Consider the following 57671-nt stretch of genomic DNA (forward strand, 5'->3'; position numbering starts at 1 on the left):
TGGAGGGTTACCCGCACGGGCGTCCGGGGTGTCACCCCCGCCGGGGTCGGTACCTTCACCTCACCGGCGTCCGTGGTCCCGTCCACCGGTGTGGAGGGTTACCCGCACGGGCGTCCGGGGTGTCACCCCCGCCGGGGTCGGTACCTTCACCTCACCGGCGTCCGTGGTCCCGTCCACCGGTGTGGACGGTTACCCGCACGGGCGTCCGGGGTGTCACCCCCGCCGGGGTCGGTACCTTCACCTCACGGGCATACGGGGTCCCGTCCCACCGAAGTGAGCGGTCTCCGCACCGGTGTCCGGGATGTCACCCCCGCCGACGTGGGCCGTCCTGCGCACCGGCGTCCGGGGTGCCACCGCACCGGCGGTGTTGTCACCGCACCGGCAGGGTCACCGTCACCGCCAGGCCCTCGCCGGGGGCCGTTCGTACCGCCACGTTGCCGCCGTGTGCCCTCACCACACCCTGCACGATCGCCAGGCCGAGCCCGCTGCCCGCGCCCCCGCCGGCCCGGAAGAAACGGTCGAAGATGCGCGCCGCGTCCTCCTCCGCGAGCCCGGGACCCTTGTCCGCGACACACAGCCGTATGACACCGTCAGCCCGCTCCAGAGCGAGCCGCACGGGCACGTCGTCGGGCGTGTGGGTGCGTACGTTGCCCACGAGATTGCCCAGCACCTGCCGCAGCCCCGACTCGTCGGCCTGCACGAGCAGCATGCCGTCGGCGCCCACGGTCACCGGGCGGCCGGGCTGCTGGGCGCGCAGGTCCTCCGCCGCGTCCCGCACGAGCCGGCTCAGGTCGACGTTCCTGAACCGCAGTTCGGGCCGTTGGTCGAGACGGGCCAGTGTGAGCAGTTCGTCGACCAGCCGGCCCATGCGGTCGGCCTCCGCGTTCATCCGGTCCCAGGCCCGTTTGCGCTCGACGGGATCGGTCAGCATCCCCTTCTCGTAGAGCTGGAGGTAGCCGCGTATCGCCGCCAGCGGTGTGCGCAGCTCGTGCGAGGCGTCCCCGACGAACCGGCGGAGCTGGGCGGCGCTGTGCTCACGCGTCCGGTAGGCCGACTCGACCTGGTGCAGCATGGAGTTGAGCGCGAGCCGAAGCTGCTCGACCTCCTGGGTCGGATGATGGCTGGAGGGCACGCGCCGGGTCAGATCGCCCTCGGCGATGGCCGACGAGGTCTCCACCATGGCCTCCAGCGGCAGCATCCGGCGCCGCACGCTGAACATCGTCAGGCACGCGAGCAGCGCCAACAGCAGGGTGCCCACGGCCAGATCGAGCTTGAGCGCCTTCGCGACGCCCTTGTGCAGTCCGTCGGTCGAGGTGGCGAACAGGACGTACGTCCCGTCGGCGAGCCGTGCCCCGGTCGCCCGGTAGGCGGCGCCGCGCACGGTGACGTCGCGCGGGTCGGCGGAGCGGGCGAGCGCGGCCGGGTCGTCCACGGCGGCGGCGAACGCCCTTTGCGTCCGGGTGGGTTCGACGCCGGCCACCTCGACGGCCGCGCCGTGCCGGTCGACGGCCGCGAAGATCGAGTCCGGCTTCGGTGACTCGTCCACCGCGGGCCCGATCCGGTCGCGGACGAACGCGAGGGCGCTCAGCGAGTCGATCTGGCTCATGGTGAGCTGCGAAACACCCAGCGACTCCCGGGTCTTGGCGAGCTGCGTGTCCACCTGGTCGAGCAGATAGTGCCGCATGCCCATCAGGCTCACGGCGGTCGCCACCACGATGCCCAGGGCGAGGAGTCCGACGTTCGCGATGGTCAGCTTGCCGCGCAGCGAATGCACGCCGTGTTTGTAGCGCGGGGGTCGGCAGCCGGGCCGGACGGGCGGGTTCACGCGAGTCCGTATCCGACGCCCCGGCGGGTCTGGATCACCGGTGGCCCCAGCGGTTCGAGCTTGCGCCGCAGATAGCTGATGTACGTCTCCACGACCGTCGACTCGGCCGAGTGCTCGTACTGCCATACATGGCGCAGGAGTTGCTCCTTGGGCACGATCCGTCCGCCGTTGCGGACGAGGAAGCGCAGCAGCGCGTACTCGGTGGGGGTGAGCTCGACCGTGGTGCCCGCGCGGTGGACGCGGTACGTCGTCTCGTCCAGCTCCAGATCGCCGTAGCGCAGGGGCGGGCGCTGCGGCAGGACGTCGTCGGGCCGCGTGCGGCGAAGGACGGCGGTGATCCGGGCGACGACCTCGTCGATGTTGAACGGCTTGGTGATGTAGTCGTCGCCGAAGCCGAGCGCGCCGACGATCTCGGCGGGCGCGTCCCGCGCGGTGAGGAAGACGACGGCCAGGTCCGGCTGCCGGACCCGCAGTTCACGGCCCAGGGCCCGGCCGTCGCCGTCCGGGAGCATCACGTCGAGCAGCGCCGCGTCGGGACGGGTGCGCTCGGCGAGGGCCAGCGCCTCGCGGACGGTGCCCGCGGCCATCACCTCGAAGCGGTGGTAGCGCAGCGCGATGGTGAGGACGTCCGCGATGCTCGGCTCGTCCTCGACGACGAGGACGGTGGCTCCCTCGTGAGCGGTCATGCCCCCAGTATCGGCGGGGCCACCGACAGCGGGAGCCGTTCGCGCCTTGGAGTTCCTTGAGAGTCATGGGCGGGTCATGTCCACACGTGCGCGTCGCCGCCAATCCTGTTGCCCAGGACCTGGGGGACCGACCGACCGACTAAGGAGCGTTGAACGTGGCGGCATTGGCACGGTGGTGCTATCGGCACCGGCTGGTGGTCCTGTTGCTGTGGGTGGGTGCGCTGTTCGGTCTCGGCTTCGCGGCGACCACCGCGGGCACGGACTACGCGAACGTGTTCTCCCTTCCGAACACGGACTCCAAGCGTGCGTACGACCAGATGGAGAAGGCCTTCCCGAACAGCGCGGGGGACACCGACACGGTGGTGTGGAAGGTCGACGCGGGCACGGTCAGGGACGCCTCCGTGCGCTCCCGGATCCAGCCCGTGCTGGACGAGATCGCCGGTATGAAGGGCGTGGGCCAGGTCGCGGGGCCGTACCAGGGGGAGCGGGGCGCCGCGCAGGTCAGCCGCGACGGCAGGATCGCGTACGCCCAGATCACCTTCGCCGAGCAGGCGAACGCCGTACCCAAGGAACTGGTGCAGAAGGTCGTCGACACCGCGCAGGGAGCCGAACGCGGCGGACTCCAGGTGGAGTTGGGCGGTCAGGCGATCCAGCGCGTACAGGAACCGCCCACCGGGCTCGCCGAGATGGTCGGCATCCTGGCCGCGGCCGTCGTGCTCTTCCTCGCCTTCGGCTCGTTCTTCGCCATGCTGCTGCCGATCGGTATCGCGATCTTCGGGGTCGGTACGGGGCTGTTCTCCACGCAGTTGCTCAGCCACAGCACGGCCATCCCGGACCTGGCCCCGCTGCTGGCCACCCTGATCGGCCTCGGCGTCGGCATCGACTACGCGCTGTTCATCGTCACCCGGCACCGGCGCGGCATCCTGCGCGGACTGGCGCCGGAGGAGTCGGCGGTCGTCGCCCTCAACACCTCGGGCCGGGCCGTCCTGTTCGCGGGCGGCACGGTGTGCATCGCGCTCGCGGGCATGCTCGTGACGAATCTCCGCTTCCTGGACGGCGTGGTCATCGGCACCTCCCTCACCGTCGTGTTCAGCGTGCTGGCGGCCACCACCCTGCTGCCGGCGCTCCTCGGAGTGCTCGGCACCCGGGTGCTCAGCCGCCGTCAGCGGCGCAAACTGGAGGCGCGGGGGCCCGAGCCGGAGCGGGCGAGCGGGACAGCGGCCCGTTGGTCGATGACCGTGCAGCGCCGCCCCCGGATCATCGCCACCCTCGCGATCGTCGTGATGGCCGTCCTCGCGATCCCGGTCCTGTCGCTGCACCTCGGCGCCACCGACCAGGGCAACAACGACGCCACGACGACGACCAGGAAGGCCTACGACCTGCTCGCCGAGGGCTTCGGGCCCGGCTTCAACGGCCCCTTGCAGGTGGTCGCGACCAGCGGTGACACCGGAGCCCTGGTGAAGGACATCGGCGGCACGCCCGGAGTCGCCGCGGTCGCCGCTCTGCCGCCCGCGCACGGGGTGACGGTGATCCAGGTGATTCCGGCGAGTTCACCGCAGTCGACGAAGACCGACCAGCTCATCGACACCCTGCGGGACCGGGTGATCCCGGACGCCGGGGTGACGGCCCACGTCGGTGGCGTCACCGCCGTGTCGAAGGACTTCGCCACCATCACCGGCGACCGGCTGCCCCTGTTCGTCGCCACGATCATCGGCCTCGGCTTCCTGCTCCTGCTGATCGCCTTCCGGTCCCTGGTGGTCCCGCTGACGGCCGCGCTGATGAACCTGATCGCCGCCGCCGCGTCCTTCGGTGTCCTCGTCGCGATCTTCCAGTGGGGCTGGGGCCTGGGACTGCTGGGCCTCGGCAAGGAGGGCCCGATCAACGCCTTCCTGCCCGTCATCATGCTCTCGCTCCTCTTCGGCCTCTCCATGGACTACCAGGTGTTCCTGGTGAGCCGTATGCACGAGGAATGGGTGCACACGAAGGACAACGCGCGCGCGGTGCGGGTGGGTCTGGCCGAGACCGGCCGGGTCATCAACTCCGCGGCCCTGATCATGGTCTGCGTCTTCCTCGCCTTCGTCCTGAGCGGTGACTCGGGAGCGGCGATGGCGGGCGTCGGCCTGGCGGCCGCGGTCGCGCTGGACGCCTTCATCCTCCGTACGGCCCTGGTCCCCGCCGCGATGCACCTGCTCGGCAACTCCAACTGGTGGCTGCCCGCGGGCCTGGACAAGCGGCTGCCGCACCTGGCGGTCGAACCGGCCGAGACGCCGTCCGAGGACGCGGCTCCGGCCGGGGGCGGCGCGTCGGTGGTCCACGGGTTCGTCCGTGACGCGGAGGGCGCGCCCGTCGACGGAGCGGTCCTCGCCCTGCTCTCCACGGGCGGCCGTCAACTGGACCGGGTGACCTCGCTGGCCGACGGTTCGTACATCGTCTCGGTGCCCGCCCCGGGGACGTATCTGCTGTCGGCGACGGCCCGTTCATACGGGGCGCGGGCAGGGCACGTGGTCGTCACGGACGAACCGCTGGTGCACGACGTGGAGCTGGCGGAGGGAGAGGTGGACGCGGACGCGGTCAACTGAGGCCGCCGGACGCCTGACCGTCCCGAGGCAAGGGCTGATGTAAGGGGTGTCCGCCAAGGCGGGCGCCCCTTACTCCGTCTTCTTGGCCGGGTCGGGCAGGGCCTTCGTCATTCCCGGCAGGAAGTCCGTGAACAACTCGTGCACCTCGTGGACGAGGGGCCGCAGAAGCCGGAAACGGGACAGCTGGACGCCGCGGGTGGTGAGGCGTGCGCCGCGCTCGGCGAGCCGGTAGCTGCGCTCGCGACCCTCCGTACGGTCGAAGACCCAGTACAGGACGAGCCCCATCTGGGAGAGCCACATCAGCTCGGGCAGCACCTCGCGCAGTTCCTCGGGCACCTTGGTCTTCGCCCCGGCCAGCACCTCCTTGTGGACGCTGATGGCCTCCACGCGCGCGTGCTCCGACTCGGGGGAGAAGGGACTGAGCGGACTGTCCGGGTCGGCGGCGTTCTTGAAGAACTGCACGGCGAACTCGTGGTACGGCGTGGCGATGTCCAGCCACACCCTCAGCACGCCGCCCAGCCGGGCCTCCAGATCCGTCTCACGGTCCAGCACCTCCCGGACCGCCTCCCGGTGTTCGGCGGCGATCCGGTCGTAGAAGCCCTGGATCAGGTGCTCCTTGCCGGCGAAGTAGTAGTACGCGTTCCCGACGGAGACCCCGGCCTCCTGGGCGATGGCCCGCATCGTCGTCTTGTCGTACCCCCGCTCCTGGAAGAGCCGCATCGCGGTCTCCAGGATCAGGGCCCGGGTCTGCTCGCTCTTGGCCGGGCTCTTCGCCGTCTCCTTGCCCGGGGACGTGGGGGGCTCGGAGGCCGCGGCGGACTCGTCGGGCGCGGAGGACCCGATGGGGCCGGGGCTGTCTGTCGGTGCTGGCACGGGACGAGCCTAACGAGTGGGAACGGTCGGACATGCGCCGCCGTCGCAGGCGGGAGGTACGTACGTCCATCCCGCGGCCGGGTCGTAGCTCCACCCGTCGCCCCACTGGTACGCGCCACCGCCCCACCGCCGGGACGTCCGTGACGCCTGCGCTCCGCGCCACTTGGCGGCGGCGAGGGTCGCGCCCCTGGCCAGCCTCGCACCCGTGGGAGTGCTCAGCCGATGGGCCAGCGCCCGGTGGTCGCGCAGCGCCCACAGGGTGACGACCCAGGCGGCGGCGCCCTGGTACACCTGCCCGCCGTCGCCCACCACGGTGATCTCGTCCAGGGTGGCGCGGTGATCGAGCCCGGGGAAGCGCCGGGCGGCCTCCTCGGAGCCCGCCGGCACGAACCGGAGCGGTACGAGGTGGGCCTGCCCGGCGAGCCACTGCTTCAGGAAGGCGCACAGCGAGCAGCGCGCGTCGTAGAGGACCGTGAGCCCGAGGACCGGGACGCGCGCGGCGCCCCGGTCCCGGGTGGCTGAGGTGCCGGCCACCGGTCTCAGGCCCCGAGGGTGGGGGCGACCCAGTCCGTCGGCTGCACCGGCGGCATCTGCTCCCGCTCCATGACACCCCGCCGCCGGATCTTGTTCAGCACGTAGACGTTCCCCAGGTGCATGACGCCGAGCACCAGCAGGACGACGCCCAGCTTGGTCGACAGGGCTTCGAAGACCTCGCGGGCGTTGGAGATCTCGTCGCTCTGGTGCAGATAGAGCGCGACGAAGCCCAGGTTGACGAGGTAGAAGCCCACCACCAGCAGATGGTTGACGGCGTCGGCGAGCTTCTCGTTGCCGTGCAGGACGTCCGCCAGGAAGATCCGTCCGTTGTGGCTCAGCGTGCGTGCCACCCAGACCGTCAGCGCGATGCTGACCAGCAGATAGATGACGTACGCGACGACCGTGAGGTCCATGGTCCCACCCCTTCTTGAACGCGTTCAAAAACGCTGTCTGGGATGAATGTAGACCTGCTTTTGAACATGTTCAAGTCGGATCTCGCGAACGGATCGGCCGCGCTCGGGCCGCAGTGCGTCAGTGCCGTGTCCAGGGGCGGGGCATCGAGGTGAGTCAGGGCTATCCCTGGGCCCCGCGGGCCAGTTCGGGGCGCTTGGTGTAGTCCGTCAGGCCGATGACGTTGCCCCAGGGGTCCGCGATCTCGACGGTCCAGCCGGTGGCGCCGGGGAAGGGCTCGTCGAGGGGTGCGATGCCGGCGGCGGCCAGCGAGCGGGCCGCGGTGCGGGCGTCCGGCACCTCCAGCCACAGCCGCGGCGACGCCCACGGTGGCGGCCGGTGGCTCAGCTCCTCGTCCAGCCGCAGCAGTACACCCGGCGTCTCCTTGCCCACCTTCAGCAGCGCGATCCCGGCCTCGTCGAGCCGGAAGGCCGGCGGGAATCCGGCGCGCTCGTAGAAGCTCACGGCCTCACCGAGATTCCCCACGGGCAGCAGTACGTTGTCGAGTCCGAGCAGCTCGTATGACACGTCGTCTGACATGCCATCAGATTAGGAGTGGAGCGAAGGGCGACGAGGAAGGGCTGACCGCGGGCCGAACATGTGATCACCCGTTGAGGCGAAGCGGCTTCCATTCCCCCTGGGTACGCTGAATCGACAGGCGAGACTCCGGCTCATGGGAGCACTGATGAACGCCGCATCCGAGAACGGGCTCGACGACGAGCCGGCGTACCGCTGGCCGATCCCGCCGCCCGAAGGCTGGACCGCGGACGACCTCGACCGGATTCAGGGCCTCCCCCCGCACACGGAGTTGATCGAAGGGAGTCTCGTCTTCAGGAGCCCGCAGACCGCTTTTCACGGACGCTGTACGCGTCTGCTGGAGAACACTCTCCTGGAGCAGGCCCCGGACCATCTCGACGTCATGCGCGAGATGACGATCGGACTCGACACCAAGAACCGGCCCGCGCCGGACGTCATGGTGTTTCCGGTGGACGCGAACACAGGGCCGGGACAGACCTGGTCAGGCCCGAGGGCATCCTCCTGGCCGTCGAGGTGGTCTCGCCCGACTCACGCGAACGCGACCGCGAGGTCAAACACCGTAAGTACGCCGAGGCCGGGGTCCCGCACTTCTGGCAGGTCGAACAGGACGAGGACAAGGGCCTGCCCGTCGTCTACGTCTACGAACTCGACCCGGCCACCAAGTCGTACGGCCTCACCGGGATCTTCCACGAGCGCCTCAAGGCCACCGTCCCCTTCGAGATCGAGATCGATCTGACGGCCATCGGCAGACGGAGGGGCGGTTCGGGGTCGACGGCGGAGACAGCGCACGAGGGCTGATCGGGGCTCGGTGACCGATTGTCAGTGGTGGCTCGTACTCTCGTCGGCATGGGAATGGTGACGTTCGTCGACGAGACGACCAGTGGGGGCCGGGGCGCCGGCTGGGGGATCGAGATCGCCGAGGAGCGGCTCGCGGTGCGCGAGTTGATCCGGCGGCGGGTCTTCCAGGAGGTCGCCGAGTACAACGCGCGCATGCCGGAGGTCTTCCAGGGGCTCGTGCAGCCCGAGGACACCGAGCGAGTGCTGAACGGCTACGCGCTGCGCACGCCCCGCCGGATAGACCCGGAGGCGCAGAGCGAGCTGGCGCTCAAGGCCTTCGCGGGGAACGGCTTCCTGGTACTCGTGGGCGAGCGCCAGGTGACCGACCTCGACGAGGAGATCGAGTTGGTCCTGGGCACCGAGGTCACCTTCCTCAAGCTCGTCGCGCTGGTAGGGGGATGACAATGGCCGACACCAAGACGCATCTGGGGTGGATCCGCTCGCAGGCGGCCGCCGGCAACATCGGCGGGCTCGCCACCGACCTCCTCAGGGCCGCACTGGTCAACACGGGCCAATGGGGCAGTGGCTGGGACGAGATCCTCGACCTGCTGGGCGCGCTCCCCGCCGACCAGCGGGAAAGGCTGACCGGCGCCCTGGCGGAGGGCTATCACACGGTCGGCGGCAGATCGGAACCCCGCAACCACGTGCTGACCATGCTCGCCGCCATCTCCCACGGCCTCCCGGAGTACCCGCTCGCCGACGAGCGGGCGAGGCAACTCGAGGAGCTCGGCAGGCAGAACACCGTCTGGTACGCGACGCGGATGGACGTCCTGGCGGAGGCCGAACTGGCGGCCGGCAGCACACTGGACCCGGCCGTGGTCGCGGTCTTCCGCCGCACGGGCATGGACACCTACGGCCCCGAGTTCGCGGTGGACTTGATGAAGAAGCTCACGGAGCCCGTTCTCAACGTCGGTGAGGAATGGGCCGAGCAGGCCATGAGGGACAGCTCCACCCCCGACTGGCAGGCCCTGCTGACCCATCTGACGACCGCCACCGCCTCCAAGCCCTCCGCCAAGTGGGACCAGAAGGCCCGCGCCCTCGTCGAAGCCCTCGGACCCGACCGGGTCCGCGTCACCGCGCTGTCCTGGCTCGCCCTCGTCGGCCGCCCCCGGACGTTCCGGCTGGAGGTCCGGTTCTCCAGCCCGGACGTGAACGACGCCTACGACCCCTGCAACGCCAACGCCCTGCGCGGCCTCGCCTGGCTGGTCTCCCTCCTGCCGCCCCACGCGGACATCGCACGGGCCCTCGGCGCGCTCGTCGAGACCTCCCTGAAGAAGGTGTCCGGACTCGGCCCACGCAACCCGAAGGTCGCCAACGCCGGTGTGATCGCACTCTCCCGCGTCGACGGCGAGGCAGCCCTCGCCGAACTGGCCCGGCTGGCCACCCGGGTGACGTACAAGGCCACGGGCAAGCTCATCGACGGCTTCATCGAGGCGAAGGCCGCGGCCCTCGGTCTGAGCCGGGAGGAGATCGAGGAACTGGCCGTCCCGGCGTACGGGCTCACCGACGTCGGGCAGGCACGTCACGAGCTCGGTGAGACCACCGCGCTCCTCGAAGTCCAGGGCACCCGCGCCGTGCTGAGCTGGCACAACGCGACCGGCAAGGCCGTCAAGAGCGTGCCCGCCGCGGTGCGGCGCGACCACGCCGAACAGCTCAAGAAGCTCAAGGCGGCGGTCAAGGACATCGACAAGATGCTGTCGGCACAGGCCGAGCGCCTGGACCGGCAGTTCCTCGCCCGGCGCACCTGGACGTACGACACCTGGCGCGAGCGCTACCTCGACCACCCGCTCGTCGGCACCCTCGCCCGCCGGCTCCTGTGGACGGTCGACGGCACACCGGTCGGGTTCGCGAACGGCGAGCTGCGCACCCTCACCGACGACCCGGTGAAGAAAGGCACGGAGGTCACCCTCTGGCATCCGGTCGGCCGTGAGCCCGCCGAGGACGTCGCCTGGCGGGACTGGCTGGAGCGGCACGAGATCACCCAGCCCTTCAAACAGGCCCACCGCGAGGTGTACCTCCTCACCGAAGCCGAGCGGGCGACGGCCACGTACTCGAACCGCTTCGCCGCCCACGTCGTGCGCCAGCACCAGTTCAACTCCCTGGCCGCCGTGAGGGGCTGGCGCAACAAGCTCCGCCTCTGCGTCGATGACGCGGCGCCCCCGGCCACCCGGGAACTGCCCCAGTGGGGGCTGCGCGCCGAGTACTGGATCACCGGCGACGGCGAGTACGGCGAGGACACCACCGAGGCCGGCAGCTATCTGCGGCTGCGCACCGACCAGGTGCGCTTCTACCCGCTCGACGCCCCCGAGAACTGGGCCCACTGCTACGGCGGCGCGTACCGCATGTCGCTGCGCGACGGCGAGAACCCGGTGGAGCCCCTGCCCCTCTCCGAGATCCCGCCGCTGGTCCTGTCCGAAGTCCTGCGGGACGTCGACCTGTTCGTCGGTGTCTCCAGCGTCGGCAACGACCCGACCTGGCAGGACGGCGGTCCGGGCGGCCGCTTCCAGGAGTACTGGACGTCGTACGGCTTCGGCGATCTGACGGAGACCGCGCAGACCCGCCGCGCCCTGCTGGAGCGTCTGATCCCCCGGCTGGCGATAGCCGACCGCTGCACGCTGGAGGGCCGCTTCCTGCAGGTGAAGGGCGAGCGCCACACGTACCGGATCCATCTGGGCTCGGGAAACATCCTGATGAGCCCGAACGACCAGTACCTGTGCATCGTCCCGAAGTCCGCCGCGGGCGGGCCCCAGACCGGCTATCTGCCGTTCGAGGGGGACCGGATGCTGGCGGTGATCCTCAGCAAGGCGATGCTGCTGGCGGACGACCTCCGGATCACGGATCCGACGATCCTCGGGCAGCTGTGACCGGGGCCGCCGCCGACGTCGGACGCCGTACGTCCGCAGGTCGGGGGCCGTTCGGTTGCGCCGAGGGTCCGACCGGCGGCCGTTGAGAGCCGGTCGGGAACGTTGACGGCCGTTCCCGACCCAATCGACTTCTCTCGCGCGGGCCTCCTCCTGCAAGATGGCCTGACTCGTTCGTTCCTCGAACTTGAGTCCCATGCCGTCAGGCACCCGCACTTCAGGAGTCAGCACCTTGACCGACCAGCCGCAACAGCCGCAGCAGCCGCCGAACCAGCCGCCCGGCTATGGCTATCCGAACGTCGGTGCCACTCCGCCCGGCGGACCGGGCCCGTACGGACCGGGCCCGTACGGGCCCGGTCCCTACGGAGCCGGCCAGCCCGGCGCCTACCCGCCCCCGCCCCAGGGGCCGTACGGCCACCCGGGGCCCGGTGGCTACGCGATGGGCCCGGTCCCGCCCGGCACGTACACCGGAGACCCGAACGCTCCCTACGGCTACGACCCGTACGGCCGCCCGTACTCCGAGAAGTCGAAGATCGTCGCCGGTATCCTCCAGCTCGCTCTGGGCGGCCTCGGTGCCGGGCGCTTCTACATGGGCAATGTCGGCATCGGCCTGGCCCAGCTGTTCACCTGCGGTGGCATGGGCATATGGGCCCTGATCGACGGGATCATGCTGCTCGCGGGCAACAACGCCACCGACTCCGATGGCCGGGTCCTGCGTGGCTGATTCCGTCGCGGCGCGCGGGCTCGCGCCGCGGCACCCGGCGGCGGCACCCCTCGCGGTGCTGGCCGCCGGGGCGGCCGGGGCCGGCTATCTGTACGTCACCGATCCGCACCAGCCGGGCCATGTCCTGCCCGGCTGCCCGTTCCGCCTCCTCACCGGGCTGCTCTGCCCGGCCTGCGGCGGAACCCGCATGGTGTACGACCTCATGCACGGTCACTTCGCCGAGGCCTGGCTCGACAACAGGGCGCTGCTGCTCGCCTCGCCGTTCGCCCTCGTACTGCTCGCGCGCTGGATCACGGAGGGGCTGCGCGGACGCCGCTGGCGGCCCGAACTCGCGCCCCGGACACAGTTGCTGGTCCTCGCGTTGGCGATGGCCTGGACGGTGGCCCGCAACGTCGTCTAGGGGCGTACAAGCAAGGCCGCGTGCTGCGCGGCTGACGGCACGGGACATGCCGAAGGGCCCCGCTCCCAGGAGGAGCGGGGCCCTTCGGACGCAGGACCTGTCGGTCGATGCGGAGCGGCCGTCAGAAGCGGCGCGTGATCAGCGCGCGCTTGACTTCCTGGATCGCCTTGGTGACCTCGATGCCTCGGGGGCAGGCGTCGGTGCAGTTGAACGTCGTGCGGCAGCGCCACACACCGTCCTTGTCGTTGAGGATCTCCAGCCGCTGCTCGCCCGCCTCGTCACGCGAGTCGAAGATGAAGCGGTGGGCGTTCACGATGGCGGCCGGACCGAAGTACTGGCCGTCGTTCCAGAACACCGGGCACGACGACGTGCACGCCGCGCACAGGATGCACTTGGTGGTGTCGTCGAACCGCTCGCGGTCCTCGGCGGACTGCAGACGCTCGCGCGTCGGCTCGTTGGTTTCCTTCGTGATGAGGAAGGGCATCACGTCGCGGTACGCCTGGAAGAACGGGTCCATGTCGACCACGAGGTCCTTCAGCACCGTCAGGCCCTTGATGGCCTCGACCGTGATCGGCTTCTCGGGGTTGAGGTCCTTGATCAGCGTCTTGCAGGCCAGACGGTTCTTGCCGTTGATCCGCATGGCGTCCGAGCCGCAGATGCCGTGCGCGCAGGACCGGCGGAACGTGAGCGTGCCGTCCTGGTCCCACTTGATCTTGTGCAGCGCGTCGAGGACACGCTCCTTGGGGTCGATCTCCAGCTGGAAGTCTTCCCAGACCGACTCGGCCGAGACCTCCGGGTTGAACCGGCGGACGCGGAACGTGGCGGTGATGTACGGGGAGTCGGCGAAACCGGGCTCGGGCGTGCCGGCCGCGTCCGCCTTGTCCAGGGTGGGAGTAGCCATCAGTACTTACGCTCCATCGGCTGGTAGCGGGTCTGGACGACCGGCTTGTAGTCGAGACGGATGGACTCGGTGCCGTCGTCGCCGACCTCGCGGTACGCCATGGTGTGGCGCATGAAGTTGACGTCGTCGCGGTTCGGGTAGTCCTCGCGGTAGTGACCGCCGCGGGACTCCTTGCGGGCGAGCGCGGAGACGGCCATGACCTCGGCCAGGTCGAGCAGGTTGCCCAGCTCGATGGCCTCCAGGAGGTCCGTGTTGAACCGCCGGCCCTTGTCCTGGATCGAGACGTTCAGGTAGCGCTCGCGCAGCTCCGCGATCTTCTCGACCGCCGTCTTGATCGTCTGCTCGGTGCGGAACACCATCACGTTGGCGTCCATGCACTCCTGCAGTTCCAGGCGGATCGCGGCGACCCGCTCGGTGCCCGTGGACTCGCGCAGGCGCTCGACCTGGGCCACGACCTTGGAGGCCGGGTTCTCGGGCAGCTCGACGTAGCCCGTCTTCTCCGAGTACTCCGCGGCGGCGATACCGGCCCGGCGACCGAAGACGTTGATGTCCAGCAGCGAGTTCGTGCCGAGACGGTTGGCGCCGTGCACCGAAACGCAGGCGACCTCACCGGCGGCGTACAGGCCCGGAACGACCGTGGTGTTGTCCGAGAGCACCTCACCCTGGACGTTCGTCGGGATGCCGCCCATGGCGTAGTGCGCGGTGGGCTGGATCGGGATCGGGTCCGTGTAGGGCTCGATGCCGAGGTAGGTGCGCGCGAACTCCGTGATGTCGGGCAGCTTGGCGTCGAGCTGCTCCGGCGGGAGGTGCGTGAGGTCGAGGTAGACGTGGTCGCCCTCGGGACCGCAGCCGCGGCCCTCACGGATCTCCGTGTAGATGGAGCGGGACACGACGTCACGGGACGCGAGGTCCTTCATGACCGGCGCGTACTTCTCCATGAAGCGCTCGCCGTCCTTGTTGCGGAGGATGCCGCCCTCACCGCGGGCGCCCTCCGTCAGCAGGATGCCCATGCGCCAGATGCCGGTCGGGTGGAACTGGAAGAACTCCATGTCCTCCAGCGGCAGCCCGCGACGGTAGACCGCCGCCTGGCCGTCACCCGTCAGGGTGTGCGCGTTGGAGGTCACCTTGAAGAACTTGCCGGTGCCGCCGGAGGCGTAGATCACGGACTTCGCCTGGAAGACGTGGATCTCGCCGGTCGCGAGCTCGTAGGCGACGACGCCCGCCGAGTGCTTGACGCCGTCGATCTCGGTGATGAGCTGGTCGAGGACGTAGAACTCGTTGAAGAACTCCACGCCCTCCTTGACGCAGTTCTGGTACAGCGTCTGGAGGATCATGTGACCGGTGCGGTCCGCGGCGTAGCAGGACCGGCGGACCGGGGCCTCGCCGTGGTTGCGGGAGTGGCCGCCGAAGCGGCGCTGGTCGATCGTCCCGTCGGGCGTCCGGTTGAACGGCAGGCCCATCTTCTCCAGGTCGAGGACGGAGTCGATGGCCTCCTTCGCCAGGATCTCGGCGGCGTCCTGGTCGACCAGGTAGTCACCGCCCTTGATCGTGTCGAAGGTGTGCCACTCCCAGTTGTCCTCTTCCACGTTGGCGAGCGCGGCGGCCATACCGCCCTGCGCGGCGCCCGTGTGGGAGCGGGTGGGGTAGAGCTTCGTCAGCACGGCGGTACGGCTGCGCTTCGTCGCCTCGATGGCGGCGCGCATGCCGGCGCCGCCGGCGCCGACGATGACGGTGTCGTACTTGTGGATCTTCATGAGTGGTTGCCTCAGCCCCGTGCCTAGCGGATGTTCGGGTCGAAGGTGAAGATCACCAGCGTGCCCAGCAGAATCGTGAACACCGTGGCGGTGTAGAGCAGGCCCTTCAGCCACAGGCGCGTGCCCGCGCGTTCCGCGTAGTCGTTGATGACGGTACGCAGGCCGTTGGAGCCGTGCAGCATGGCGAGCCACAGCATCGCGAGGTCCCAGACCTGCCACCAGGGGCTCGCCCAGCGGCCGGCCACGAAGGCGAAGCCGATCTTGGAGACGCCTCCGTCGAGGACGAGCTGGATCAGCAGGTGGCCGAGGACCAGGACGACCAGGACGATGCCGGACAGGCGCATGAAGAGCCAGCCGTACATCTCGAAGTTGCCGCGGGTCGACTTCGGGGTCTTCTTGGTGCGCTTGCGCGGGGCCTCGATGAACGGGGCCGGGTTGTCGACGCTGTAGGCCGAGAAGTCTCCGGCGCCCTCTACGGGGCCGATACCGGAAGCGGCGGTGTCAGTAGTGGACATCTGCGTCAGCTCCCGAATACTTCGCGGAATGCGTGACCGAGGACGGGGTAAAGAGCCCCGAACATCAGCACGACCCAGATACCGACGACGGACCAGAGCATCTGCTTCTGATAGCGCGGGCCCTTGGACCAGAAGTCGACGGCGATGACACGCAGGCCGTTGAGCGCGTGAAAGAGAATGGCGGCCACGAGGCCGTACTCCAGCAGCGCGACGATCGGCGTCTTGTACGTGGCTACGACCTTGTCGTACGCCTCGGGGGAGACACGGACGAGAGCGGTGTCCAGCACGTGTACGAACAGGAAGAAGAAGATGAGGACGCCGGTGACTCGATGAGCCACCCAGGACCACATTCCTTCCCGGCCGCGGTACAGCGTTCCAGCCGGCACGGAAGAACCCTCCGGGAGCGGGGATTGGGGCCGCGCCGGCTTCTCTGTCGGTCGGGCCCGGCCGGGTACGGTCCACCGGCCCCGGCCATCGTAGCGACGTGTTGTCGGAACGCTTACAGCGGCCCTATCAATGTGATCAAACTGGCAATCAATCAGGCACGTTCGGGCTATTGCGGACGCCGGATCCCGCCGGATCGCGGTTCCTGGGCGAACTGACGGACGAGGCGGGTCAGCCGGCCGCGGGCCAGTCTGCGCAGCTCGTCGGCGGTGATGACCCGTTCCTCCTCGGGGTCGTTCGTCAGGCGTGCCCGGATTTCGACGAGGACCTGATCGAGGGCCTCCTCCGGGGCGAATCCGTCCAGACAGATGACGAACACGTGTCCGAATCTGCTCTCGTACGCGGCGTGCGCGGCGCTCAGCGCGGTGTGGGCGACGGAGTACGCGCCGTCCGGGAGCAGCGTGAGCGACTCGCCGGCCAGGGCTTCGGCCAGGTCGGCGGGGGTCAGGTCGTACGCCGCCTCGTCGGCCGCGGCCAGCAGGGCGCCGAGGTCCGGGTAGGGGCGGTGGTCGGCCAGACGGTGGACCCAGCGCAGGCTGCGGCAGCAGGTGAGCAGGGCGCGGGTGACCTCATCGGCGGGCGCGGAGTTGAACCCGTCGAGGCGGGCCGGGGACGGCGCCGCGCTCTTCTGCTCGGGGAGGGCGACCTGGCCGGGGAGGCGTGGGAGACGGTGAGACGTCAGCGTGGGTCCTCGGCGGTGGGGTGAGACACGCGACGTCCGGTGAGCGTGACGCGCGTGCGATACGTGTGTTTCGGCAGGGGGAGAAGTGAAAGGTGTGCCGCTCACGCTATCGAGGAGTGTCGGGACCTGTCCGACGGATGCCCGGATTTCACCCGCACGGGAGAGTTTCGGAGCGTGCGGTGGACGGTTGCGGTGACGGTCGGGGCAGAGTTCGGGGTGGAGCGGAGAGGTCGCGCCGAAGGCGAGCGGGAGAGGCGAACCGGAGAGGTGGACCTCCCGAGGGAGGAGTACACCTGATGGGAGGACGGGGCCGGGCGACGACATGACCCCGGCGAGAGTGGGGACGCAGGGTGGAGCGACCCCGACGTCGGCATGGGCGTGTCGGCGTGAGCGTGTCGGCATGGGCGTGGCGAACTCGGCGGCTCGAAATGCGGTGGGGAATTGTGGTGGGGGAACGGGGTCGGGAAATGAGCAGGGTCGAGTGAGCCAAAGGTAGTGAGCCGGAGGTAGCGGGCCAGAGGTGGTGAGCCGGGCGTAGTGAGCCGGGCGTAGTGATCAGGCATGTGGGCGCGGCGAAGTAAGCACGGTGGCGTGAGCGCTGCGAAGTGAGCACGGTGGCGTGAGCACGGTGGCGTGGGCGCGGCAAAGTGAGCACGGTGGCGTGGGCGCGGCGAAGTAAGCACGGTGGCGTAAGCACGGTGGCGTGGGCGCGGCGAAGTGAGCACGGTGGCGTGAGCACGGTGGCGTGAGCACGGTGGCGTGGGCGCTGCGAAGTGAGCGCGGTGGCGTGGGCGCGGTGAGATGAGGGTGGCGCAGTGAGTGGTGGCAGGCGGCGGGCGCCGCGGCGGCGGACAGGGCGGACCGGGCAGGCCGGGCTCGTCGCGGGCGGTCTGGCGGTCGCCGGTGTCGTCGCGGTGGCCGTGGCGGTCTGGCCCGGCGGAGACGGCCGGCCGTCCGGCGCGCGGGCGCCGTCCGCCGACCGGTCGCAGGCCGTGTCCGAGGGCCGGTCGCCCACCGCCAGCCCCACGCCGACCCGGAGCTACCCCCTCTCCAAGGCCCCTCGCACCATCCCTGCCGTACGGGAGCACATCGCGGCCCACGGCCCCGGCTGGCGCCCGGACGCCGGTGCCCGGGTGGTCGTGGACGACGACCACCTCGCCGACGAGGGCGAACTGCTGGCCGGCGAGCTCAAACTGACGTACGCGGGGCGGACCGGCGCCAGGGCCGGCGATGTCGAGCTGGGCCTCGACAAGGGGACCGCGGGCCCGGAGTCGTACACCCTCACCGTCGAGAACAGCCGGGTCAAAATCACCGGGCCCGCCGAGGCCGGTGTCTTCTACGGCACGCGCACCCTCAAGCAGGAGGTGCACGGCGGCGGTACGGCCCCGGAAGGCGTCGTACGGGACCGGCCGGCAAAGCCGTTCCGCGGGTTCATGCTCGACATCGCGCGCAAGCACTTCACCGCGGCCTGGATCGAGGACCGGGTGCGGGAGCTCGGGGACCTGAAGTACAACCAGCTCGGCCTGCACTTCTCCGACGACCAGGGTTTCCGCATCCAGTCCGACACGCACCCCGAGATCGTGTCGAATCCGCACCTGACGAAGGCGGAGGTACGCCGGATCCTCGCCCTCGCGGCGAGCCGGCACATCACCGTCGTGCCCGAGATCGACTCGCCGGGGCACCTCGGCGCGGTCATCGCGGCGCACCCCGACCTCCAGCTCCGCAACGCGTCCGGGGTCCCCGTGCGCGGAGCCGTCGACATCTCCAAGCCCGCGGCGGCGGCCCTCGTCGACGACCTGCTCAACGAGTACGCGGGCCTCTTCCCCGGCGCCTACTGGCACCTCGGCGGCGACGAGTACCAGGCTCTGACGGTGGCGAACCCGGCGGCGTCCTTCCCGCAGCTGGCCACCGCGGCCAGGAACAAGTACGGAGCGGGCGCGACCGTCTCCGACCTCACGACCGGCTGGCTGAACGACCGCGCCAAGCTGGTCCACGGACGCGGCCGGACGGCACGGGCCTGGAACGACGGCTTCTTCCGCGGCGGCACCGTCCAGGCGGACGGCGGTCTCCAGGTGGCGTACTGGACCGGCAAGGAGATCGGGGCGCGGTTGCCGGTCGAGTATCTGAGCACCGGCCGCAAGGTCGTCAACTACAACGACGAGTTCCTCTACTACGTACTCGGCGAGCCCCAGACCTTCGTCTATCCGACCGGACAGCGCATCTACCAGCAGTGGACCCCCCTCGTCCTGCGCGGTACGACACCGGTCCCCGCGAGGTACGACCCCCAGATCCTCGGCGGTTCCTTCGCCGTCTGGTGCGACCTCGCGGGCTCGCAGACCCAGGACCAGGTCGCGGCGGGCATCCGCATGCCCCTGCGCGCCCTGACCCAGAAACTGTGGGACCCGCGCCCGCCGTCCCTGTCCTGGACGCAGTTCAGTGCCCTCGCGAACCGACTGGGCTGATCCCGTCCGGCGTCTGATACTCCCCGATTCGCCCGTTTGGCGGCCCGATCCCACCCACTTGAGGGGGATCGGGCCGCCCCTCGGCGTGCCGGGTGCCGAGTCGGAGTAATTGGCTGAAAACCTGTTCATCCGGCTCCTCGACCGGCAAGGTGAGGGCGCACTGTGACACTCCTGGTCCGTTGCACGCAGTAAGGGGAAGTGCGGGCTCCGTAAGGCAAGGGCGCCCTGTCGAGGCATTTCGAGGGAGTCGTGATGAGTCTGGTGGAACTGATCGCTCAGGCCGACGAGCGAGGTCTGGCGGCGAGCGGTCTGGCTTGTTTGGATCGGTGCGTACCGCTGCTGGGCGGTGACGACGATGTCCTGAGACCCCTGTGGGCGAGCCTGGCGGAGACGGACCCCTGGGCCGAGTGGGGAACGCGTGTCGAGGAGGCGCGCGCCAAGCTGGACGCGGAGGACCCGGAACCGGCCGTGACCGATGAGGATCACGCGGCCCTGCTCGCCCGCGGCATGCTCGACTCCGTCCCGGCGAAGCCCTCCGAGGAAGAGTTGCGTGCCTGGTCGGACGCCTGCTCGGTGGCGGCGCTCCAGGTGCACCGGTTCCTCGACCACGCCGACGACGCGGAGGCGTGCGTGACGGCACGCCGTGAGGGGCGCACGGAGGGGATGTCCCCGCTCGTCGCCGCCGAACTGCGCCGTCAGGTCGTCATCCTGGAACTCCTCGCCGAGCACGGCAAGGGCGGACTGCGGCTCGCGCTGGACGCGTCGACGGAGGGGCGGCGCGTGCTGCGGGCGGTGGTGTCCCGCAGGGCACGCGGGCGGGCGTAGCCCCGGGCACGGGTGCGCCGGGGGCGGTACGGCTCCGGCGCACCCCAAACCTCTTTCCTGAGGTGTTTCTGTGGCGGTCCTGGGGGCGGAGATGGCGGTCCTGGGCCGGTGTCGCGAACCCTCGCCGGGACGCGTGACGAATCCGGCCGCCGTCGCGCTCTATCGAGTGTGAACGCAACTCAAGCAACGCGGCCCTCGGCTGCGACGAAGCCCGTTCGCTGGGCGGCCGACACGGTCGCGACCATGCGCGAGGGTGCCCGGCTGCGCCTCGACTACTCGGCGCAGAGCCTGTGGCGTGTCGACCGTGTGATCGACGAGATACGCCGGGACGGCGCCCCGTACGCCGCCGTCGAGAGCGTGCTGCGCGGATTCGGGGCGTACGCCGGTGAGGTCGTCGCCCGTCACGCCGGTGCCGAGTGGTGGGAGACCGGCGGCGAACACTGGCTGCGCACGGCCGACGGACGACTCTGGGACCCGATCGAGGAGGCCCGCCGCCGCTACGCGGGCGACGGCTCCCTGCGCCTGCTGTGCCGCGAGGCCACCCGCTAGCCGACGTGGGCCGGCCCGTCCGTCCCCGTCCGAGTGACCGGCCGGCCCTGCTCCGGCGCAGGCGTGGTGAACCGGGTCTGCGTGTACGGGTGTTGAGGGCCGTGGCCCTCGCGGGCCGGGGGCCCGCCGAGCCGGGCGGTCCGTCTGACGCACTGTGACATTTCCTTGGGGTCCGACGCTGATGACCATGGGGGTGTCGACGCGGCCGGCCGCGTCCGGCAGGGCACATTCGGGCGAACTCGGTGCGAACGAGGACAGTGTTGGGCCAGGGAGGGGAACCCCGCCGCGCGCAGCCGTACGACGCGGAACTGGGCGTGGCCGTGGCGCGGGCGCAAGAGGGCGACGAGGTCGCTTTCGCGGTCGCGTACCGGATCGTGCAGCCCGGACTGCTCGGCTATCTACGGGGCATCGTCGGCGACGACGCCGAGGACGTGGCGTCCGACGCCTGGCTGGAGATCGCCCGGGACCTAGGCCGGTTCCGGGGAGACGGCGCGGGGTTCCGCGGCTGGACCGCGACCATCGCCCGGCACCGGGCACTGGACCATCTGCGGCGGCTGAGGGTGCGGCCCCGGGGCACCACCATCGAACAGGACGCCCTGGACCTGCCCGGCCGTCACAGCACGCACGACGAGGCGCTGGAGACCCTGTCGACCGAGTACGCCCTGCAACTGGTCGCGGGGCTGCCGCGCGACCAGGCCGAGGCCGTGCTCCTGCGGGTGGTCGTCGGCCTCGACGGACCGGCCGCGGCACGCGTGCTCGGCAAACGCCCCGGAGCGGTGCGCACCTCGGCCCACCGGGGCCTGAAGCGGCTCGCGCGCCAGCTCGGCGTCACGGGTGTGACGGATGACGAGCCCCGGACGCTGGGGGAGTCGGGATGAGCGTCCAACGGTCCCTGCGCGGCGGGCCGCCGTACGGCGAGGTGCGCGGAGCGGAGTTCTGGTACGGCGAGGAGTTGTCGGGCGGAACGGCAGACGGAGATGGAACCGGACATGGAACCGGACAGGAAACCGGACGTGGAACCGGACAGGCATCCGGGCGTGGAACCGGGCGTGGCGCCGGACAGGAATCCGGACGTGGGACCGGGCAGGCATCCGAGCGTGGGGCCGGACAGGCTTCCGGGCGTGGGACCGGGCCTGGCGCCGGGCAGGCATCCGGACGTGGGACCGGACGGGGGACCGGACAGGAATCCGGGCATGGCGCCGGGCAGGCTTCCGGGCGTGGGACCGGGCCTGGCGCCGGGCAGGCATCCGGACGTGGGACCGGACGGGGGACCGGGCAGGCATCCGGGCGTGGCGCCGGACAGGAATCTGGACGTGGGACCGGACGGGGGACCGGGCAGGCATCCGGGCGTGGCGCCGGACAGGAATCCGGATGTGGGACCGGGTGTGGCGGTGGGCATGGGTGAACGGGACGGCGACGGCGGGGCCCCCGGTCGTCGCGTTGCGCCGTCGGCGGACCCCGGTCGTCGCGTCGCGCCACCGGTGGACCCTGGTCGTCGCGTTGCGCCGCCGGCGGACGCCGGCGGTGAACAGACCGGCCTGGAGTCGCTTCTCGCCGCGGCGATGCGCGGCCGGGCGGACGACCCCGAGGCGCAGACGCAGGCCGTGGCCGCCTTCCGTGCCGCACGGGACGGCGGCGCGCACACCGCGCGCACCCGGCGGCGGGACGACTGGCGCCCCGGTGGACAGCGGCGCCCGAACCGTTCCGCGGGTGCCGCGTTCGCCGTGCTGCTGGCCGGTCTGACCCTGGGCGGCGTCGCCGTCGCGGCCATCGGACCGACCGCGCACGACGACGGCGGCCCCCGGGACGGAGCCGCGGCCCGGCCGTCCGTCGGCGTCGCGGACCGGTTCTCCGTCGAGGCCGCGCCGCCCGTCGGCCCCGGGGCTCCCGGTGTCTCCGCCCCGAGCGGCTCCGTGGAGACCGCTCCCGCCGGGCGTCCGCCGCGGGCCAAGGACACCGAGGCCCACTGCCGTGCTTACGCGTCGGCCAGGGGCCGGGGCGACGCCCTGAACACGAAGGTCTGGCAGCGGCTCGTCACGGCCGCGGGCGGCGAGGACGAGGTCGAGGCGTACTGCGCCGAGCGACTGGCCGAGCGCGCCGGGGCCAAGGACGCGAAGGAGACCGGGGACAAGGGGACCGGGAAACCGGAGGGGGCGGGGAACACGGGGAACCCCGTGAACGCGGCCGGGACGCCGGCTCCGGGAACCTCGGCCGCCACGCCGAAACCGGCGAAGTCCAAGAGGGGGCGGTAGCCGGGGCGGCGGGGGCCGGGCCAGGCCGGCCGGGATCGATGGACGGGCTGGAGGCCGACGGGCTGGAGGGCCCGGCTCCGAAGGCAACGGCGCGCGATGGCGCGTATCTCCGCCGATGGCAACGGCCGGGGCCGCCACCCCCCACAGGAGAGGCCCCGACCGTCGCGCGGCACGGGCCGCGCGGCGACCCGTACTCTCTACAGCGCCGGGACTGCGTTTTGTGTCACACCTCTCACCGTCACCATGTAGTTGCACGTTGTACGAACATGGACGGGGAGCTGTTTCAGGCCGTAACGTGCCTTTCGCGCCGGTGCGGAGAACGGACGACCGCAACCACGAGGGACCAGAGGCCACGACCGTGTGGAATCCGGGACCGCGACCACGTGGGGCCTGAGACCAGAACCGCGTCGGACAGAGACCAGAACAACGCGGACCTGGGACCACAACCGTCCATCGAGAACCACGACGGCGAGAACCCGGTCCGCGAGAGCGGCGCCGGTTGAGGCGCAAAGAGGGGCGCGGGGGTGCTGGGGGACGACGCGGAGCTGACCGCCGCGGTACTTGCTGCACAGGACGGGGACGAGACCGCGTTCCGGACTGTGTACCGAGCGGTGCATCCACGCCTGCTCGGATACGTACGGACGCTGGTGGGCGAGCCGGACGCCGAGGACGTCACGTCCGAGGCCTGGCTCCAGATCGCCCGTGACCTGGAACGGTTCAGCGGGGACGCGGACCGGTTCCGCGGCTGGGCGGCGAGGATCGCCCGCAACCGCGCCCTGGACCACATACGGATGCGTGGCCGCCGTCCCGCGATAGGCGGCGACGAGACCGAGCTGACCGGCAAGGCCGCCGAGTCCGACACCGCGATCGAGGCGATCGAGGCGCTGACCACCGACAGCACCCTCTCGCTCATCGCCCAGCTCCCCCAGGATCAGGCGGAGGCCGTAGTGTTGCGCGTCGTGGTCGGCCTCGACGCCAAGACGGCCGCGGACACCCTCGGCAAGCGCCCCGGAGCCGTCCGCACGGCCGCGCATCGCGGTCTGAAGCGGCTCGCGGAGCTGCTCGGCACCGATCCGGAATCCGTCGGCGCGCTCGACGCCGTTCCCCCGCAACGAGGTTCGCGCACCCGCGCGGTGACGTCCGCCGGTGTGACGCATACGCGTTCGCGGGCGCAGAAGGACATGTGATGGCCGACGAGCAGTACAGATGGCTGGACCGCGACGCCGCGGAGCGTCTGCTGAGCGGAGAGCCGCTGGAAGCCGTCGACGCCGGCACCCGCGAGCAGGCGGACCGCCTTGCCGAGGCCCTCGGCGCACTGGCCGCCGAACCCAAGCTGAGCAGTGACGAACTCCCGGGCGAGGCAGCCGCGTTGGCCGCCTTCCGCAAGGCGCGCGCGGGCGGGGACGGCGCCACGGCGCAGCTCGGCCACCGTGGCCGCGCGCGCCCCGGAGCGCATGCCGCGGACGCCGGTCTCGTCCGTATCGGGCGCCCCGCCGCGCACGGACGACGGACGCGTTGGGGACGGCCCACCCGCTTCGGGCTCGCCGCGGTGCTGGCCGTCGGGATGGTCGGCGGGGTCGCCGTCGCGGCCGGAACCGGAGTGCTGCCGACTCCGTTCACCCGTGAACACCCGGGCCCGGCCGCCACGGCCACGGCGGTGCGGACCCCGGACCGTCCGCTCGTCTCGGCCTCGCCCGCGCCCGGCGTCTCCGGCGGCATCGGCTCCATGGTGCCGGTGCCTGACGGTTCGTCGGGAGATCCGTCCGGTGACACCTCAGCGTCCGCCGATCCCGGCTTCCCGAGCGGTCCGCCCCGTCCGGACTCCACGGGGAGCGCCGACCGCACCCGCGAGTGGTGGGCCCGCACCCGTTCGTACTGCCGTGACGTCCTCGACGGCAAGGACCTCGACGCGGACCGCAGGCGTGCCCTGGAGCATGTCGCGGGCGGCGGCGCCCGGGTGAAGCTGTACTGCTCGGGCGTCCTCGGCCGCGGGCTGGGCAGCGGTTCCGGTGACGGCTCCGGCGACGGTACGGGCGACAGCGGTGAGCAGGGCTCCGGGCAGGGCTCCGGACAGGACGATCAGGGGGACCAGGGCGGCGGTGACGGTGACGGCCACCACATAGTGCCGCGCGCCAACGACCCCCGGGGCAACGGCGGTACCGGCACCGCGTCCGCGCTGAACCCGGTGCTGACCCGCCTCCTGCCGGCCGTGCCGACGAGGTCCCCACTGTCGAGCCCGACGTCGGGCCCACTGTCCGCCTGGACGTCGAGCCCGGCGCCGGGCCGGTCGGTCAGCTCGCTTTCGTGAATCCCCGTACTCCCAGGCGCTGATCGGTCCGTCGACTTCCCGGCCGGTGTGGTGTCGTACCGTCAGCTCTCCGGCCGCCGCGTCTCCGGCCGTCGCGCTCTCTTGTGCCGGCCGTCCTCGCGTACGGCGTGCTCCCGGGCCCGGCACGGTCACGTCCCACCGGTGGCCCGGCCCCGCGACTCCTCGGCCCGCGCCCCCACACTCCGCTGACCTGCGCTTTCGTAGGTCGCGGAACTTTTTTGGGGCCGGGTGTGACGTTTTCGGCCGCCGTGACGCAGTACGTGGTGAGCCGACTGGTCATCGGCCGTCGCACGGAGCCCGGGTTCCCCCCGTACCCACGGCTCTGTGCAACCGGCGCGGGTGGGACACGTTCCCCCGGTCCCGCCCGCGCCCCACTCTCTCTCCCCTGTCCCGTCTCCGGGCAGGGCTCCGTCACCAGTAGACGACGACCTTGTCGCCCGTGCGGACCTGCGCGAACAGCGCCGCCACCTTGCTCTCGTCCCGCACGTTGACGCAGCCGTGCGAGGCGCCGTAGTAGCCGCGTGCCGCGAAGTCCGAGGAATAGTGCACCGCTTGGCCGCCGCTGAAGAACATCGCGTACGGCATGGACGTGTGGTAGATCGTCGACACATGGTGGCGCGATTTGAAGTAGACGCTGAACACACCTTCGCGGGTCGGCGTGTACTGCGAGCCGAACCGCACGTCCATCTCCGAGACCGTCCTCCCGTCGATCATCCAACGCAGCGTGCGGCTCGCCTTGCTGACGCACAGAACGCGGCCCGTCATGCAGCGCGGATCGGGCTTCGCGGCCGGCTGCCCGCCGTAGGGGTACAGCTCCCAGGCCGCCGGTTCGTGCGTCATCTTCCGCAGCCGCTGCCAGGTGACGGTGTCCAGTTCACCGGTGCGCGGCAGTCCCCGCTTGCCCTGGAACCCCTTCACGGCCTCGGCCGTCCGGGCGTCGTACGTCCCCGTCGGCGGGGTGATCAGCCAGGCGACCTGGTGCAGCCGGGCCTGTGCCCTGCGGACGGCGTCGCCCCGGTCTCCGCTGGACCAGAGGACTTTGGCGGGGGCGGCGGGACTGTCGGTCCTGCCCGACCCGGGAGAGCCGGATGCGCCGTCCGTCCCCTTCGAGGGACTGGCGGGCTTGTCGTCCGTTCCCTTCGCGCCGGGGGCCGGGGCGAGCGAACCGTCGATCCGTACCGGCGCCGTCTTCCCCCGCCCGTCCACGGCGTGCGCCGTGCAGCCGCTCACCGCGGCGAACGCCGCGAGCGCGGCCAGCGATCTCTTCAAGCCAGTCGTACGCATCCGGACCCCTGTTCCACCCGTCCTGTCCCGCACATCAGGCCCCCGTCCCACCGTCGTGTCACCTGAGATGCTCCCCGCGGGTGACCGGTTGCGAACCAGGCGGCATGGTGGAAGAGAACCACGGAACAGGCCCGCGAGAGGGTCTGTGGGCAAGGTCCCGGCGCGGGTTTCTCCACCGGGTGCGCCGAGGCCACTACAGTCCGTCGCCGAGGGCGAAATCCTGTTGGTCGGGCCGCTTCACGGGAGGCACAGCAATGGCGCGCGAATCCGAGTCCGGACTGCCCATCGAACCGGTCTACGGTCCCGAGGCCCTGGACGGCTGGGATCCGGCCGAGAAACTGGGCGCGCCGGGCGCGTACCCCTTCACCCGCGGCGTGTACCCGTCGATGTACACGGGCCGCCCGTGGACCATGCGGCAGTACGCGGGGTTCGGTACGGCCGTGGAGTCCAACGCCCGCTACAAGCAGCTCATCGCCAACGGCACGATGGGCCTGTCGGTCGCCTTCGACCTGCCCACCCAGATGGGCCACGACTCGGACGCCCCCCTCGCGCACGGCGAGGTCGGCAAGGTCGGCGTGGCCATCGACTCCATCGACGACATGCGCGTCCTGTTCGGCGGGATCCCGCTGGACAAGGTCTCCACCTCGATGACGATCAACGCGCCCGCCGCGCTGCTGTTGTTGATGTACCAGCTCGTCGGCGAGGAACAGGGCGTCCCGGCCGACCGGTTGACGGGCACGATCCAGAACGACGTCCTCAAGGAGTACATCGCCCGAGGGACGTACATCTTCCCGCCCAAGCCGTCCCTGCGGCTGATCGCGGACATCTTCAAGTACTGCGGTGCCGAGATCCCGAAGTGGAACACGATCTCGATCTCGGGCTACCACATGGCCGAGGCGGGCGCCTCTCCCGCGCAGGAGATCGCGTTCACGCTCGCCGACGGCATCGAGTACGTCCGTACGGCCGTCGCCGCCGGCATGGACGTCGACGACTTCGCGCCCCGCCTCTCCTTCTTCTTCGTCGCGCGGACGACGATCCTGGAGGAGGTCGCCAAGTTCCGTGCCGCCAGGCGCATCTGGGCCCGGGTCATGAGGGACGAGTTCGGCGCGAAGAACCCCAAGTCGCTGATGCTGCGCTTCCACACGCAGACGGCGGGCGTCCAACTCACCGCGCAGCAGCCCGAGGTGAACCTCGTCCGGGTCGCGGTCCAGGGCCTCGGAGCGGTCCTCGGCGGCACCCAGTCCCTGCACACCAACTCCTTCGACGAGGCCATCGCGCTGCCCACCGACAAGTCCGCGCGGCTGGCCCTGCGCACCCAGCAGGTCCTGGCCTACGAGACGGACGTGACGGCGACGGTCGACCCCTTCGCCGGCTCGTACGTCATCGAGAGCATGACCGACGACGTCGAGGCGGCGGCCGTCGACCTCATGACGCGGGTCGAGGACCTCGGCGGCGCCGTCGAGGCCATCGAGCACGGCTTCCAGAAGGGCGAGATCGAGCGCTCCGCGTACCGGGTCGCCCAGGAGACCGACTCCGGCGAGCGCGTGGTGGTCGGCGTCAACCGCTTCCAGCTCGACGCGGAGGAGCCGTACGAGCCGCTCCGCGTCGACCCGGCCATCGAGGCCCAGCAGGCCGAACGCCTCGCCCGGCTCCGCGCCGAGCGCGACCAGGCGGCCGTCGACACCGCCCTCGCCGCCCTGAAGAAGGCCGCCGAGGGCACGGACAACGTCCTGTACCCGATGAAGGACGCCCTGCGCGCCCGCGCGACGGTCGGCGAGGTCTGCAACGCGCTGCGCGAGATCTGGGGCGCCTACGTCCCGACGGACGCCTTCTGACCTGGGTGATTCCTTCGTACGGGTGAACGGGAGCGGAAGCCGCACACCCTCGGTCACGCTCATGAAGAGTGATCCCTGAAAAGGAGGACGCCGTGGCCGTACCGCAGCACGAACTGACGTTGAGCCAAGCTGCCGACCTGCTCTCCCGCGTACTGCCCGCGCACCGCGTGGAGCTTCTCCAGGGCAGGCTCACCGCGACACCACCGCCGGACGGCTCGCATGCGCTGTCGCTGACGTGGTTGGTCGTGGCGTTCGACAGGGCGGGAGCCCGGGAAGCCGGGCTCAGGTATGTCCAAGGCGTCGGTCTCTGGCTGCCCACGCTGCGCGACGACTACGCGATCCCCGACTTCTCCATCGTCGACGAGGACTTCCGGGACGCCCTCGTCCAGAAGAACTGCTACGCCCCGAACGTCTTCCGCCTGGTCGCCGAGGTGACCTCGTCGAACTGGTCCGACGACCTCGGCCCCAAGGTCGAGTGCTACGCCGAGGCAGGCATCCCGGTCTACATCGTGGCCGACCGGAAGCACGACGAGGTCCTGCTCTACCGCGACCCGGCCGACGGCAAGTACCCGGCCCCCGAGCGTTACAAGCGGGGCCAGAGCGTCCCGGTCCCCGAGTCCGTCGGTGTCGCCCTGGACCTTTCCGTGGACACCCTCCTCGACGGTGACTGACCGGCGAGACGCCTCTACTCGCTGTCGTGGCCGCGTGCGACACTCGCTCTCATGCTTGGTGTCATCGATCTCCCCACCTATCTCGCGGGTCTTGTCCTGATCGTCCTGTTGCCGGGGCCGAACTCGCTGTACGTGCTGTCCGTCGCCGCCCGCAGGGGCGTCCGTACGGGCTATACCGCCGCCGCGGGTGTGTGGTGCGGGGACACCGTGCTGATGACACTGTCGGCCGCCGGTGTGGCGTCACTGCTGCAGGCGAACGCCGTGCTGTTCGGGATCGTGAAGTACGCCGGGGCCGGCTATCTGACCTGGCTGGCGGTCGGGATGCTGCGGGCCGCGCGGGCGATGTGGCGGGCCCGGCGGGAGCCGGTCGCGGAGAGCGCGGAGCCCGAGGCGGTGGCCGGGGAGCGGCCGTTCCGGCGGGCGCTGGTGATCAGCCTGTTCAACCCGAAGGCGATCCTGTTCTTCGTCGCGTTCTTCGTGCAGTTCGTCGACCCCGGGTATGCCTACCCGGCGCTCTCCTTCGTCGTCCTCGGCGCCTTCGCCCAGCTCGCGAGCTTCCTCTACCTGACCGCGCTGATCTTCAGCGGTACGCGCCTCGCGGAAGCCTTCCGCCGCCGCAAGCGCCTCTCCGCGAGCGCCACGACCGCCGCCGGCGCCCTGTTCCTCGGCTTCGCGGTCAAGCTCACGCTCGCCAGCGCCTAAGGGCTGTCCCGGTCGGCCCGTTCTCAGCCGACGGCCAGCCCCACCCGGGCCGCGTACTCCTGCAGGCCCCGCGCGTCGGTGCCCGCCCAGCCCACGTACCCGTCGGGGCGGACGAGGAAGACCCCGGTCCCGTACGGCTCGTGCGTCCCGATCCGCGCGCTGCGGACGCCGGGGAGCACCGGTGTTTCCGCGTCCGTGCCGACCGTGAGCAGGGTCCAGTGCGGTCCCCGGAACACGTCGAAGAGGCGTACGCCCTCCACGGTTCCGTCGGGGGCACGGTCGCCCGCGCGAAGTGCCTCGTCCGGCAGGTCCGCACGGGTCTCCACCGCGAGGGAGGAGCCGCGGTAGCCGAGGCCGAGCTGCCGGGTCGCGCCGCCGCGGCGGGCCTCGCCGCGGTGGATCCGGGTGGACAGGCCGAGCATGACGGCGGCGACGGGGAGCCGCTCCTCCTCATAGGTGTCGAGGAGGGACGCGGGAGCCTTGCCGCGCAGGACCGGGCCGAGCTTCCAGCCCAGGTTGTAGGCGTCCTGGACGCTGGTGTTGAGCCCCTGGCCGCCGGCCGGCGAGTGGATGTGCGCCGCGTCTCCGGCGAGGAGGACCCGCCCGGCGCGGAAACGCTCCGCCAGCGCCGTGCGCGGCCGGAAGTCCGAGGCCCAGCGCAGCTCGGTCACGGCCTCGGGCGAGAGATGGGAGCGCGCGGCGACGGTCTTGCGGATGCCGTCGAGGGACAGGTCGACGTCCGTGCCCTCCGGGAACTGCGCCACGACCTGGAAGTCCTGCGTACCGGCCAGCGGGCAGATCGCCAGGAAGCCGCCGGTGTCCTCGCGGGGCGGGAAGACATGCCAGTTTTCGCGGTCCAGCCCGGTGATCCGTACGTCCGCGACGAGCATCGGGTGGGGGTCGACGGTTTCTCCGGCCATGGCGATCCCGAGCGCGCGTCGTACGGCTGAGCGGCCACCGTCGGCGGCGACGACGTACCGCGCGCGGACCGGCGCGCCGGAGGCGAACCCCACGGTCACGCCGTTCTCGTCCTGGGCGACCGCGACGACCTCACGGCCGAAGGCGACCCGGCCCCCGAGTTCCTGGAGCCGCGCGAAGAGGATCTCCTGGGTACGCCACTGCGGCACCATCCACGGTGCGTTGTACGGCGAGTCGTCGCTCGGCTCGGCCGGGTCGAACATCTGGTGCTCGCCCACGCGCTCGCCGTCCTGCCAGATCATCCCGACCGGGTAGTCGCCGCCCGCCGCGCGGATCGCGTCGAGGACGCCGAGGTCGTCGAAGACCTCCATCGTGCGCGGCTGGATTCCCTTGCCGCGGGAGCCGGGGAACAGCCCGTCGGCCCGCTCGGCGACGAGCGCGTCCACTCCGTGCCGGGCGAGATCGGCGCCGAGGGCGAGACCGGTCGGGCCGGCGCCGACGACGAGTACGTCCACGTTCACGACCATCTCCTTAACGCTGTTAAGTTCCATGCCGCGAGCATGCCCTTAACGGCGTTAAACTGTCAAGCGTGGTTACCCAGAGACCCCAGCGGTCCCCCAGGCTGGACAAGAAGCAGGTCGTCGAGGCCGCGCTGCGACTGCTCAACGAGACGGGCCTCGACGGCCTCACCCTCCGGGCCATCGCCAAGGAGCTGAACGTCCAGGCTCCCGCGCTCTACTGGCATTTCAAGAACAAGCAGGAACTGCTCGACGAGATGGCCACGGAGATGTACCGGCGGATGGTCGACGCCCCCGGAGCGGCGGAGGGCGACGGCTGGCGGGAGCGGCTGCTCGCCGCCAACCGCGGACTGCGCGCCGCCCTGCTGAGCTACCGCGACGGCGCGAAGGTCTTCAGCGGTTCACGCTTCACGGGCACGCTGCACGCCGTCGAGATGGAGCGGACCCTGACGCTCTTCACCGGGGCGGGATTCACCCTCACCCAGGCGGTGCGCGCGACCTCCACCACGTACCTGTACACGATCGGCTTCGTGACCGAGGAACAGGGCGTCCAGCCGCTGCCGGGCGAGCGCCGAGAGGGGTACGACATGGACGAACGCGCCCGCCGCATGGCCGACTTCCCCCTGTCGGCAGCGGCGGGCGCGGAGATCTTCGAGGACTACGAACGGCACTTCGAGGAAGGCCTGAGCCTGATCGTCGCGGGCATCGAGGCGGGCTACGGGGTCGGCTGAGCCGACGGCCCGCCCGGCGGCACGGCTCCGCGTCAGATCTTCGGCGCGTCCGCCCGGGGTGCCGTCCACGCCGGGCCGACCGAGAGGAAGGTGGAGCGGCTGACCAGCCGGGCGTTCCTCCCGCCGTCGAGCGCGTACTCACCCGACTCCAGCAGGAGCGCCGTCTTCGGGTCGATCACGAGACGGCCGCGATGGTCCTCGGTGTCCAGCTCGACGACGGTTCCGGCGCGTCCGACGCTGTCCTTCGTCCCGCCCCCCAGCCGGATGCCGGGGATCTCGGCGAGCAGTTCGTACACGGCGGCACGCAGTTCGGGGCCGGCCGGGGCGAGGGCGAGCAGGTTGCCGGCTCCGTTGAAGAGCGCCACCCAGCCGGCCTGCTTCGGCCTGCCGCCGAGGAGGCGGGTCCTGAGGGCGGCCGGGGTGGTGGGCAGCGTGCGCAGGTCGTCCCAGGTGATGTCCTTCTCCGCGATGCTCCAGGTCATCAGGCTGGTCGGATATGAAGTGACCTTTCCGGATGCGGTCCGGCTGGTCATTCCGGTACGGCTCAGCCAACTGACGCGGTGCCGCTTGACGCCGTTCGGGTGGTGGGAGTGGCTCCGGGCCGGCTCGGGCGGGGGGCCGGCCTCCAGTACGGAGTCGACCTTCCAGTAGGGAGCCTCGGTACGCGTCGCGTCCGCGGCCACGTAGGCGACGCGCTGGAGGAATTCCGGCGCGGTCGTCGGGTGTTCACGACTGTCACCGAAGCCGGTCCTCGGCAGCAGCACCGCCCCGGCCGCCGCCGCGGCGGCCACCCCGCCCGCCGCCAGCAGCATGCGTCGCCGGCTCAGCCCCGGTCGCGGCACCGAAGCGTGAACCGGCCCTTCAGCCGGGACCGCGTCCGATGTCGTGTCCGCGCCCACGGTCTCCACCGCCGCGGCCGCCCGCACCGCGGTCAGCGCCGAACGGATCACCTCGGGCGTCGGCGGCGCGACGCGCCCGGCGGCCAGGAGCCGGTCGGCGCCCGCGAAGTCCGGCGTGAACGCGTCCTCGTCGTAGCGCTCGTCGTGCTGGGTCATGTCAGATCTCCCGCCGTGAGTTCCGCTTCGGTGTCCGTCCCCTGTCCGGCTCCCAGTGCTTCGCGCAGCCTCTTGCGGGCGCGGTGCAGCCGGGAGCGGGCGGTGCCCGGAGGGACCCCGACCGCGGTCGCGGCCTCGGCCGGGGTGAGCTGGTCCCATACGACGAGCAGCAGCAGTTGGCGCTCCACCTCCGGCATGCCGGCCAGCACACGGCGCATCAGCGGGGCCACCGCGGCGGCGTCGAGCCGCTGGTCGACGGCTCCCCAGGGGTCGGTGCTGCCCTCGCTCGGCGACGGGATCCCCAGGTCTCGGGGCGCGCCGCGCCAGTGCCCGGCCACCACCACCCGGGCCACGCCGAACAGCCAGCCGCGCACGGTGCCGCGACCGGGGTCGAAGCCCGCGCGGCCCCGGAAGGCCTGCAGCCAGGTCTCCGACAGCAGATCGTCCGCGGCGCCCGGCGCGCGCCGCAGGAGAAAGCCGTGCAACGCGGTGGAGTGCCGGGCGACCAATGGTTCGAACGCGACGGGGTCGCTCACCGACCGGGTGAGCAGTTCCTCGTCCGTCTCCGATTCCGCCTCCGTGTCCGTGTCCGTCTTCATCGGACCATCCCTCCTGCGGCCGTGACGACGACGACCGCACCCGGTGATTGGTGACCGGGTGCGGTCGCGTTCGACGGAGGGGCGATTTCCGGCCGGTCGTACGGATGCCTTCGGGGGCGTCCTACGGAGCGGTTACCGGAAGGCCGGTCACGGGCGTGGCTTCGACAGGGCCGTGCGGAGTCTCGGGGTGAGCCACTTCTCGACGTACTGGTTGAGCAGCCAGGCGAGCAGCAGCATCGTGGCGATCGTGGCCAGGATCGTGCCGTACGACGGGATGTGCAGGGTCTGGTGGTAGGCCTTGATGACGACCCAGCCCAGGTGTTCGTGGACCAGGTAGAACGGGTACGTCAGCGCGCCCGCGACCGTCAGCCAGCGCCAGTTCGCCCAGTGCAGCCAGCCCAGCGCGATCGCGGCGACGGCGACGTAGCCGAAGGTGACGACCAGGATGATGCCGAGGGCCGAGCGGGTGGAGAAGAACTCCGGGTTCGGGGCGTGCCACAGCTGCTGGACCGCGTAGTGCTGGCCGATCAGCCAGCTCACGCCGACGATGCCCCAGGCGTGCGCGTCCCGGCGGTTGCGGTGGACGAGGTAGAGGCCGACACCGCCGATGAAGAAGGAGGCGTACTCCGGCTCCAGGACCATGTTGAGGAGTGGCTCGTTCACGCCCTGCGCGATGGCCGCGGCCAGTGTCCAGCCGGCGCAGAACAGGATCACGCGCTGCCGGTTCGCCCCCGGCAGGACGATGCACAGCGCGAAGAGGGCGTAGAAGCGGACCTCCGCCCACAGGGTCCAGCAGACGCCCAGCACCCGGTCGACGCCCAGCGGCTGCTGGAGCATGGTGAGGTTGACCAGGGTGTCGCTCGGGGAGACCGCCTTGTACGCGACGAACGGCAGGGCGAACACCGCCGTCACGATGAGGATCGCGGCCCAGTACGCGGGCAGCAGCCGGGAGGCGCGCGAGGCGAAGAAGGAGCGCAGCGGCCGGCCCCAGCCGCTCATGCAGATGACGAAGCCGCTGATCACGAAGAAGACCTGCACACCCATGCAGCCGTAGGCGAACAGGTGGTGCAGGGTGGGGAACTGATGCTTCGGCGAGCTGCCCCAGGCCTGTACGACCTCGCCGTCCCGCCCGCCGTAGTGGTACACGGCCACCATCAGGGCCGCGATGAGCCGCAGCCCGTCGAGGGCGCGCAGCCGGCTCTCCCGGCGCGCCGCGGGCTTGGGTGTGGGAGACGTCTCGGCAGGTGGCAGGACGGTACGGACCACGGTGCCGGTTGACGTCCCGCGGGCCTCCTCGGGCGTGTCGATCACAAGGTTCCCCTCAATGGGACTCAGCTGGCCCACAGCACGTTAGTCCGATAGTCGGGGATGCTTGCGCCTTGGCGAGGCCGGTTTGTCGTCTCGCCCACGGGAGTTCACCTATGCGATGCCCCCACGTTGAGAACTCTTCCGAATCGGCACAAATCGACGGGGCTTCGGGCGGGGTACTGGCGTGTTCTCGAACGGGTGTCGCGGGGGCGCTGGGGGTGTGTCGCAGGCGCGTCTCGGGAGCGGGGGAGCGGAGGAGCGCAAGGGCCCTCAACAGCGCACGCTGGGCGCGTACAGGAGCGCGCGGGGCGCGTAGGGATCCGGGCGGAACAAGGGGGCGGGGGCCGGGGGGGGAGGCCCGGCCCCCCCCCCTGTCCCGAGGGGGCCGGGGGGTGCGGGCGCGGGGGCGGGCCCCGGCCGGGCGGGCCCCCGGCCGGCCACCGCGCCCGGGGGGGCGCTAACGGGGGGGGGGGGGGGGGGGGGGGGGGGGGGGGCACCGGGGGGGGGGGGGGGGGGGTCCCCCCCCCCCCCCGCCCCCTTGTCCTTCGCTGCCGGAGTGTTCCGTCCTCGCGGACGGTCCCGGCCGGTGCGCCGCCTCAGCGGCCCACCGCCCGCTTCAGGGAGCGCGCCCTCCGGGCGACCCTCCGTACGGTCGCGTTGCGCGGGATGAACGCGAGCTGGGCCGGCACCGCTCCGGGCAGGGCCAGCGAGGTGAGGCGCTTGCGCTTGAAGTAGCGCCAGGTGTGCTGGGTGAGCTGGTTCGTCAGATAGCTCTCGGCCGCCGGGCGCAGGTCCGGATAGATCTTCGGCTGCATCGCGAAGCCGACGGCTCTCAGGAGCCTCGTCAGGTCCTCCACGCCCATGCCGGGGCGCTGTTCGGTGACCGCCGCGCTGTCCGACAGGTCGGGCAGCAGCGCGTCGACGATGGTCACCGGGACGCGGTTGCTGTTCTCGTACGGGGTGAGACGGTCCAGCAGCGAGCCGGTTCCGACGCGGGCGACCGGCAGGCCGTACAGCGCGGACGCCGTGAGCAGCGCCGTGGAGAAGCAGCCGACGACCAGCGCGGGACGCATCCGCTGGTAGAGCACCTCGGCGAGGACCGGGGTGTCGAGGACGGTGAGGTCGGCGCCGAGTTTCTCGGCCTCCTTCTCCAGCATCCGCGACCAGCGGGCCGGGGCCGAGGGGTGCGGCTTGAACACCACGCGGGTGTGGCCGAGCGCGAGGGCGCCCTTCAGCATCCGTACGTGGAGCTGCTCCTCCTCCTCGGCGGTGAGGATCTCCAGTGCGGAGAGGTACTGGCCGAGCAGCAGTGCCGGCTCGTCGATCGACGGCAGTTCGTCACCGGTGTCGACGAGTTCGGCGAGCACCTTCACGAACGCGTCCGTGGGCACGATCTCCGGCTCGACGTCGAACTCGGTGAGCAGCAGCGGCTTCAGACCGGGAACCAGGTCCAGGTGGAGCAGCCGGGTCACCCGGGTGCCGACCAGCGGGTCGATCTTGTTGCGGGTGGGGCCGTAACTCATCAGGCCGTCGGCGTACACCGTGACGGGCGCGCCCATGAAGATCTGGGAGACGCCGAGTGCCGGGTTGACCTGGATCGACTCCACGGCCAGCTCGATGTCGTCGTCGCCGAGGTTCCAGGCGAGCCGCAGATGCCGTTCCCACAGAGGTACGTCGTCCGGCCGCGGAGTCCAGCCGCCCGGGTGGAAAGGGGAGATGGTCTCGTTCCACGAGATGACATCGTCGAAGCGGCCGCGGAGCTGCTCGAAGCCGGGCATCTCGTCCACGGCGGACGTCGTCTCGGGCGTCGCCGCGTTGTTGGAGACGAGCAGGATGCGCCGGTCGGCGGGTCCGAAGCTGTCGGTGTCGAGGGCCGCGGCGAGCGTGGCCGTTCCGTACAGCGTGGACGCCATGAAGATCTGGGTGGTCACGCCGCCACCCCCGCGGCGGGCGCGGGCCGTCGGCGCAGCCGGCGCAGCCGGGTGGCGCGCTGGACGTCCATCGAGTCGAGGGCCTCGTCGAGCACGCCCTGGGGCATACGGCGCAGTGCGACGGCACTCATGGACTTCAGTTTCCGTGCCACTGCTGGCTCGAACCTTTCGATGGATCCCAGATGATGGGAAATAATCGCGCAATAGGTGCGCACGGCCTTGGGCAGGAGTTTTGCCGCGTCCCGGTCCTCGGCGGTTTCCGCTACGACCTGGTCGAACGCGCGAATGAAATCGAGTTGGCGTACGTCCCCGATCTGGGTGAGGGAGGAGGCGACGCCACGCCGGTAGAAGACGCCGAGCAGCCCCACCGTGGCGAAGGATTCGGCCTCCCGGTGCAGCTTCCAGATCCACGGCCGGTCCTCGGCCGTGCGCAGCCCGTCGGTGAAGTGGAGCAGCCCGCGGTCGACCAGCCGGCGGTGGTAGATGCCCGCCCAGGCGTAGGCGTAGTCGACGGAGGTGGAACGGTCGGAGGGGAGGATGGCATCACGGGGATCGAGGACGACTCCGCGGCGGCCGTGCGGTACACGGTGGATGGTGCGGGCCCGGGCGGTGCACTGGACATGGTCCGTGCGGACGAAGTCGCAGCCCAGATCCTCGATGGAGGACACGAGTTGTTCGTAGTATCCGGGGGCGAGCCAGTCGTCCCCGTCGAGGAACGTGAGGTACTCGCCACGCGCTTTGTCGATCCCGGTGTTGCGTGCGGTGGCCAGTCCTCCGTTCTTCTCGTGTCTGACATACACCGCACCCGGGAGCTCGCGCTCCGCGCGCGCGAGGATGTCCGGTGTCTCGTCGCGCGAGCAGTCGTCGACGAGAATGAATTCGAAGTCCTGCCGTGCGTTCGCACGCAGGCTCTTCAGGGTGTCGGGCGCATATTGCTGCACGTTGTAGAACGGCACGATGACGGAGAGCTTGACCACGCCTGTGACGTTAAGGGGCGGCCCGGCATTCGTCTTGACCGTTGGTGAGATACGAGGTGAACGACACGTGGCGGAACTGTGAACCACGTCGTTTTCTCAGCCGATCCCGGGCTGATTCCCCATTCGTCGATGTGCTGTTAACCGTTTGTTGTATTCGGGTTGGGCCGCTCCTCGAAAAGGGTTCCTAGCGTCTAGGGCGTGCCAGCAAGTACCCCGAAGTCCCTGCGGGTGGCCGTCCTCGCGGATTCCGACACCAGGTGGAAATGGGGTTCGCTCACCGCGAACCGCATTTCTCCTTCCGAATCGGACATTCGCCTCGACGGGTTCCTCCTGCGCGGCCGAGCCACCCCGACCGCCCGCCAGCTCGAAGAGGTCGGCGTCCGCGCGGACTCCCTCCGCGAGGTCACCGCCGTCGAGTTCCTGCGCGAGCTGGGCAAGGAGGACTGCGTCTACGACGTGGTCGTCCTCGCCCTGGTCGGCGGTGCCGTCCAGGCGGTCCTGCACGGCCTGGCCCGCGCCTGGGACGGGCGGACGAAGCGGCCCCTGGTCGTCACCGGCTATGTCGGTGTCGTCTACGAGAAGCTCGCCGACGGGCTGCTCCTGCGGCACGGCGCGGATCTCGTCCTCGCCAACTCCCGCCAGGACGCGGACCGGTTCAAGGCCGTGTACGAGGGGGTCGGCGCCGACGCCGGTTCGGTGACCGAGGTCGCGCTGCCCTTCCTCGGCGGGGCGGCGTACGAGGAGAACGACCCCTACACGGTCGTCTTCGCCGCCCAGCCCTCCGTACCGGAGAGCCGCAAGGACCGTACGTACCTGCTGGACCGGCTGATCCGGCACGCGCGGCTGCACCCGGACCGCGAGGTCCTGCTCAAGCTGCGCTCCAGGCCGGGCGAGCACACCACGCACATCGAGGAGCTGCCGTACCAGAAGCTGGTGCAGAAGGCGGACCCGCCGGCCAACTTCCGGCTGGTGTACGGGCACATGGGTGAGGTCCTCGACCGCACCGACCTGCTGGTCACCATCAGCTCCACCGCCGCCCTGGAGTCCCTGCACCGCCGTATCCCCACCGTCGTCCTCAGCGACCTCGGGGTGCGCGAGGCGCTCGGCAACCACCACTTCGTGGGCTCCGGTTGCCTCGCCTCCTGGGACCAGCTCGACGCCGGGTACCGGCCGGTGCCGGACGCCGCCTGGGTGGCACGGCAGGGCGTCGCGGCCGACGGTTCGTACGAGACGGCCTTCGACGCGGCCCGGCAGCGCATCACCGGGCTGCTGGCGGCGGACAAGCTGCCGCCCCTCGCTCCCTACTACACCCCCGTCACCGCGCCCGGCTATCTGCCCGGCATCCTCGCCCGCCACCACCTCGGCCCGGACGGCACCCCGCTGCCCGGCGCCCCCGCGGCGGACCGGGAACCCAGCCCCGTACGGCAGATCGTGCGCCGGGCCGCCCGCGGCGCCTACCGCCACGGCGTCCAGCGCGTGGCACCGGTGATCCGGCGGATGGGCGAACTGTGAGCGCCCCGACAGCGGGCAGCCCGCGGTCCGTCGCCCCCCTCGCCTTCCTCGCCTCCCTCGTCAAGGAGAACAGCGCATGACCAACTCGGAAGCGGGCCAAGCCGCGCCGGTGCGCCGCGTACTCGCGGTGATCCCCGCGCGCGGCGGCTCCAAGGGAGTGCCCGCCAAGAACCTCCTCCCCGTCGGCGGTGTGCCGCTGGTGGCCCGCGCGGTGCGCGAGTGCCGCGCCGCCCGCCTCGTGACGGACGTGGTCGTCTCCACCGACGACCAGGCCATCGCGGCCGCCGCCCGCCAGGCCGGCGCCGAGGTCGTGCTGCGCCCCGCCGCCATCGCCGGGGACACCGCCACCTCCGAGGCCGCCGTCCTGCACGCCATGGACACCCACGAGGCGCTGCACGGCTCCCCGGTCGACGTGGTGCTGCTCGTCCAGTGCACCAGCCCGTTCATCATCCGCGAGGACGTGGACGGCGTCGTGAACGCGATCGTCGCGAACGGCGCGGACACGGCGCTGACCGTGGCCCCCTTCCACGGCTTCGTGTGGCGCGACGGGGACGACGAGCCCACCGCCGCGGTGGCCGTCGAGACCGAGCGCGCCGCCGTCGACGGCGGCACCGACACCCTGGTGGACACCGCCACCAGCGGCGGCTACGGCGTCAACCACGACAAGTCCTTCCGGCCGCGCCGCCAGGACCGCCCCCAGGACCTCCTGGAGACCGGCGCCGTCTACGCCATGGAGGCCGCCGGCTTCCGTGAGGCGAAGCACCGGTTCTTCGGCCGCACCGAACTCGTGCGCACCGACCCGGCCCGCGTGCTGGAGATCGACGACCCGCACGACCTCGCCCGCGCCCGGGCCCTCGCGCCGCTCTTCGACGCGACAAGGCCCGGATCCCTCCCGACCGCCGACGACATCGACGCGGTCGTCCTCGACTTCGACGGCACCCAGACCGACGACAGGGTGCTGATCGACTCCGACGGACGGGAGTTCGTCTCCGTGCACCGCGGGGACGGCCTCGGTATCGCCGCCCTCCGCAAGAGCGGGCTGACGATGCTGATCCTGTCCTCGGAACAGAACCCGGTCGTCGCCGCCCGGGCCCGGAAGCTCAAGCTTCCGGTCCTGCACGGCATCGACCGGAAAGACCTCGCACTGAAGCAGTGGTGCGAGGAGCAGGGCATCGCGCCTGAGCGCGTGCTCTACGTCGGCAACGACGTCAACGACCTCCCGTGCTTCGCCCTGGTGGGCTGGCCGGTGGCGGTCGCGAGCGCCCACGACGTCGTGCGCGGCGCCGCACGCGCGGTCACCACCGTCCCCGGTGGCGACGGCGCGATCCGAGAGATCGCCAGCTGGATCCTCGGCCCTTCTCTCGACTCCCTCGACAAGTAAGGAACGTCTCACCATGAGCAACTCCCGTCTGCGCAACTTCGGTTCGAAGACCGCCGGCCCCGGCCACCCCGTCTACGTCGTCGGCGAGATCGGCATCAACCACAACGGTGAGCTCGAGAACGCCTTCAAGCTCATCGCCGCCGCCGCCGAGGCCGGCTGTGACGCCGTCAAGTTCCAGAAGCGCACCCCGGAGATCTGCACCCCGCGCGACCAGTGGGACATCGAGCGCGACACCCCCTGGGGCCGCATGACCTACATCGACTACCGCCACCGTGTGGAGTTCGGTGAGGACGAGTACCGCCAGATCGACGAGTACGCCAAGAGCAAGAACATCGACTGGTTCGCCTCCCCGTGGGACACCGAGGCCGTCGCCTTCCTGGAGAAGTTCGACGTCCCGGCCCACAAGGTCGCCTCCGCCTCGCTGACCGACGACGAGCTGCTCCGCTCGCTGCGCGCCACCGGCCGCACGGTCATCCTCTCCACCGGCATGTCGACGCCGAAGCAGATCCGTCACGCGGTCGAGGTCCTCGGCAGCGACAACATCCTGATGTGCCACGCCACGTCGACCTACCCGGCGCAGGCGGAGGAGCTCAACCTCCGCGTCATCAACACCCTGCAGGCCGAGTACCCGAACGTTCCGATCGGCTACTCCGGCCACGAGACGGGCCTGCAGACCACGCTCGCCGCGGTCGCCCTCGGCGCCACCTTCGTCGAGCGCCACATCACCCTGGACCGCGCGATGTGGGGCTCCGACCAGGCCGCCTCCGTCGAGCCGCAGGGCCTGACCCGCCTCGTCCGCGACATCCGCACCATCGAGGCCTCCCTCGGTGACGGTGTCAAGAAGGTCTACGACTCCGAGCTCGGCCCGATGAAGAAGCTGCGCCGCGTCACGGGCGTCGTCGCCGAGGCCGAGATCGCCGCGGCCGCGGGCGAGCCCGTCTCGGTCTGAACGCCCTGAATCCCTTACGACGGGACGGTCGTACGTCGATGAGCCCCCGCGCCGGTTCCGCCGGCTCCACCACTCTCGCCTTCGTCGAGAGTCCGGTACAGCTCCTGAACGTGCTGGAGTGGGCGCACGCACATGCCCACAACGGTGCGGCGCCCGGCGCGGGACTCACCCTCGTCGTCCTGTCTCCCAACGACCCGATGACCCGTGGCCAGCTCCGCCGGATGGCGGAACTGGCCCGCGACGAGGGCCACGCGGTCCGCTGGGAGGAGGCACGCGGCGGCACCACGGCCCCCTTCCACACGATCGGGGGACTGGCTCCGCTGCTCCGCCGGGCCCGGCGGATCGTCATGGGAGACCCGTTCTCCCGCTATGTGCAGCTTCTGCTGACCATCACCCGGGCACGGGACCTCGTCGTGGTCGACGACGGCACCGCGACGATGGAGTTCGTCGCCCAGCTCGCCCGCGGCGAACGCCTGGTGCGCTGGCACCGGCGCGGTGGCCGCCCCGGCCCGCGGGACGTGCTCTTCGCCCCCGTGTCCGCCGCGGCCCGCCGCCGGCTGACGCCCAGTACCCGCCGTACGGTCGAGGTCTTCTCCTCGATGCCGATCGAATCGGCACCGGACGGTGTGGAGATCACCGCCAACGACTTCTCCTGGACCCGGGCCCGGTTCGGCCCGCCGCGCATCACCAAGACCGCGGACATGGTCGGCACCTCGCTCGTCGAGACGGGCGTGGTCGACCCGGACCGCTACCTGGAGGCGGTCCGCGCGCTCGCCAAGGCGCACGGCGCGACCCGCTACTTCGCGCACCGCCGCGAGAGCGCCGACAAACTGCACCGGCTGGCCGGCGAAACGGGTCTGGAAATCGTCCGCCCCGACCTGCCGCTCGAACTGATCGCCCGGCGCGGCCCCATAGGCCGGACGATTCTGAGCTTTCCGTCGACGGTCGTGCACACGCTGCCGCTCGCCCTGGTCGGCACCGACGTACGGGTCGCGGTCTGCGACATCGACCCGAGCTGGCTGACCGAGAACGCCTCGCCCCGGGCCCAGGGCTTCCTGTCCGGGGTCACCGGGACGGCCCGGGATGTCCACCGTCTCTCGGCGGTCTCGACCGTCTAGAACAAGCCATATTTTTTCAGCGAGTGGAGCCCGGCGCATCGCGCCGGGCTCCACTCATTCGTTCGCCCCAAGATCTACGCGCATCATCCAGGCTGTCCGCGCGCATCCTCCACGATCAGCGCACCGAACAGCCGTGCGTTGTTCACCAGTTCTCCATGATGAGCGCGTTGGACCGACACGATCCGGCCATTGAATCGCAGCGCGCGGTACCGATCCGGACCGCGCGGGGATTCCGTTTCCGGAATGGGGGGACAAGCACGTGGCGTCCGCGCAAGAGGAGTCCGACAGACCGGAGTCCGGACGATCCGAGTCCGGAGAATCGGCATCCGGCATACCGGAGACCGAGATATCGGAGTCCGACAGAGCGGAGTCCGACGGACCGGAGTCCCGCAGGGCGGGTACCGAGGGGGCGGGGACCGGCAAGGCCGTCTCCGGCCGGCCCGAGGTCCAGGAGCTCACTCCCCGGCGGCTCAACGCGGCCCGCGGCCTCGGTGACCGCATCTTCCGGGTCCAGCTCACCGGCACCGGCATCGCCGTCCTCGCCGTCATGGCGGGGGTAGGACTCTTCCTCCTCCTGAGGGCCGGTCAGGCGCTGCGCGCCCGGGGCTTCGCCTTCCTCACCACCCCCGAATGGCAGCCGGACGTCCACAACTTCGGCATCGCGGCCGTCATGACCGGCACCATCCTGATCGCCCTGGTCGCGGTGACGATCTCCGTGCCGCTCGCCGTCGGAACCGCCCTGTTCATCACCGACGTGGCTCCGCCCCGACTGCGCCGCACCCTCGTGTCGATGGTCGACCTGATGGCGGCCGTCCCCTCGGTCGTGTACGGGCTGTGGGGGCTGTTCTTCTTCCAGCAGCACGTGATCGGACTGTCGCGCTGGCTGTCCACCTGGTTCGGCTGGATCCCCCTGTTCAAGGTGGACGGCGCCCAGCCGGGCGAGCCGCTGGCCACCGACAGCGTGTACACGGCCTCCACCTTCATCGCCGGGATCGTCGTCGCCCTGATGGTCGCGCCGATCCAGTGCTCGGTGATGCGCGAGGTCTTCTCGCAGGCGCCGCCCGGCGAGCGCGAGGGCGCCTACGCGCTCGGCGCGACCCGCTGGGGCATGATCCGCAGCGTCGTCCTGCCGTACGGCAAGGGCGGCATGATCGGCGGCACGATGCTGGGGCTCGGCCGGGCGCTCGGCGAGACGATCGCGGTGTACATGATCATCTCGCCGGTCTTCAGCATCCAGTTCCACATCCTGCAGACCGGCTCGAACTCGGTGTCCTCGCTGATCGCCCTGCACTACGGCGACGCCTCCACCTTCGGTATGTCGGCGCTGATGGCGGCGGGCCTGGCGCTGTTCCTGCTCACCCTGGCGGTCAACTTCACCGCCTCCTCCGTGGTGGCCCGCAGCCGCTCCGGCGCGCAGAGCGAGGCATGAGATGACAGTCATCGAAGAAACGTCCCTCTCGGGCGTGCGCGACGCCGAGCCCGAGCCCGCGCCCGTCGCGGTGGAGCAGTCGCAGCACGCGCCGCAGCCCCTGCGGCCGCGCCGCATCGGCGGGGTCAGCCGCACCGGGGTGCTGTCCCTGTGCGGTGCCGCCGCCTCCGGGCTCTGCGTCACCGTCCTGCTGTTCGGCCAACTCGCCCCGTTCTCCGGTGCGTTGGGCTTCAGCGTCACCGCCTACCTCATCTTCCTGGCGATCTACGCGGTACTGACCGGGCTCGACGAGGACGGCCAGGCCGTACGCGACCGGGTGATGACGGTCGTCCTGTGGACGGCGGCCACGCTGCTGTTCTCCGGCCTGTTCATGGTCGTCGGCTTCACCGCCTGGCGCGGCAAGGACGCCCTGCCGCACGGCAACTTCTTCACCCAGGACATGCAGGCCGCGGGCCCGCTCGACCCGCTCACCCACGGCGGCATCGCCCACGCGATGCTCGGCACGCTCACCATGATCGCCATCGCGCTCGCGATCACCGTGCCGCTGGGCCTCGCCTGCGCCGTCTATCTGAACCAGATCCCGGGCCGGTTCTCCCGGTTCGTCCGGACGATCGTCGAGGCGATGACCGCGCTGCCCTCGATCGTCGCCGGTCTGATGGTGTACGCCACCTGGATCCTCGGCCTCGGTATGCAGAAGTCGGGCCTCGCGGCCGGCTTCGCGATCAGCGTGATGATGCTGCCGATCGTGATCCGGGCCTCCGACGTGGTGCTGCGGCTGGTGCCGGGCAACCTCACCGAGGCGGCGGAGGCGCTCGGCGCGCCGCGCTGGCGCACGGTGTGGCACGTCGTGCTGCCCACCGCCCGCTCGGGCCTCGCCACCGCCGTCATCCTCGGCACCGCCCGTGGAATCGGCGAGACCTCGCCCGTCCTGCTCACCGCAGGCTTCACGGCCGCGCTCAACGTGGACCCGACCAGCGGGCCGATGGTCTCGCTGCCGCTCGCGGTCTTCAACTTCGTCAAGTCGCCCGAGCCCACGATGATCGCCCGCGGTTTCGGCGCCGCCGCCGTCCTGATGGCCCTCGTCCTGGTGCTGTTCGTCATCGCCCGGGTGATCGGCGGGCGCGGCCCCGGCCACCAGACCAAGCGCCAGGCCCGCCGTACCGCCCGCGCCTCACGGCAGGACGTACGGCGCTTCGAGGACCTGCACGCGCCCGGCCTGTCCCTGTTCGAGAGCCCCGGGGGATCGCACCCCGCGCAAACCGCCCTGTCCGCCCCCGCCACCGGAGAGACCGACTGATGCGCAGCCACCTCCACTCCGCCCTCGGGCGCCTTCGGGCACTCGGGACGCTCGGCGCGCTGCTCGGCGTGATCGCCGCGCTGCTGGCCGGTCCGCTGGCGGCCCCCGCCGCCGCCGACAGCTACACGCCGATATCCGGCGCCGGCTCCACCTGGGCCGAGAACGCCGTCGACGAATGGCGCCGCGCCGTCAACCAGTACGGCATGCGGATCAGCTACGCCGGCACCGGATCCTCCGACGGCCGCCGCCAGTTCCTCAGCGGCACCGTCGACTTCGCCGTCTCGGACATCCCGTTCCAGACCCACCCGACCGACGGCTCGGCCGCCGAACGGCCCGCGTCCGGGTCGTACGCCTACATGCCGATCGTGGCCGGCGGCACCGTCTTCATGTACCACCTGACGGTCAACGGCAAGCGGGTCACCAACCTGCGCCTCTCCGGCGACGTGGTCACCAAGATCTTCACCGGCGCCATCAAGACCTGGGACGACCCGGTCATCAAGGCCGACAACCCGGGGCTCCAGCTCCCGCACCGCACCATCGTCCCCGTCGTACGCTCCGACGGCTCGGGCTCCACGGCCCAGTTCACGATGTGGATGGCCAACCAGCACAAGTCGCTGTGGGAGTCCTACTGCCGCAAGGTCGGCCGCTCCGGAGCCTGCGGGCAGACCTCGTACTACCCGACCGTCCCCGGCATGATCGCCCAGTCCGGCGACCTCGGCGTCGCGGGCTACGTCGCCCAGAACTACGGCGAGGGCGCGATCGGCTACGTCAACTACTCGTACGCCCTGAACGCGCACTATCCGGTCGCCAAGGTCCTCAACCACGCGGGCTACTACACCGAGCCGACCCCGCAGAACGTCGCGGTCTCGCTGCTCAAGGCGAAGATCAACACCGACAAGAGCTCCGCGGACTACCTCACCCAGAAGCTCGACGGCGTCTACAACGACTCCGACCGGCGCAACTACCCGCTCTCCAGCTACTCGTACATGATCCTGCCCCTGAAGGTGCAGGGCACCTTCACCAAGACCAAGGGCAAGACGCTCGGCGCGTTCTCGTACTACTTCATGTGCCAGGGCCAGCAGCAGGCGCCCTCGCTCGGCTACTCGCCGCTGCCGATCAACCTGGTGAAGGCGGGCTTCGACCAGATCCGCCGCATCCCGGGCGTGCAGGCCCAGAGCGTCAACCTCAAGGGCTGCAACAACCCGACCTTCTCCAGCGACGGGCACAACAAGCTCGCCGACACCGCTCCCTACCCCGCCGCCTGTGACAAGAAGGGCGCCCCCGCCTGCACCACCGGCAGCGGTGGAGCCAAGGCGGGCGGCAGCTCGGGCGGTTCGGGCTCCACGGGCGGCACGAGCGGCGGTTCCACCTCGGGCGGTTCCACCAGTGGCGGCACCAGCGGCGGTACCACCGGCGGGAGTTCGGGCGGCGGCGGCACGGCCGCGGGAGGCGGGACCGGCGGCAGCTCCGCCCCGGTCGTCGACCCCGACACCGGCCAGACGCTCTCCCCCGGCACGGGCGGCGGCTCGGGGACCGGTTCCTCGGGCGGCAGCGGCGGAGGAACCGGCGGCACCGGCGCGGTGAACGACACCATCGCGCTCGCCCAGCCGGTCTCCGTGGCCGGCACCCAGGGCTGGACCAGCACCCAGACGCTGATGCTCATCGCGGCCTTCCTGGTCCTCGGACTCGTCCTGCTGCCCTCCGTGGTGTCCCGGGCGATCGCCGGGCGCGGCACCGGCAAGGACGCCGGAGAGGGGCAGCAGCGATGAACTCCCGCAGCACAGGACCCCGCATCACAGGACGGCGCGGCGCGAGACCCGCGGCCACGAGCCCGCGCCCGCGCGGCAGAGCGGTGCTCCGCGTGCGGCGGCTGCTCCTGCGCGTCGTCGTCGGAGCGGCCGTGGGCGCCCTCGCCGGACTCGGCGTGGCCCAGGCGGCCGCCCCGGCGTCCGCGGCGGGCACCGCGGCCACCACCTCCTCGGCCGTCACCGTCTCCGGCCGCGGCGAGTTCAAGGACATGAAGTTCACCGTCGACCAGACCACCCACCTGACCAGTCAGGCGGTCACGGTCTCCTGGTCCGGCGGCACCTCGTCCACCTTCGCCGGCACGTCGTTCAACACCGACTTCGTGCAGATCATGCAGTGCTGGGGCGACGACGACGGCACGGTGCCGTCCAACCCGGGCCCCGCGCGCACCCAGTGCCAGTACGGCGCCTCGCCGACCACCGACCGCGGCGGCTGGCCGGGCAACGACTACGACGACACCCGCAAGGTGTTCTACAGCGCCGATCCCACCAACTACGGCCAGGACAACCGGTACGGGGCGGCCAACCCCAACGCCCCGGGCGAGGTGCCCTTCAAGTCCGTCGACGGCACGGTGATCACCTCCGGCACCCAGAACAACGCCTTCTTCAACCGCAACACCACCAACGAGGTCGACTTCGCCCGCACCGGCGCCGACGGCACCGGCAAGGAGTACTTCGAGGTCCAGACCGCCAACGAGGCCCCGCACCTGGGCTGCGGTCTGCCGGTCACCGTCAACGGCGGCACCAAGCCGCGCTCCTGCTGGCTGGTCATCGTCCCGCAGGGCCACCTCGACCTGGACGGCAAGCCGTACGCCGACCACAGCCAGGTCAACGCCGGCTCCCCGGTCTCCTCCACCAACTGGCAGAACCGCGTGGCGATCCCGCTCGGCTTCAACTCGGTCGGCACCAACTGCGCGCTCGGCGCGAAGGAACGCGCCACCACCGGCAGCGAGCTCGCCGCCGACGCGATGACGAGCTGGCAGTCGGCCCTGTGCCCGACCGGCACGGTGTACGGCTACACCGAGCTGGGCGAACCGGACACCCGCGCCCGCCTCATCAACGACGGCTCCTCCGGCCTCGCCTTCACCACCCGCGCCCTCGGAGCCGACGCCGGGACCACGGCACCCTCCGACCCGACCGTGTACGCGCCCGTCGCCCTCTCCGGAACCGTCATCGGGTTCACGGTCGAACGCAGGCCCAAGGCGGGCGCCCCGGACTCCGTCCGCAAACTCGCGGGCACCAAGGTCGAATCCGTCGACCTCACCCCGCGCCTGGTCGCCAAGCTGCTCACCGAGTCGTACCGCAACTCGCCCTGGGGAGCGGTGCTCGCCGACAACGCGGCCAGCGGCTACGGCTGGGCCAAGACCAACCCCGCGGGACTGGCCAGCGACCCCGAATTCATCTCCCTCAACCCCGAGTTCGCGGACCTCTCGGTCTCCGAGACGCCGTCCACCGACACCGACCTGATCACCGCGCTCGGGCACAGCGACTCCGCCCGCGCGCTGTGGCAGTGGATCCTCGCCGACAAGGACGCCCGCGGCTTCCTGGCCGGTACGGCCGACGCCTGGGGCACCCAGGTCAACCCGTACTACAGCACCACCGCGTCCCGTAACCCGACCGGCTTCGCCTTCGACCCCGCGAGCTCCGACGACTACCCCAAGAGCGACCCCTGGTGCGCGATCCCGCCGGGTACCGACGCCACGATCAAGCAGTGCATGACCGACTTCCACCCCTACGTGGAGGACATGCACTCCGGCGCCCTGCACACCCGGCGTGCCGACACCCTCTGGAAGTCGAGCTGGGACGCGCTGGCCAACCCGCCGGCCTTCAAGAGCCCGGGACCCCAGACGGTCGGCTCCCGCTTCGTGATCACCGTCACCGACGCGGCCTCCGCCGCCCGTTACGGCCTCCAGACCGCCCGGCTGCGCAACACCGCCGGCAAGTTCGTGGGCCCCTCCGCGGAGTCCTTGACCGCGGCGGCCACCGGCGCCACCGGCACCGGGGCCCCCGAGATCACCCCGGCCACGGCCGACGCCGAGGGCGCCTACCCGCTCGCCCAGCTCGTCTACGCGGCGGTGCGCCCGGCCAAGGTCGACACGGCCGCCCGCAAGGACTACGCGGCCCTGCTGCGGTACGCCACCGGCGACGGACAGACCAACGGCGCCGACCCGGGCCTGCTCCCCGTCGGTTACGCCCCGCTCTCCGCCGCCCTGCGCACCAAGGCGACCAAGGCGGCCGACGCCCTCGTCCACTACACCGGACCCAGCTCGACGCCCTCGGGCAGCGGCTCGGGTTCCGCCGGCGGATCGAGCGGCGGCTCCACGGGCGGCAGCGACTCCGCCGGCTCCGGCGGCGGTTCGGGCGGCACCGACTCCGGCGGCTCCACGGGCGGCGACAACGCCGCCGACGGCAGCAGCGGAGGCGGCAGCGGCGCCACGCCGAGTGCCGGCGCGAGCACGACGCCGAGCGCCGCTCCGTCCTACGACGGCGGCAAGGCCGTACAGACCACCGCCCTGGGCACCACGCCCGACGACCCGGCCAACTCCCTGCGGTACGCCGTCCCGGTCGGTGCCGCGCTCGGCGCCTTCGCCGGCATCGGCGCGCCGTTCGCCGGCGGCGGCAGGCTGCGGCTCCCGCTGCGCGTCCCGCTGCCCGGCGGCCGTGGAGTGACCGTCCCCGCGTTCACCCTGCCCGAGTGGCTGCGCAAGCGGCTGCCCTCCGGCCGGAGCTGAGCTCGCGGAGCGCGGGCCCGCCGGGTCCGCGCTCCCCACAGACGGCCGCCCGCCCCGAAAGGCAGTCGGGGCGGACGGCCCGTACCACCCTGCCAGATCCTCCCGACGTCACGTCGCACACCCTCTGGAGACTCTCAATGCGCACGATGCGCCTTTCGGCGGCCATGGTCGCCGCCGCCGTGGTGTCCGGCACGCTGGCTCTGGCGAGCCCGGCGTCCGCCGACCCCACCCCCGCCGGCACCTTCCGCAAGCTGGTCGGCGTGGGCTCGGACACCACCCAGGACGTGCTCAACGCCCTGGCCGGCGACACCGTCAACAACAACAGCTACGCCACCACCGCCGTGAAGTCGGCGAGCGGCGCGGGCGTCGCCTCCTACGACGCGATCGAGCCCGGTACCGGCTCGACCACCTCGAACATCACCACCCGCACGGGCGGCCCGTCCTTCCTGCGCCCCAACGGCTCCGGCAAGGGCCGCCTCGCCCTCAGCATGGCGCTGACCGGCGACAAGTTCCCCGACAGCTCGGGTGTCTCCATCAAGGGCCAGGTCGACTTCGCCCGCTCCTCCAGCGGTCCGAGCACCTCCGGAACCGCCTTCACGTACATCCCGTTCGCGCGTGACGCGGTCGGCGTGGCGGTCCGCGGCTCGGCCCTGAACACGCTGACCGTCGACCAGCTCCACGACATCTACTCGGGCACGCTGACCGAGGTCAACGGCCAGACCGTGCACCCGAAGATCCCGCAGTCCGGCTCCGGCACCCGCAAGTTCTTCCTCGGCGCCATCGGCCTCACCGACGCCACGCTCTCCCCGAACGTCGGGACCGTCCAGGAGAACCAGGCCGACGGCGCCCTCGACGCGGACGGCGCGCTCGTCCCGTTCTCGGTGGGCAGCTGGATCGCCCAGAACAACGGCATCTCCCCGGACTTCAGCACCACCGCGGCCGCCGCCGGCGCCCACCTGGCCGCCGTGCAGCTGCCCGGCGACGAGGGCGCCACCACCCCGGTCACCACCGTGAACGGCAAGCTCGCCCCGGTCGGCGCCTACTACGAGAACGCCACCTTCGGCCGCGACGTCTACAACGTCGTTCCGTCCCGGGCGATCGACCCGACCGGCATCTTCTTCGACAAGGACCTCTACGACGTCTTCGTCACCAGCGGCACCCACGAGGCGGCCCTCGCCTCCGACGCCGCCGAGGGCGTCATCGCCAAGTTCGGCTTCGTGAACGAGTCCTACAACGGCTCGGTCAACCCCACCAAGCACGCCAAGCTCGGCGGCCTGGAGGAGTCCGGTGTCGACGCGTCCACGCCGGCCGCGCCGACCCTGAGCGGCACCCGCGGCGACGGAAGCGTCAAGCTGAACTGGACCGCTCCCTCCGCCACCGGCCTCCCGGTCACCGACTACCGCGTGACCCTGACCGGTTCGGACGGCGCCGTCGTGGCCGTCAAGGACCTCCCGGCCACCACCACGTCGTACACCTTCAGCGGTCTGGCCCTCGGCCACTACACGGCCGAAGTCTCCGCCGCCAACCTCAACGGCAGCGGCGTCGTCTCCTCCTGGACCGGCGACATCAAGTACACGACCACCCTGAAGGCGACCACCGCGACGACCGCGTACGGCAAGGCCCCCAAGGTCGCCGTCGCCGTCGCCGACACGCACGGCGTCGTCGCGACCGGCACGGTCACCGTGAAGGAGGGCACCACCACCCTCGGCACGGGCACCCTGGACAGCACCGGCAAGGTCTCGGTCAGCCTGTCCAGCCACCTGAAGGTCGCCAAGCACAGCCTCACGGTGTCCTACGCGGGCAACAGCAAGCTCCTGACGTCCAGCGGGACCACCTCGCTGACCGTCTCGAAGGCGACCCCGAGCGTCAGCACCTCGGCGCCGACCTCGATCAGCCACCTCTCGCAGGCCAAGGTCAGCCTCAAGGTCACCGCGACCGGCACCACGCCGACCGGCACGGTCCGCATCTACGAGGGTTCGCGCGTCATCGCCACCGGCACCCTGAGCGGCGGCAAGGTGACCATCAAGCTGCCGAAGCTGTCCCGCGGCACCCACACCCTGCACGCCTGGTACGTGGGTTCCACCACGGTGAACTCGAAGACCGGCACCACTTTCAAGATCAAGTCCACCTGATCCGTGGCCTGTTGAACCACCCTCTCGCCGGGGGGCGCCCAGCAGGGCGCTCCCCGGCGGGGCCCCCTTCCGCCTTCCGCCCCACCCGTTCCATGAGTTGAGTGAAGGAGACGTGCCGCCGTGACGGTCGCCGTACAGACCACGCTCGCAACGCCCGCGCCGCGGCTGGGTGTTCGGAGCGTCACCGCCGTCCGGCATCTCGCCCGCGGCGGTCTGCTCACCCTCGCGGCCCTGCTGCTCGGCCTCACCGCGCAGCTGCTGTTCCTCAGCGGCTTCCAGGAACGAGCGGCGCAGCACGCCGCGTACGACTCGTTGCGCGCCCAACTGGCCCTGGGCACCGCCCCGGTGGCCCAGACCGACCAGGACGGCGCACTGCTCGCCCCCGGCACCCCGGTCGCGCTCATCGACATCCCCGCCCTCCACGTCCACCAGGTGGTCCTGGAGGGCACCGACTCCGGCGTCATGACCGACGGCCCCGGCCACCGCCGGGACACCCCGATGCCGGGGCAGGCCGGCACCAGCGTGCTGATGGGCCGCGCCGCCGCCTACGGGGGCCCCTTCGAGCACCTCGGCGACCTCGCCACCGGCGACACGTTCAGCGTGACCACCGGCCAGGGCAAGGCGAAGTACCAGGTCTTCGGTATCCGGCGCGCCGGTGACCCGGCGCCCGCCCCGCTCGACGCGGGCAAGGGCCGCATCGTCCTCCTCACCGCCACCGGACCGGACTTCATGCCCGGTGGAGTGCTGCGCGTCGACGCCGAGCTGGTCTCCGCGCCCGCCCAGACCCCGGCCGCGGTCATCCGCTCCGGCACGCTTCCCGAGGCCGAACAGCCGCTGGCCCGGCCCGGCGGAATGCCGTGGCCGCTGGTGATGTGGCTCCAGGCGCTGGTGGCCGTGGCGGTCGGCGCGGTGTGGGCCTGGCACCGCTGGGGCCGCCACCAGACCTGGATCGTGTTCGCGCCGGTCGTCGCCGTGCTCGGCCTCCAGGTCGCCACCCGCGCCACCGAACTGCTCCCGAACCTGATGTGAGACCACCGACCACCCCGGACCCCGACCCCGATCCGACCCTGTGCCGAGCCCGCCCCGTCCCGGTGACGTAGCCCAGCCCGACCCGACACCCCGCCGACCGGCCCCACCCCCGTGACCCAGCCGAGCCCGACCCGATCCCGCCATGAGGTGCCCGACGTGACCGATGCGACCGCCGCGCGTGACAGTGCCGCGACCGAGACCGCCCCGACCGACAGCGTGCCGGCCGCCACCGCCGGGACCGGCCGTGCGCCCGCCGCCACCGCCGTCATCGACCCGGGGACCGCCGTGGCCGACACCGTCGCGCTGCGGCCCGTCCCGTCGGACAGGACGCTCCCGGCCCGGCCGACGGCCGCCCCCGCGGAGCTCGACGCGCGCGAGGTGTCGGCCTGGTTCGGCAGCCACCTGGTGCTGGAGCGCGTCTCCCTCACCATGCCCGCCGGAGAGGTCACCGCCCTGATCGGCCCCTCCGGCTGCGGCAAGTCGACCTTCCTGCGCACCCTGAACCGGATGCACGAGCTGATCCCCTCCGCCGCGATGGCCGGCGAGGTGCTCTTCGACGGCGAGGACATCTACGCCCCCGAGCGGCGGCTGACCGAGGCCCGGCGCCGGATCGGCATGGTCTTCCAGAAGCCGAACCCGTTCCCGGCCATGTCGATCTACGACAACGTGGTCGCGGGCCTGCGTCTGACCGGCACGCGCACGGGCCGCCGGGAGAAGGACGAGCTCGTCGAGGAGAGCCTGACCCGGGCCGGCCTGTGGAAGGAAGTACGGGACCGGCTCCGCCAGCCCGGCGGCGCGCTCTCCGGCGGCCAGCAGCAGCGTCTGTGCATCGCCCGCGCGCTGGCCGTACGGCCCCAGGTGCTGCTGATGGACGAGCCGTGCTCGGCGCTCGACCCGACCTCGACCCGCCGCGTCGAGGAGACCATCCACGAGCTCGCCGGCGAGGTGACCGTCGTCATCGTCACCCACAACATGCAGCAGGCGGCCCGCGTCTCCCAGCAGTGTGCCTTCTTCCTCGCCGAGCAGGGCACCCCGGGCGGCATCGTCGAGCACGGCCCCACCACCGACATCTTCGGCACCCCCAAGGACCAGCGCACCGCGGACTACGTGGCGGGCCGCTTCGGCTGAGCCATCACCCGGCCGGTGCCCGGCCCGCGCACGGACCGCTCTCGCCCACCCCAGCCCGCGCCGGACCGCTCCCGCCGGACCGCTCCCGCCGGACCGCTTCCGCCGTGCCGCTTCCGCCGTGCCGGGCCCGCCCGTGCCGGGCCCGCCCGTGCCGGGTGCCCGGCACGCGCGGGTGCCCGGCCCGTCCGTACGGCCCGTCCGTACCCCCGTCGCCCCCGTACCCCCGATACCCCTTCGCCCCCGTTCCCGGGCCGCGAGCACCCGCGGATCACGGAACGTGACGCGGCTGTCGCATGGCGGTGACGGTTTCGGAATCCGGTTGCGGTGTTGTGAGACTGTGGAGGCCGGACAGGGGAATGCGCTCGGTAGGCCGGGCGTTCCCTGGTGCACATCGGCGGGCGATCCCCGGCCGAGTCGGATCACAGCCGGTCACCTGGGCTCGCTCAAGATCCAAACGCCCGAAGAGCCGGGCGAGTCTACCCACCCTCGTAGCCGGTCATGCGCCGCGCGGTCAGATTTTCTTCCCCTAACGGGCTGAACTTTTGTTGATCGTGGGTCAGTTGGCCGCCCGATCGTCCTACCCTTCAAAGGGTGAACCAACTGATGTCCCGAGAGTCCGAGGCCGATCTCCCCGGGGAGCCGCTGCTCCCGGGCGCGCTGCCCGAGGCACTGCGCGCCGAACTCGTGGCGTTCCGTCGCGACTTGCACATGCACCCGGAGCTGGGCAACCAGGAGTTCCGCACCACCGCGGCGATCAAGGCGCGCTTGGAGCGGGCGGGCCTGAAGCCGCGTGTCCTCGCCATCGGGACCGGCCTCATCTGTGACATCGGGGACGCGGACGACGTACGCCCCATGCTGGCGCTGCGCGCCGACATCGACGCGCTGCCCATCCCGGACACGAAGAGTGACTGCGCGTACCGCTCGACGGTGCCCGACCGCGCCCACGCCTGCGGCCACGACGTCCATACGACGGTCGTGCTCGGCGCCGGTCTCGTCCTCGCGGGCCTGCACGCGCAGGGCCTGCTGCCCCGGCGCGTCCGGCTGATCTTCCAGCCCGCGGAGGAGGTGCTGCCCGGCGGCGCCCCGGACGCGATCGAGTCGGGCGTGCTCGAAGGGGTCGGGCGGATCGTCGGCGTGCACTGCGATCCGAGGGTCGACGCGGGGCGCATCGGACTGCGGCACGGCGCCATCACCTCGGCGTGCGACCGGCTGGAAGTGTCCCTGGACGGCGCGGGCGGCCACACCGCGCGCCCCCACCTCACCACCGACCTCGTCACCGCCGCCGCGCGGGTCGTGACCGACGTGCCGGCGCTCGTCGCCCGGCGGGTGGACGCCCGCAGCGGGCTCGCGGTGACCTGGGGACGTATCGAGTCGGGACACGCCTGCAACGTGATCCCGCAGCACGCCGAGCTGTCCGGCACGATCCGCTGCCTGGACCTCGACGCCTGGCGGGCCGCGCCCGACCTCGTCCACGCGGCCATCGACGAGATCGCGAACCTCTACCGCGCCAAGTCCGAGATCAACTACATCCGGGGCGTTCCGCCGGTCGTCAACGACCCGGCCGTCACCGACCTGCTCCGCGACGCGATGACCGCCCGGCGCGGCGCGCACTCCATCGAGGACACCGAGCAGAGCCTCGGCGGCGAGGACTTCTCCTGGTACCTGGAGCACGTGCCCGGCGCGATGGCCCGGCTCGGTGTGCGCCCGCCGGGCGACCGCACCGTCCGTGACCTGCACCGGGGCGACTTCGACGCGGACGAGCACGCGATCACGGTCGGCGTGGAGATGTTCACGGCGGCGGCCCTGCTGGACGAGGGCCGGTCCTAGGGCCTGTCCGGCGCCTCCTGGACGGGGACCTGCCCTGGCGGGTCCGCTGTGGCAGGCCCGGCCGGTCGGCTGTGGCAGGCGCGGCCGGTCGGCTGTGGCAGGCGCGGCCGGTCGACTCCGGTCGCGCCCCCGGACCCCCGGCAGTAGCGTGGTCCCCAGTCATTCCAACAGTCACTCTATGGAGCAGGAACCACCCGCTCCGTCACATGGGTTCCGCTTTCCGGACACACCGCGTGATGGTCGTGGAGGGTGCTGCATCCCGAAACGTGCCTTTCGGTCGCGTGGTTCACAAGGACGTAACCGGCCATCGGCACGAATGGATAACGGCCAGGCGGAACCCCGTTCCCTGGACGGTCTACGCGCGTTAATGTGCGCCGAACTCAGCACCCACTGCGGGGCTTTGGAGAATGGGGAGCTTCAGATGCGTCGGATAGCCAGCCTGACCCGCGTCGCGGTGGGGGTCGCGTCGCTCGCACTCGCCGCCACGGCCTGCGGCGGCACCAGTACCAGCAGCAACAGCAACAGCACCGGCAGCGCGAGCGGCGGCGCCAAGGGCCTCGCCATCGCGTACGACGTCGGCGGCAAGGGCGACCAGTCCTTCAACGACGCCGCGTTCGCCGGACTGGAGAAGGCGAAGAAGGAGTTCGGCTACCAGACGGCCGACGTCGAGCCCACCGACAACGAGACGGACGCCGACAAGCAGCAGCGTCTGGAGTCGCTGGCCAAGCAGGGCTACAACCCGGTCATCGGCATCGGCTTCGCCTACGGCCCCGCGCTGGAGAAGGCCGCCGCGAAGTTCCCGAAGACCAGCTTCGGCATCGTGGACTCGGTCGTCCCGGGCAAGAACGTGGCTTCCCTGGTCTTCGCCGAGCAGGAGTCCTCGTACCTCGCCGGTGTCGCGGCCGCCAAGGCCACCAAGAGCAACGTCGTCGGCTTCATCGGCGGTGTGGACGTTCCGCTGATCCACAAGTTCGAGGCCGGCTACACGCAGGGCGTCAAGGACACCAAGCCCGGTGTGAAGGTCCTCTCGCAGTACCTGACGCAGACCGCCGCCGAGGGTGGCTTCTCCAGCCCCGACAAGGGCAAGGCCGCCGCCGAGGGCCAGATCGAGAAGAAGGCCGACGTCCTCTACGCCGCGGCCGGTCTGTCCGGCCAGGGTGTCATCGAGGCCGCCTCCAAGGCGGGCGTGTGGGCGATCGGCGTCGACTCCGACCAGTACAAGCAGGCGGCGCTGGCGGCGTACAAGGACAAGATCCTGACCTCCGCGCTCAAGGACGTCGGCGGCGCGGTCTACACGCTGTCCAAGTCGGTCCATGACGGCTCGCCGCTGACCGGTACGCAGACCTTCGACCTCAAGGTCAACGGTGTCGGCCTGGCCGACAGCAACCCGAAGATGGCCCAGATCGCCGGTCTCACCGACGCCGTGGCCAAGGCCAAGGCGGCCATCGTCGCCGGCACCATCAAGGTCAAGACCAGCTAGGACGGGTCCTGGTCGCCGTGAACGGCGGGTGATCGCGGCGGGCCGGCCCCGCCACCTCCCCGCCGGTCGGGCGAACACGGCCGAAGCGCAGCGGAACGGGCGGGCACCCCAGGTGCCCGCCCGTTCCGCTGTCCGTTTCCGGGGTCACCCACCGCCACATTCCGTTGGTGATCGGCACGTCCCGATCGTCTGGGCCAGTGGCGTCGGGCACAGGCGCATAACAAGGTGGACAGAAGGGGTTTTCTAGTTGGTCTACGCGCGTTAATCTGCGGCGAAGCCAGCGCCGAAGCTGAACCGTCAGGCG

The 57671-nt window shown here is 71.3% G+C and carries 47 protein-coding genes and 1 pseudogene; 30 read left to right on the forward strand and 18 right to left on the reverse strand.

What is annotated here, in order from left to right:
* Window positions 1-370 precede the first annotated feature (370 nt).
* Entirely contained in the window at window positions 371-1774 is a 1404-nt protein-coding gene (locus ACIQRL_RS18570) for an ATP-binding protein (protein ID WP_401332514.1), read from the reverse strand.
* 47 nt (window positions 1775-1821) lie between these two features.
* Entirely contained in the window at window positions 1822-2511 is a 690-nt protein-coding gene (locus tag ACIQRL_RS18575; protein ID WP_401332516.1) for a response regulator transcription factor, read from the reverse strand.
* Window positions 2512-2675: 164 nt separating this feature from the next.
* Here ACIQRL_RS18575 and ACIQRL_RS18580 point away from each other — a divergent pair, with 164 nt between their 5' ends.
* A complete protein-coding gene (locus ACIQRL_RS18580) occupies window positions 2676-5090 on the forward strand; it encodes an MMPL family transporter (RefSeq protein WP_401333327.1) in 2415 nt (804 codons plus the stop codon).
* A gap of 69 nt (window positions 5091-5159) precedes the next feature.
* On the opposite strand, the gene ACIQRL_RS18585 is transcribed toward ACIQRL_RS18580, so the two are convergent.
* The 4 genes from ACIQRL_RS18585 to ACIQRL_RS18600 all read right to left on the reverse strand — a co-directional run bounded on the left by ACIQRL_RS18585 (window position 5160) and on the right by ACIQRL_RS18600 (window position 7487).
* Window positions 5160-5963: a TetR/AcrR family transcriptional regulator gene (locus ACIQRL_RS18585; RefSeq protein WP_401332518.1), complete on the reverse strand. Its 804-nt coding sequence runs from the start codon at window positions 5961-5963 to the stop codon at window positions 5160-5162.
* Between the two features lie 9 nt (window positions 5964-5972).
* The gene (locus ACIQRL_RS18590; protein WP_401332520.1) at window positions 5973-6497 is read right to left on the reverse strand and encodes a thiol-disulfide oxidoreductase DCC family protein; all 525 of its coding nucleotides are present in this window, start codon (window positions 6495-6497) and stop codon (window positions 5973-5975) included.
* Window positions 6498-6502: 5 nt separating this feature from the next.
* Complete coding sequence (locus ACIQRL_RS18595; RefSeq protein WP_401332522.1) at window positions 6503-6910, reverse strand: hypothetical protein; 408 nt, start codon at window positions 6908-6910, stop codon at window positions 6503-6505.
* A gap of 160 nt (window positions 6911-7070) precedes the next feature.
* Window positions 7071-7487, reverse strand: coding sequence for a VOC family protein (locus tag ACIQRL_RS18600; RefSeq protein WP_401332524.1), 417 nt, complete (start codon window positions 7485-7487; stop codon window positions 7071-7073).
* A 145-nt stretch (window positions 7488-7632) separates the two neighbouring features.
* Here ACIQRL_RS18600 and ACIQRL_RS18605 point away from each other — a divergent pair.
* From ACIQRL_RS18605 to ACIQRL_RS18625, 5 genes and pseudogenes are all read left to right on the forward strand, one after another.
* A pseudogene (locus ACIQRL_RS18605) lies at window positions 7633-8282 on the forward strand (Uma2 family endonuclease).
* 48 nt (window positions 8283-8330) lie between these two features.
* Complete coding sequence (locus ACIQRL_RS18610) at window positions 8331-8723, forward strand: hypothetical protein (RefSeq protein WP_365870730.1); 393 nt, start codon at window positions 8331-8333, stop codon at window positions 8721-8723.
* A complete protein-coding gene (locus tag ACIQRL_RS18615; protein ID WP_401332526.1) occupies window positions 8720-11185 on the forward strand; it encodes a DUF4132 domain-containing protein in 2466 nt (821 codons plus the stop codon). Before ACIQRL_RS18610 ends, ACIQRL_RS18615 begins: the two co-directional genes overlap by 4 nt.
* A 229-nt stretch (window positions 11186-11414) precedes the next feature.
* On the forward strand, window positions 11415-11906 hold the full coding sequence (locus ACIQRL_RS18620; RefSeq protein WP_401332528.1) for a TM2 domain-containing protein: 492 nt from the start codon (window positions 11415-11417) through the stop codon (window positions 11904-11906).
* Window positions 11884-12306 (forward strand): DUF2752 domain-containing protein, encoded by a 423-nt coding sequence (locus tag ACIQRL_RS18625; protein WP_401332530.1) that lies wholly within the window; start codon window positions 11884-11886, stop codon window positions 12304-12306. Before ACIQRL_RS18620 ends, ACIQRL_RS18625 begins: the two co-directional genes overlap by 23 nt.
* A gap of 121 nt (window positions 12307-12427) precedes the next feature.
* On the opposite strand, the gene ACIQRL_RS18630 is transcribed toward ACIQRL_RS18625, so the two are convergent.
* The 5 genes from ACIQRL_RS18630 to ACIQRL_RS18650 form a co-directional block, all read right to left on the reverse strand.
* Complete coding sequence (locus tag ACIQRL_RS18630; protein ID WP_401332532.1) at window positions 12428-13207, reverse strand: succinate dehydrogenase iron-sulfur subunit; 780 nt, start codon at window positions 13205-13207, stop codon at window positions 12428-12430.
* Window positions 13207-14961, reverse strand: coding sequence for a succinate dehydrogenase flavoprotein subunit (gene sdhA, locus ACIQRL_RS18635; RefSeq protein ID WP_401332533.1), 1755 nt, complete (start codon window positions 14959-14961; stop codon window positions 13207-13209). The genes ACIQRL_RS18630 and sdhA overlap by 1 nt, the downstream gene beginning before the upstream one ends.
* A 23-nt stretch (window positions 14962-14984) precedes the next feature.
* Window positions 14985-15476 (reverse strand): succinate dehydrogenase hydrophobic membrane anchor subunit, encoded by a 492-nt coding sequence (locus ACIQRL_RS18640; RefSeq protein WP_401332535.1) that lies wholly within the window; start codon window positions 15474-15476, stop codon window positions 14985-14987.
* A gap of 5 nt (window positions 15477-15481) precedes the next feature.
* The gene (sdhC, locus tag ACIQRL_RS18645) at window positions 15482-15862 is read right to left on the reverse strand and encodes a succinate dehydrogenase, cytochrome b556 subunit (protein ID WP_103550164.1); all 381 of its coding nucleotides are present in this window, start codon (window positions 15860-15862) and stop codon (window positions 15482-15484) included.
* Window positions 15863-16029: 167 nt separating this feature from the next.
* On the reverse strand, window positions 16030-16602 hold the full coding sequence (locus ACIQRL_RS18650; RefSeq protein WP_401333329.1) for a 2-oxo-4-hydroxy-4-carboxy-5-ureidoimidazoline decarboxylase: 573 nt from the start codon (window positions 16600-16602) through the stop codon (window positions 16030-16032).
* Window positions 16603-17417: 815 nt separating this feature from the next.
* Here ACIQRL_RS18650 and ACIQRL_RS18655 point away from each other — a divergent pair.
* The 7 genes from ACIQRL_RS18655 to ACIQRL_RS18685 all read left to right on the forward strand — a co-directional run bounded on the left by ACIQRL_RS18655 (window position 17418) and on the right by ACIQRL_RS18685 (window position 24998).
* Window positions 17418-19064: a glycoside hydrolase family 20 protein gene (locus ACIQRL_RS18655; protein WP_401332537.1), complete on the forward strand. Its 1647-nt coding sequence runs from the start codon at window positions 17418-17420 to the stop codon at window positions 19062-19064.
* A 252-nt stretch (window positions 19065-19316) separates the two neighbouring features.
* The gene (locus ACIQRL_RS18660; RefSeq protein ID WP_401332539.1) at window positions 19317-19889 is read left to right on the forward strand and encodes a hypothetical protein; all 573 of its coding nucleotides are present in this window, start codon (window positions 19317-19319) and stop codon (window positions 19887-19889) included.
* Window positions 19890-20057: 168 nt separating this feature from the next.
* Window positions 20058-20438, forward strand: a complete 381-nt coding sequence (locus ACIQRL_RS18665) for a hypothetical protein (protein ID WP_401332541.1) — start codon at window positions 20058-20060, stop codon at window positions 20436-20438.
* 260 nt (window positions 20439-20698) lie between these two features.
* Window positions 20699-21316, forward strand: a complete 618-nt coding sequence (locus tag ACIQRL_RS18670; protein WP_401332543.1) for an RNA polymerase sigma factor — start codon at window positions 20699-20701, stop codon at window positions 21314-21316.
* 603 nt (window positions 21317-21919) lie between these two features.
* Entirely contained in the window at window positions 21920-22690 is a 771-nt protein-coding gene (locus tag ACIQRL_RS18675; protein ID WP_401332545.1) for a hypothetical protein, read from the forward strand.
* Between the two features lie 524 nt (window positions 22691-23214).
* The gene (locus tag ACIQRL_RS18680) at window positions 23215-23877 is read left to right on the forward strand and encodes an RNA polymerase sigma factor (RefSeq protein ID WP_401332547.1); all 663 of its coding nucleotides are present in this window, start codon (window positions 23215-23217) and stop codon (window positions 23875-23877) included.
* On the forward strand, window positions 23877-24998 hold the full coding sequence (locus ACIQRL_RS18685) for a hypothetical protein (protein ID WP_401332549.1): 1122 nt from the start codon (window positions 23877-23879) through the stop codon (window positions 24996-24998). Before ACIQRL_RS18680 ends, ACIQRL_RS18685 begins: the two co-directional genes overlap by 1 nt.
* Before the next feature lie 432 nt (window positions 24999-25430).
* Here the strand turns inward: ACIQRL_RS18685 and ACIQRL_RS18690 are convergent, their stop codons facing one another.
* Window positions 25431-26303 (reverse strand): L,D-transpeptidase family protein, encoded by an 873-nt coding sequence (locus ACIQRL_RS18690; RefSeq protein ID WP_401332551.1) that lies wholly within the window; start codon window positions 26301-26303, stop codon window positions 25431-25433.
* Window positions 26304-26557: 254 nt separating this feature from the next.
* Between ACIQRL_RS18690 and ACIQRL_RS18695 the strand changes: the two genes are divergently transcribed.
* The 3 genes from ACIQRL_RS18695 (at window position 26558) to leuE (ending at window position 29511) form a co-directional block, all read left to right on the forward strand.
* Window positions 26558-28138: a methylmalonyl-CoA mutase gene (locus ACIQRL_RS18695; RefSeq protein ID WP_401332553.1), complete on the forward strand. Its 1581-nt coding sequence runs from the start codon at window positions 26558-26560 to the stop codon at window positions 28136-28138.
* Window positions 28139-28230: 92 nt separating this feature from the next.
* Window positions 28231-28809 carry a Uma2 family endonuclease gene (locus tag ACIQRL_RS18700; protein ID WP_401332554.1) on the forward strand — a complete coding sequence of 193 codons (579 nt, stop codon included), beginning with the start codon at window positions 28231-28233 and terminating at the stop codon, window positions 28807-28809.
* A gap of 51 nt (window positions 28810-28860) precedes the next feature.
* On the forward strand, window positions 28861-29511 hold the full coding sequence (gene leuE, locus ACIQRL_RS18705; RefSeq protein WP_401332556.1) for a leucine efflux protein LeuE: 651 nt from the start codon (window positions 28861-28863) through the stop codon (window positions 29509-29511).
* Window positions 29512-29534: 23 nt separating this feature from the next.
* Here leuE and ACIQRL_RS18710 read toward each other — a convergent pair whose 3' ends face one another.
* Window positions 29535-30956 carry an FAD-dependent oxidoreductase gene (locus tag ACIQRL_RS18710; protein WP_401333332.1) on the reverse strand — a complete coding sequence of 474 codons (1422 nt, stop codon included), beginning with the start codon at window positions 30954-30956 and terminating at the stop codon, window positions 29535-29537.
* Window positions 30957-31018: 62 nt separating this feature from the next.
* On the opposite strand from ACIQRL_RS18710, the gene ACIQRL_RS18715 reads away from it, so the two are divergent.
* Window positions 31019-31678 carry a TetR/AcrR family transcriptional regulator C-terminal domain-containing protein gene (locus tag ACIQRL_RS18715; protein WP_401332557.1) on the forward strand — a complete coding sequence of 220 codons (660 nt, stop codon included), beginning with the start codon at window positions 31019-31021 and terminating at the stop codon, window positions 31676-31678.
* Between the two features lie 32 nt (window positions 31679-31710).
* Here the strand turns inward: ACIQRL_RS18715 and ACIQRL_RS18720 are convergent, their stop codons facing one another.
* The 5 genes from ACIQRL_RS18720 to ACIQRL_RS18740 all read right to left on the reverse strand — a co-directional run bounded on the left by ACIQRL_RS18720 (window position 31711) and on the right by ACIQRL_RS18740 (window position 37548).
* Complete coding sequence (locus ACIQRL_RS18720; protein WP_401332559.1) at window positions 31711-32733, reverse strand: CU044_5270 family protein; 1023 nt, start codon at window positions 32731-32733, stop codon at window positions 31711-31713.
* The gene (locus tag ACIQRL_RS18725; protein ID WP_401332561.1) at window positions 32730-33332 is read right to left on the reverse strand and encodes an RNA polymerase sigma factor; all 603 of its coding nucleotides are present in this window, start codon (window positions 33330-33332) and stop codon (window positions 32730-32732) included. The genes ACIQRL_RS18720 and ACIQRL_RS18725 overlap by 4 nt, the downstream gene beginning before the upstream one ends.
* A gap of 147 nt (window positions 33333-33479) precedes the next feature.
* Window positions 33480-34643, reverse strand: a complete 1164-nt coding sequence (locus ACIQRL_RS18730) for an acyltransferase family protein (protein ID WP_401332563.1) — start codon at window positions 34641-34643, stop codon at window positions 33480-33482.
* Between the two features lie 593 nt (window positions 34644-35236).
* Window positions 35237-36571: an alpha-2,8-polysialyltransferase family protein gene (locus ACIQRL_RS18735; RefSeq protein ID WP_401332564.1), complete on the reverse strand. Its 1335-nt coding sequence runs from the start codon at window positions 36569-36571 to the stop codon at window positions 35237-35239.
* Window positions 36568-37548, reverse strand: coding sequence for a glycosyltransferase family 2 protein (locus tag ACIQRL_RS18740; RefSeq protein WP_401332566.1), 981 nt, complete (start codon window positions 37546-37548; stop codon window positions 36568-36570). The genes ACIQRL_RS18735 and ACIQRL_RS18740 overlap by 4 nt, the downstream gene beginning before the upstream one ends.
* A gap of 198 nt (window positions 37549-37746) precedes the next feature.
* Here ACIQRL_RS18740 and ACIQRL_RS18745 point away from each other — a divergent pair, with 198 nt between their 5' ends.
* From ACIQRL_RS18745 to ACIQRL_RS18805, 13 genes are all read left to right on the forward strand, one after another.
* The gene (locus tag ACIQRL_RS18745) at window positions 37747-39060 is read left to right on the forward strand and encodes a DUF6716 putative glycosyltransferase (protein ID WP_401332568.1); all 1314 of its coding nucleotides are present in this window, start codon (window positions 37747-37749) and stop codon (window positions 39058-39060) included.
* 76 nt (window positions 39061-39136) lie between these two features.
* The gene (locus ACIQRL_RS18750) at window positions 39137-40441 is read left to right on the forward strand and encodes a cytidylyltransferase domain-containing protein (protein WP_401332570.1); all 1305 of its coding nucleotides are present in this window, start codon (window positions 39137-39139) and stop codon (window positions 40439-40441) included.
* A gap of 13 nt (window positions 40442-40454) precedes the next feature.
* A complete protein-coding gene (locus tag ACIQRL_RS18755; protein ID WP_328448958.1) occupies window positions 40455-41390 on the forward strand; it encodes an N-acetylneuraminate synthase family protein in 936 nt (311 codons plus the stop codon).
* Window positions 41391-41428: 38 nt separating this feature from the next.
* Entirely contained in the window at window positions 41429-42508 is a 1080-nt protein-coding gene (locus tag ACIQRL_RS18760) for a hypothetical protein (protein WP_401332572.1), read from the forward strand.
* Window positions 42509-42767: 259 nt separating this feature from the next.
* Complete coding sequence (gene pstC / locus ACIQRL_RS18765) at window positions 42768-43937, forward strand: phosphate ABC transporter permease subunit PstC (protein WP_401332574.1); 1170 nt, start codon at window positions 42768-42770, stop codon at window positions 43935-43937.
* A gap of 1 nt (window position 43938) precedes the next feature.
* Window positions 43939-45234, forward strand: a complete 1296-nt coding sequence (pstA, locus tag ACIQRL_RS18770; protein WP_401332576.1) for a phosphate ABC transporter permease PstA — start codon at window positions 43939-43941, stop codon at window positions 45232-45234.
* Window positions 45234-47003 (forward strand): phosphate ABC transporter substrate-binding protein PstS, encoded by a 1770-nt coding sequence (locus ACIQRL_RS18775; RefSeq protein ID WP_401332578.1) that lies wholly within the window; start codon window positions 45234-45236, stop codon window positions 47001-47003. Before pstA ends, ACIQRL_RS18775 begins: the two co-directional genes overlap by 1 nt.
* Window positions 47004-47095: 92 nt before the next feature.
* Entirely contained in the window at window positions 47096-49771 is a 2676-nt protein-coding gene (locus ACIQRL_RS18780; RefSeq protein ID WP_401332580.1) for a hypothetical protein, read from the forward strand.
* Window positions 49772-49908: 137 nt separating this feature from the next.
* Complete coding sequence (locus tag ACIQRL_RS18785; protein WP_401332582.1) at window positions 49909-51903, forward strand: Ig-like domain repeat protein; 1995 nt, start codon at window positions 49909-49911, stop codon at window positions 51901-51903.
* Window positions 51904-52023: 120 nt separating this feature from the next.
* Complete coding sequence (locus tag ACIQRL_RS18790) at window positions 52024-52932, forward strand: sortase (RefSeq protein WP_401332583.1); 909 nt, start codon at window positions 52024-52026, stop codon at window positions 52930-52932.
* A gap of 303 nt (window positions 52933-53235) precedes the next feature.
* Window positions 53236-54060 (forward strand): phosphate ABC transporter ATP-binding protein PstB, encoded by an 825-nt coding sequence (gene pstB, locus ACIQRL_RS18795; RefSeq protein ID WP_401333335.1) that lies wholly within the window; start codon window positions 53236-53238, stop codon window positions 54058-54060.
* A 603-nt stretch (window positions 54061-54663) separates the two neighbouring features.
* Window positions 54664-55887, forward strand: coding sequence for a M20 family metallopeptidase (locus ACIQRL_RS18800; RefSeq protein WP_401333338.1), 1224 nt, complete (start codon window positions 54664-54666; stop codon window positions 55885-55887).
* A 421-nt stretch (window positions 55888-56308) separates the two neighbouring features.
* Window positions 56309-57367 (forward strand): BMP family protein, encoded by a 1059-nt coding sequence (locus ACIQRL_RS18805; RefSeq protein WP_401332585.1) that lies wholly within the window; start codon window positions 56309-56311, stop codon window positions 57365-57367.
* Window positions 57368-57671 lie beyond the last annotated feature (304 nt).

This window comes from Streptomyces sp. NPDC091209, assembly GCF_044757755.1.
GTDB lineage: Bacteria > Actinomycetota > Actinomycetes > Streptomycetales > Streptomycetaceae > Streptomyces.

Bases quoted from the DNA above. Each gene is read 5' to 3' on its own strand.
- ACIQRL_RS18690 (WP_401332551.1), bottom strand. From the start codon at position 26,303: ATGCGTACGACTGGCTTGAAGAGATCGCTGGCCGCGCTCGCGGCGTTC.
- ACIQRL_RS18630 (WP_401332532.1), bottom strand. From the start codon at position 13,207: ATGGCTACTCCCACCCTGGACAAGGCGGACGCGGCCGGCACGCCCGAG.
- ACIQRL_RS18695 (WP_401332553.1), top strand. From the start codon at position 26,558: ATGGCGCGCGAATCCGAGTCCGGACTGCCCATCGAACCGGTCTACGGT.
- ACIQRL_RS18640 (WP_401332535.1), bottom strand. From the start codon at position 15,476: ATGTCCACTACTGACACCGCCGCTTCCGGTATCGGCCCCGTAGAGGGC.
- ACIQRL_RS18775 (WP_401332578.1), top strand. From the start codon at position 45,234: ATGCGCAGCCACCTCCACTCCGCCCTCGGGCGCCTTCGGGCACTCGGG.
- ACIQRL_RS18610 (WP_365870730.1), top strand. From the start codon at position 8,331: ATGGGAATGGTGACGTTCGTCGACGAGACGACCAGTGGGGGCCGGGGC.
- ACIQRL_RS18595 (WP_401332522.1), bottom strand. From the start codon at position 6,910: ATGGACCTCACGGTCGTCGCGTACGTCATCTATCTGCTGGTCAGCATC.
- ACIQRL_RS18710 (WP_401333332.1), bottom strand. From the start codon at position 30,956: ATGGTCGTGAACGTGGACGTACTCGTCGTCGGCGCCGGCCCGACCGGT.
- ACIQRL_RS18755 (WP_328448958.1), top strand. From the start codon at position 40,455: ATGAGCAACTCCCGTCTGCGCAACTTCGGTTCGAAGACCGCCGGCCCC.
- ACIQRL_RS18685 (WP_401332549.1), top strand. From the start codon at position 23,877: ATGGCCGACGAGCAGTACAGATGGCTGGACCGCGACGCCGCGGAGCGT.
- ACIQRL_RS18660 (WP_401332539.1), top strand. From the start codon at position 19,317: ATGAGTCTGGTGGAACTGATCGCTCAGGCCGACGAGCGAGGTCTGGCG.
- ACIQRL_RS18600 (WP_401332524.1), bottom strand. From the start codon at position 7,487: ATGTCAGACGACGTGTCATACGAGCTGCTCGGACTCGACAACGTACTG.
- leuE (WP_401332556.1), top strand. From the start codon at position 28,861: ATGCTTGGTGTCATCGATCTCCCCACCTATCTCGCGGGTCTTGTCCTG.
- sdhA (WP_401332533.1), bottom strand. From the start codon at position 14,961: ATGAAGATCCACAAGTACGACACCGTCATCGTCGGCGCCGGCGGCGCC.
- ACIQRL_RS18760 (WP_401332572.1), top strand. From the start codon at position 41,429: ATGAGCCCCCGCGCCGGTTCCGCCGGCTCCACCACTCTCGCCTTCGTC.
- ACIQRL_RS18750 (WP_401332570.1), top strand. From the start codon at position 39,137: ATGACCAACTCGGAAGCGGGCCAAGCCGCGCCGGTGCGCCGCGTACTC.
- ACIQRL_RS18800 (WP_401333338.1), top strand. From the start codon at position 54,664: ATGTCCCGAGAGTCCGAGGCCGATCTCCCCGGGGAGCCGCTGCTCCCG.
- ACIQRL_RS18805 (WP_401332585.1), top strand. From the start codon at position 56,309: ATGCGTCGGATAGCCAGCCTGACCCGCGTCGCGGTGGGGGTCGCGTCG.
- ACIQRL_RS18615 (WP_401332526.1), top strand. From the start codon at position 8,720: ATGACAATGGCCGACACCAAGACGCATCTGGGGTGGATCCGCTCGCAG.
- pstA (WP_401332576.1), top strand. From the start codon at position 43,939: ATGACAGTCATCGAAGAAACGTCCCTCTCGGGCGTGCGCGACGCCGAG.
- ACIQRL_RS18625 (WP_401332530.1), top strand. From the start codon at position 11,884: ATGGCCGGGTCCTGCGTGGCTGATTCCGTCGCGGCGCGCGGGCTCGCG.
- ACIQRL_RS18725 (WP_401332561.1), bottom strand. From the start codon at position 33,332: ATGAAGACGGACACGGACACGGAGGCGGAATCGGAGACGGACGAGGAA.
- ACIQRL_RS18720 (WP_401332559.1), bottom strand. From the start codon at position 32,733: ATGACCCAGCACGACGAGCGCTACGACGAGGACGCGTTCACGCCGGAC.
- ACIQRL_RS18575 (WP_401332516.1), bottom strand. From the start codon at position 2,511: ATGACCGCTCACGAGGGAGCCACCGTCCTCGTCGTCGAGGACGAGCCG.
- ACIQRL_RS18785 (WP_401332582.1), top strand. From the start codon at position 49,909: ATGCGCACGATGCGCCTTTCGGCGGCCATGGTCGCCGCCGCCGTGGTG.